General features: G+C 64.0%; 42 protein-coding genes, 1 other RNA gene and 1 pseudogene (1 of these 44 only partly in view). 22 read left to right on the top strand and 22 right to left on the bottom strand.

From position 1 onward, the window contains the following. From AC1DXS_RS13585 to ffs, 3 genes and pseudogenes are all read right to left on the bottom strand, one after another. Positions 1 to 109: pseudogene (locus AC1DXS_RS13585) on the bottom strand (XRE family transcriptional regulator); the annotation flags it as partial. 99 nt (positions 110 to 208) lie between these two features. Beyond that, positions 209 to 520 (bottom strand): DUF6538 domain-containing protein, encoded by a 312-nt coding sequence (locus AC1DXS_RS13580; protein ID WP_477738011.1) that lies wholly within the window; start codon positions 518 to 520, stop codon positions 209 to 211. Between the two features lie 99 nt (positions 521 to 619). Next, positions 620 to 716, bottom strand: an RNA gene (ffs, locus tag AC1DXS_RS13575) — signal recognition particle sRNA small type. Between the two features lie 101 nt (positions 717 to 817). Here ffs and dnaX point away from each other — a divergent pair. The 8 genes from dnaX (at position 818) to AC1DXS_RS13535 (ending at position 7751) form a co-directional block, all read left to right on the top strand. Next, complete coding sequence (dnaX, locus tag AC1DXS_RS13570; protein WP_477738010.1) at positions 818 to 2677, top strand: DNA polymerase III subunit gamma/tau; 1860 nt, start codon at positions 818 to 820, stop codon at positions 2675 to 2677. 78 nt (positions 2678 to 2755) lie between these two features. Continuing rightward, a complete protein-coding gene (locus tag AC1DXS_RS13565) occupies positions 2756 to 3079 on the top strand; it encodes a YbaB/EbfC family nucleoid-associated protein (RefSeq protein WP_007871458.1) in 324 nt (107 codons plus the stop codon). A 156-nt stretch (positions 3080 to 3235) separates the two neighbouring features. Continuing rightward, complete coding sequence (recR, locus tag AC1DXS_RS13560; RefSeq protein ID WP_477713232.1) at positions 3236 to 3862, top strand: recombination mediator RecR; 627 nt, start codon at positions 3236 to 3238, stop codon at positions 3860 to 3862. A 66-nt stretch (positions 3863 to 3928) separates the two neighbouring features. After that, positions 3929 to 4342, top strand: a complete 414-nt coding sequence (locus AC1DXS_RS13555; RefSeq protein WP_477738009.1) for an MAPEG family protein — start codon at positions 3929 to 3931, stop codon at positions 4340 to 4342. A gap of 143 nt (positions 4343 to 4485) precedes the next feature. Then, positions 4486 to 5535: an ABC transporter substrate-binding protein gene (locus AC1DXS_RS13550; RefSeq protein WP_477738008.1), complete on the top strand. Its 1050-nt coding sequence runs from the start codon at positions 4486 to 4488 to the stop codon at positions 5533 to 5535. Between the two features lie 221 nt (positions 5536 to 5756). Continuing rightward, a complete protein-coding gene (locus tag AC1DXS_RS13545; RefSeq protein WP_477738007.1) occupies positions 5757 to 6584 on the top strand; it encodes an ABC transporter ATP-binding protein in 828 nt (275 codons plus the stop codon). Between the two features lie 8 nt (positions 6585 to 6592). Continuing rightward, positions 6593 to 7432 (top strand): ABC transporter permease, encoded by an 840-nt coding sequence (locus tag AC1DXS_RS13540; RefSeq protein WP_477738006.1) that lies wholly within the window; start codon positions 6593 to 6595, stop codon positions 7430 to 7432. A gap of 166 nt (positions 7433 to 7598) precedes the next feature. After that, positions 7599 to 7751, top strand: a complete 153-nt coding sequence (locus AC1DXS_RS13535; protein WP_477738005.1) for a DUF3096 domain-containing protein — start codon at positions 7599 to 7601, stop codon at positions 7749 to 7751. Positions 7752 to 7791: 40 nt separating this feature from the next. Here AC1DXS_RS13535 and AC1DXS_RS13530 read toward each other — a convergent pair whose 3' ends face one another. Further along, positions 7792 to 9369 (bottom strand): transglycosylase SLT domain-containing protein, encoded by a 1578-nt coding sequence (locus AC1DXS_RS13530; RefSeq protein WP_477738004.1) that lies wholly within the window; start codon positions 9367 to 9369, stop codon positions 7792 to 7794. Then, positions 9366 to 10136 carry a hydroxyacylglutathione hydrolase gene (gene gloB, locus AC1DXS_RS13525; RefSeq protein ID WP_477738003.1) on the bottom strand — a complete coding sequence of 257 codons (771 nt, stop codon included), beginning with the start codon at positions 10134 to 10136 and terminating at the stop codon, positions 9366 to 9368. Before gloB ends, AC1DXS_RS13530 begins: the two co-directional genes overlap by 4 nt. Before the next feature lie 32 nt (positions 10137 to 10168). Between gloB and AC1DXS_RS13520 the strand changes: the two genes are divergently transcribed. From AC1DXS_RS13520 to AC1DXS_RS13500, 5 genes are all read left to right on the top strand, one after another. Beyond that, entirely contained in the window at positions 10169 to 10993 is an 825-nt protein-coding gene (locus AC1DXS_RS13520; protein ID WP_477738002.1) for a class I SAM-dependent methyltransferase, read from the top strand. Positions 10994 to 11080: 87 nt separating this feature from the next. Further along, positions 11081 to 11563, top strand: coding sequence for a ribonuclease HI (rnhA, locus tag AC1DXS_RS13515; protein WP_477738001.1), 483 nt, complete (start codon positions 11081 to 11083; stop codon positions 11561 to 11563). A gap of 273 nt (positions 11564 to 11836) precedes the next feature. Beyond that, the gene (locus AC1DXS_RS13510) at positions 11837 to 13228 is read left to right on the top strand and encodes an efflux RND transporter periplasmic adaptor subunit (protein WP_477738000.1); all 1392 of its coding nucleotides are present in this window, start codon (positions 11837 to 11839) and stop codon (positions 13226 to 13228) included. A 28-nt stretch (positions 13229 to 13256) separates the two neighbouring features. Continuing rightward, positions 13257 to 16436, top strand: a complete 3180-nt coding sequence (locus tag AC1DXS_RS13505; protein ID WP_477737999.1) for an efflux RND transporter permease subunit — start codon at positions 13257 to 13259, stop codon at positions 16434 to 16436. A gap of 228 nt (positions 16437 to 16664) precedes the next feature. Next, complete coding sequence (locus AC1DXS_RS13500; protein ID WP_477737998.1) at positions 16665 to 17732, top strand: hypothetical protein; 1068 nt, start codon at positions 16665 to 16667, stop codon at positions 17730 to 17732. Between the two features lie 28 nt (positions 17733 to 17760). Here the strand turns inward: AC1DXS_RS13500 and moeA are convergent, their stop codons facing one another. From moeA to AC1DXS_RS13475, 5 genes are all read right to left on the bottom strand, one after another. Next, positions 17761 to 19056, bottom strand: coding sequence for a molybdopterin molybdotransferase MoeA (moeA, locus tag AC1DXS_RS13495; RefSeq protein WP_477737997.1), 1296 nt, complete (start codon positions 19054 to 19056; stop codon positions 17761 to 17763). Next, the gene (mobA, locus tag AC1DXS_RS13490; protein WP_477737996.1) at positions 19053 to 19703 is read right to left on the bottom strand and encodes a molybdenum cofactor guanylyltransferase MobA; all 651 of its coding nucleotides are present in this window, start codon (positions 19701 to 19703) and stop codon (positions 19053 to 19055) included. Before mobA ends, moeA begins: the two co-directional genes overlap by 4 nt. 1 nt (position 19704) lies before the next feature. Next, a complete protein-coding gene (moaA, locus tag AC1DXS_RS13485) occupies positions 19705 to 20832 on the bottom strand; it encodes a GTP 3',8-cyclase MoaA (RefSeq protein WP_477737995.1) in 1128 nt (375 codons plus the stop codon). A gap of 101 nt (positions 20833 to 20933) precedes the next feature. Continuing rightward, the gene (locus tag AC1DXS_RS13480; protein ID WP_477737994.1) at positions 20934 to 21695 is read right to left on the bottom strand and encodes an SDR family oxidoreductase; all 762 of its coding nucleotides are present in this window, start codon (positions 21693 to 21695) and stop codon (positions 20934 to 20936) included. A gap of 101 nt (positions 21696 to 21796) precedes the next feature. Next, the gene (locus tag AC1DXS_RS13475) at positions 21797 to 23230 is read right to left on the bottom strand and encodes an aldehyde dehydrogenase family protein (protein WP_477737993.1); all 1434 of its coding nucleotides are present in this window, start codon (positions 23228 to 23230) and stop codon (positions 21797 to 21799) included. A 260-nt stretch (positions 23231 to 23490) separates the two neighbouring features. Between AC1DXS_RS13475 and AC1DXS_RS13470 the strand changes: the two genes are divergently transcribed. Next, positions 23491 to 25635: an AAA family ATPase gene (locus AC1DXS_RS13470; RefSeq protein WP_477737992.1), complete on the top strand. Its 2145-nt coding sequence runs from the start codon at positions 23491 to 23493 to the stop codon at positions 25633 to 25635. Positions 25636 to 25735: 100 nt separating this feature from the next. Here AC1DXS_RS13470 and AC1DXS_RS13465 read toward each other — a convergent pair whose 3' ends face one another. Continuing rightward, on the bottom strand, positions 25736 to 27958 hold the full coding sequence (locus AC1DXS_RS13465) for a sodium-translocating pyrophosphatase (RefSeq protein WP_477738013.1): 2223 nt from the start codon (positions 27956 to 27958) through the stop codon (positions 25736 to 25738). A 306-nt stretch (positions 27959 to 28264) separates the two neighbouring features. Between AC1DXS_RS13465 and ppa the strand changes: the two genes are divergently transcribed. Beyond that, entirely contained in the window at positions 28265 to 28795 is a 531-nt protein-coding gene (gene ppa / locus AC1DXS_RS13460) for an inorganic diphosphatase (RefSeq protein WP_007871511.1), read from the top strand. A 71-nt stretch (positions 28796 to 28866) separates the two neighbouring features. Here ppa and AC1DXS_RS13455 read toward each other — a convergent pair whose 3' ends face one another. The 5 genes from AC1DXS_RS13455 to AC1DXS_RS13435 form a co-directional block, all read right to left on the bottom strand. Continuing rightward, positions 28867 to 29703, bottom strand: coding sequence for an alpha/beta hydrolase (locus AC1DXS_RS13455; protein WP_477737991.1), 837 nt, complete (start codon positions 29701 to 29703; stop codon positions 28867 to 28869). Positions 29704 to 29787: 84 nt separating this feature from the next. After that, positions 29788 to 31407 (bottom strand): wax ester/triacylglycerol synthase family O-acyltransferase, encoded by a 1620-nt coding sequence (locus AC1DXS_RS13450; protein WP_477737990.1) that lies wholly within the window; start codon positions 31405 to 31407, stop codon positions 29788 to 29790. Between the two features lie 109 nt (positions 31408 to 31516). Continuing rightward, positions 31517 to 32320, bottom strand: a complete 804-nt coding sequence (locus AC1DXS_RS13445) for a hypothetical protein (RefSeq protein WP_477737989.1) — start codon at positions 32318 to 32320, stop codon at positions 31517 to 31519. Positions 32321 to 32342: 22 nt separating this feature from the next. Beyond that, entirely contained in the window at positions 32343 to 32675 is a 333-nt protein-coding gene (locus tag AC1DXS_RS13440) for a hypothetical protein (RefSeq protein WP_477737988.1), read from the bottom strand. A gap of 19 nt (positions 32676 to 32694) precedes the next feature. After that, entirely contained in the window at positions 32695 to 33909 is a 1215-nt protein-coding gene (locus AC1DXS_RS13435; protein WP_477737987.1) for a GNAT family N-acetyltransferase, read from the bottom strand. A 23-nt stretch (positions 33910 to 33932) separates the two neighbouring features. On the opposite strand from AC1DXS_RS13435, the gene AC1DXS_RS13430 reads away from it, so the two are divergent. Next, positions 33933 to 35621, top strand: a complete 1689-nt coding sequence (locus AC1DXS_RS13430; protein WP_477737986.1) for an NAD+ synthase — start codon at positions 33933 to 33935, stop codon at positions 35619 to 35621. 157 nt (positions 35622 to 35778) lie between these two features. Continuing rightward, the gene (locus AC1DXS_RS13425; protein WP_007869659.1) at positions 35779 to 36117 is read left to right on the top strand and encodes a P-II family nitrogen regulator; all 339 of its coding nucleotides are present in this window, start codon (positions 35779 to 35781) and stop codon (positions 36115 to 36117) included. A gap of 129 nt (positions 36118 to 36246) precedes the next feature. Here AC1DXS_RS13425 and AC1DXS_RS13420 read toward each other — a convergent pair whose 3' ends face one another. From AC1DXS_RS13420 to AC1DXS_RS13395, 6 genes are all read right to left on the bottom strand, one after another. After that, positions 36247 to 36867, bottom strand: a complete 621-nt coding sequence (locus tag AC1DXS_RS13420) for an LOG family protein (protein WP_477737985.1) — start codon at positions 36865 to 36867, stop codon at positions 36247 to 36249. Next, entirely contained in the window at positions 36864 to 37304 is a 441-nt protein-coding gene (locus AC1DXS_RS13415) for a diacylglycerol kinase (RefSeq protein ID WP_477737984.1), read from the bottom strand. The genes AC1DXS_RS13420 and AC1DXS_RS13415 overlap by 4 nt, the downstream gene beginning before the upstream one ends. 36 nt (positions 37305 to 37340) lie before the next feature. Further along, positions 37341 to 37880 carry an RDD family protein gene (locus AC1DXS_RS13410; RefSeq protein ID WP_477737983.1) on the bottom strand — a complete coding sequence of 180 codons (540 nt, stop codon included), beginning with the start codon at positions 37878 to 37880 and terminating at the stop codon, positions 37341 to 37343. 81 nt (positions 37881 to 37961) lie between these two features. Continuing rightward, positions 37962 to 38624 carry a DUF3106 domain-containing protein gene (locus tag AC1DXS_RS13405; protein WP_477737982.1) on the bottom strand — a complete coding sequence of 221 codons (663 nt, stop codon included), beginning with the start codon at positions 38622 to 38624 and terminating at the stop codon, positions 37962 to 37964. An 83-nt stretch (positions 38625 to 38707) separates the two neighbouring features. Beyond that, entirely contained in the window at positions 38708 to 39154 is a 447-nt protein-coding gene (locus AC1DXS_RS13400; protein ID WP_477737981.1) for a DUF3619 family protein, read from the bottom strand. Then, entirely contained in the window at positions 39151 to 39717 is a 567-nt protein-coding gene (locus AC1DXS_RS13395) for an RNA polymerase sigma factor (protein ID WP_477737980.1), read from the bottom strand. Before AC1DXS_RS13395 ends, AC1DXS_RS13400 begins: the two co-directional genes overlap by 4 nt. Before the next feature lie 323 nt (positions 39718 to 40040). Here AC1DXS_RS13395 and AC1DXS_RS13390 point away from each other — a divergent pair, with 323 nt between their 5' ends. The 5 genes from AC1DXS_RS13390 to leuA form a co-directional block, all read left to right on the top strand. Continuing rightward, positions 40041 to 41819 carry an acetolactate synthase 3 catalytic subunit gene (locus AC1DXS_RS13390; protein ID WP_477737979.1) on the top strand — a complete coding sequence of 593 codons (1779 nt, stop codon included), beginning with the start codon at positions 40041 to 40043 and terminating at the stop codon, positions 41817 to 41819. Between the two features lie 109 nt (positions 41820 to 41928). Beyond that, positions 41929 to 42420 (top strand): acetolactate synthase small subunit, encoded by a 492-nt coding sequence (gene ilvN / locus AC1DXS_RS13385; RefSeq protein WP_007869681.1) that lies wholly within the window; start codon positions 41929 to 41931, stop codon positions 42418 to 42420. Between the two features lie 127 nt (positions 42421 to 42547). After that, positions 42548 to 43564, top strand: coding sequence for a ketol-acid reductoisomerase (gene ilvC / locus AC1DXS_RS13380; RefSeq protein WP_477737978.1), 1017 nt, complete (start codon positions 42548 to 42550; stop codon positions 43562 to 43564). A gap of 254 nt (positions 43565 to 43818) precedes the next feature. Beyond that, positions 43819 to 44631: a CDP-diacylglycerol--serine O-phosphatidyltransferase gene (gene pssA, locus AC1DXS_RS13375; protein ID WP_477737977.1), complete on the top strand. Its 813-nt coding sequence runs from the start codon at positions 43819 to 43821 to the stop codon at positions 44629 to 44631. A 163-nt stretch (positions 44632 to 44794) separates the two neighbouring features. Continuing rightward, a protein-coding gene (leuA, locus tag AC1DXS_RS13370) for a 2-isopropylmalate synthase (RefSeq protein ID WP_477737976.1) crosses the window boundary here: on the top strand, positions 44795 to 44942 show its start. It continues 1553 nt past the right edge of the window; only the first 148 of its 1701 coding nucleotides appear in the window; the start codon lies at positions 44795 to 44797; its stop codon lies beyond the right edge, outside the window.

Genomic DNA, 44942 nt, shown 5'->3' with positions numbered 1-44942 from the left:
TCTTCACTGTGTTGCGAGCCAGGCCTGTACGCCTTGAGATCTCGCGGATGGACATCTGATCCCTCAATGCCCATCGCCTGATGACATTCAATGTCGCCACGTCTATCACTCCTAATTTCCCCTGCTTTTAAAACAAGCAGGGTAGTGCCTACGTGGGTCAGTTTTGGATGGAAATTACTGCGCTAAGTGGGTCAGATTTCGACGGAATTCAACAATCGTCAACCCTCAGGACCGTCGCCCGCACCCTTTGGGCCAACTCCGAGGCCATTTCAACGGTCACACTGTCGAGCTTCTGGGGCGCTAGTAGACGGCGCTTGTGCTTGAACTCCTCCAGCAGTTTTGCCCGCTCCTGAGTAGCCAGCAGCGAGGCTTCTGTGTAGTTGCTTGTTTCGAGTGATTGGACCAGCTTGCTTTTGTTGCCGTAGGTCACCTTGAGGTCAAGGGGAACAACAACACGTAGCTGATAAACGCCTGCGCGCAGGAAGAGTCCGGGTAGTTTTGCCACGTCAGTTTTAGTCATGTCGAATTATCAAAGTGACACACCGAACTGACACACGAGAGGCCCGGAAAGCCGCTACAGGCTTGAAACCCACGTAATCATTGGGTTTCAAAGTGATAAGGTGACGAGCCTTGACCCCGGCACTGGCTCCACAGTTAGGGCTGCTTGGTTCCCCACCTGACCCGGTTGGCCGCTTTACCATGCGGGAAGGCCCGTCACCCACGATTGTAAGGGACTTGGGAATGACCCTTGCATCGTGGGGAACATAGTCCGGCAACGCTCCCCGAAACACTGGCCCCGGCAATTTAGAATGGCCGGATGTCCTATCTCGTTCTAGCCCGCAAATACCGCCCCAAAAATTTCTCGGAAATGGTGGGGCAGTCGCATGTGGTGCAGGCTTTGGGCAATGCGCTGGCGACGCAGCGTTTGCACCATGCTTACCTGTTTACCGGCACGCGGGGCGTGGGCAAGACGACGATCTCGCGCATCCTGGCCAAGTCGCTCAATTGCCTGGGCCCGGACGGGCAGGGCGGCATCACCGCCACGCCCTGCGGCGTGTGCCAGGCCTGCACCGACATCGACAGCGGGCGCTTTGTGGATTACACCGAGCTGGACGCGGCGTCCAACCGCGGTGTCGATGAAATCGCGCAGCTGCTGGAGCAGGCGGTTTACAAACCCGTGGTGGGCCGCTTCAAGGTCTTCATGATCGACGAAGTTCACATGCTCACGAACACGGCCTTCAACGCCATGCTCAAGACGCTGGAGGAGCCGCCCGAATATTTGAAGTTCGTGTTGGCCACGACGGACCCGCAGAAAGTGCCGGCCACGGTGCTGTCGCGCTGCCTGCAGTTCAACCTGCGGCCCATGGCGCCCGAGACGGTGCTCGAACATTTGACGCAGGTGCTGGCCGTGGAAAACGTGCCGGCCGAGCCGCAGGCCCTGCGCCTCCTGGCGCGCGCGGCGCGCGGCTCCATGCGCGATGCGTTGTCGCTGACCGACCAGGCGATTGCCTTCGGCTCGGGTTCGCTCGAAGAAGCCAGCGTGCGCACCATGCTGGGCAGCGTGGACCGCAGCTATGTGTATCGCCTGCTGGACGCGCTGGCGCGCGGTGACGGCAAGACCGTGGTGGAAACCTCGGAGGCGCTGCGCCTCAACGGCCTGAGCGCGGCCTCCACGCTCGAAGAAATGACGACGGTGCTGCAGCGCATGGCGGTGCTGCAGGCCGTGCCTGAGATGGGCGAGGGCGGCGACGATGCCGACCCGGACATCGCCGAGACGGCCCGGCTGGCGCGTGCGCTGCCAGCCGACGAAACCCAGTTGCTCTACAGCCTGTGCCTGCATGGCCGCGGCGAGTTGGGCCTGGCGCCGGATGAATATGCAGGCCTGACCATGGTGCTGTTGCGTCTTCTGGCCTTCAAGCCATCGGCTTCGGCCGCCAGCCATGCGGGGGGTGCCGCCGAGCCCGGAAAAAAGCCTCAGCCTGAGGTGACGCGGGCTCCAGCGCCCGCGCCGGCCCCCGTTGCTGCGGCTGCACCGCCAGCTGCAGCTCCCACCTTTGAAAGACGGCCGCCCGTGGCACCGCCAGCATCGGCGCCACAGGCACCCCAGGCGCCGGTGGCTCAGGCCGAGCGTGCGCAAGCCGCTCCCCATTACGCCGCAAGCGCACCGGCCATGCCTGAGCCTGCGCCTGCGCCCGTGCAGGCTGTTCCCCAGCCGCCGCAACAGCGTCCGCCTGCCAGTGCGCCTTCAACAACGCCCCCGCCGCTGGTGCCCGTACCTCTGGGCGAAGCCTGGGGTCAGCTAGTCAACCAACTGGTCGCGGCCGAGGCGGTGGCAGCCCTGACGCGCGAGCTGGGCCTGCAGTCGGAACTGCGCAGCCAGGACGGCGGGCTGTGRACGCTGCGCGTGGAGCGCGAGTCGCTGAACCAGGCGGCCGCGCGCGAAAAGTTGCAGGCCGCGCTGCAAACCCATACCGGCGATCCAGCCCTCAAGCTCGCGGTGGAAGTCGGCCCCGTCACCGACACCCCGGCGCGCCGCAATGGCGCGGCCGCGGCCGAGCGCCAGCGCGCGGCCGAGGAACTGATACAAAACGATCCGCTGGTACAGGACATGATGCGCGACTGGGGCGCGAAAATTGTCCCCGGCAGCATACGGCCGCTGGCGGCCAAGTCGATATGATCAAAGTCAACGGCCAGCGGTAGCACGCATTTCCCAACACCCGACATCCTCCCATTTCACGATCAAAAGGAAGACTCCATGTTTAACAAAGGACAACTCGCAGGCCTCATGAAGCAGGCGCAGGCCATGCAGGACAACATCAAGAAAGCCCAGGACGAACTGGCTTTTGTGGAAGTGACGGCCGAAGCCGGTGCCGGCCTGGTGAAGGTCACCATGACCTGCAAACACGACGTCAAGCGCATCGAGATCGACCCCAGCCTGCTGGCCGACGACAAGGACATGCTGGAAGACCTGGTGGCCGCGGCTTTCAACGCCGCCGTGCGCAAGGCCGAGGAAGTCAGCCAGGAAAAAATGGGCAAGCTCACAGCCGGCCTCCCACCCGGCATGAAGCTCCCCTTCTGACGGCTACTGCGCGGGCTCATGGCGGCGTTGCGGGTCCCGATCAGGCCATCCTCATGCACCTCAAGTGCATTCCGGTGGCCTGACACCCGCGCCTTGCCCTGAACCCGCTCGCTACACCTTTGTCCTTTATTCATTTCAGGCTGTTTTCCCCTCCACATGGCTGACTCCAACGCTCTCGAAGGCCTCACTCAGGCGCTGCGCAAGCTGCCGGGCGTGGGCGCCAAGTCGGCCGCGCGCATGGCGTTCCACCTGCTGCAGCACGACAAGCCGGGTGCCTTGCAGATCGCGCGCGCGCTCGAGCATGCGGTCGGCAGCGTGCGGCATTGCAGCCTGTGCAACACGCTGACCGAGCAGGCGCTTTGCAGCACCTGCGCGAACCCGCAGCGCGACCGCAGCAAGCTCTGCGTGGTCGAAACCCCGGCCGACCAGGCGGCGCTGGAGCGCACGCTGGCCTACAAGGGCCTGTACTTTGTGCTCATGGGCAAACTGAGCCCGCTGGACGGCATAGGCCCGAATGACATCGGCCTGCAAAAACTGTTCGACCGCGTGGTGCCAAAAGACGAGCGCGGTGAGGCGCTGCCGCCGGCTTCACGCGAGGTGCAGGAAGTGATCCTGGCGACCAACTTCACGGCCGAGGGCGAGGCCACGGCGCATGTGATTGCACAGGCACTTAAAAGCCGCGGCGTGCAGGTGACGCGCCTGGCGCGCGGCGTGCCGGTGGGCAGCGAACTTGAATACGTGGACCTGGGCACGATAGCCCATGCGCTGGTGGACAGGCGCTGAGGGGCGCCGACCCGCGCGCCTGCCGGGCCTGCATGACGACACAACAACAAACGGAAGGAAACCAACATGACTTTTGCACGCTTCACCATCGCCTATTGGTGTGTCCTGATCGCGGCGCTGTTGCCGATCGCCTGCGCGGCGCTCGCCAAGTACGGGATGATGAGCACCCCCCGGCGCGACGGTGGCTTCGATAACCATAACCCGCGCGGCTGGCTGGCCAAACAGACCGACTGGCGTGGCCGCGCCAATGCGGCGCAGCAAAACACCTTTGAAGCGCTGCCGTTTTTCTTCGCGGCGGTGATCATTGCGCACATACTGCAGTCCGCGCAGACGCGGCTGGACATCCTGGCGCTGCTCTTCGTTTTTCTGCGCATCGCCTACATCATGATGTACGTGGCAGACCTGGCCAAGGCACGCTCGGCAGTTTGGGCCGTCGCGCTCTTCGTCAATATCCTGATTCTGGTTTCAGCGTACCGCTGAGCCCTAAAGCAGTTATGCCACACGCGGTAACCTTTGGTAACCGCAACGCCTGATTTTTGGTAAAAACCCGCACGGGATGTCCCCGATGCGGGCTTTTTTACGTCTCGATAAGCTTGTGTCATTCACAAGAAAAGAGGCTTTGCATGAACCGCCCACCCCTGATTTCCCGTCGTGGCTTTGCCGGCGGCACCGCGCTGGCCGTGGCGACGCTGGCATTGCCTTCGCTGCGCGCCCAGCCCAAACTTGAAAAGAGCAAGATCGCGATTGCGGTCGGCGGCAAGGCCGCGTTTTATTACCTGCCACTCACGATTTCCGAACAGCTGGGCTACTTCAAGGCCGAGGGCCTGGACATCGAGATCAGTGATTTCGCGGGTGGCGCGCGTGCGCTGCAGGCGGTAGTCGGCGGTTCGGCTGATGTGTGCTCGGGCGCGTTTGAGCACACCATCAACCTGCAGGCCAAGAACCAGATGTTCCAGGCCTTTGTGCTGCAGGGCAGGGCGCCGCAGATCGCCTTCGGCATCTCAACGAAGACCATGCCCAACTACAAGACGCTGGCCGACCTCAAAGGCAAGCGGATAGGCGTGTCGGCGCCGGGCTCGTCGACCAACATGATGGCCAACCTGGTGCTTTCGCGGGCCGGCCTCAAGCCCAGCGACGTGAGTTTCATCGGCGTGGGCACGGCCGCCGGCGCGCTGACAGCGCTGCGTTCGGGCCAGATCGACGCCATGAGCAACACCGACCCGGTGATGACCATGCTGGAGCAAAAAGGCGAGGTCAAAATCATCAGCGACACGCGCACCCTCAAGGGCACGACCGAGGTGTTCGGCGGCTCCATGCCGGCGGGCTGCCTCTACGCACCGCTGGAGTTTGTGCAAAAGCACCCCAACACCTGCCAGGCGATGGCCAATGCCATCGTGCACGGCCTCAAGTGGCTGCAGACCGCCGGCCCCGGTGACATCATCAAGACCGTGCCCGAAAGTTATCTGCTGGGCGACCGCGCGCTCTACCTGGCATCCTTCAACAAGGTGCGCGAGTCGATTTCGCTGGACGGCATCATTCCCGACGACGGCGCGCGCACCGCGCTCAAGGCGCTGGCCAGCTTCGACCCCAGTATCAGGGCCGACAAAATAGACATCGCCAAGACCTATACCAACGAGTTTGCGCGCCGCGCGAAGGATCGCTTCAAGGCCTAGCACCGCCCCTGCTGGTGGTCGAGCCCGCCCGTGCTGATGTCGAAAATACACGAAGCGAAAAGCTTGGGCCCCGTCTTTTGCCAGCAGGGGCCGCGGGACTGGCTTTGCCAGACCGCAGGCGCAGCGCCCCCTTGGGGGGCAGCGCATTACACGAAGCCGAAGGCGAAGTGAAAAGCGTGGGGGCCTATCTCCGCGCAAGCAGCTTGCTGTAAGCTCCCGCCATGCCCGAACCCGACAACGCCTGCGCCCTGGAGCTGATCGACATCAGCTGCACCTTCCGCTCACGCGACGACGCGGCCCAGCGCTACACCGCCGTCAGCAACACCACTTTGCGCATCAACGCGGGCGAGTTCGTCTCGGTCGTGGGGCCCACGGGTTGCGGCAAGTCCACGCTGCTCAATATCGGCGCGGGCCTGCTGCAGGCCTCGTCGGGCGAGGTCAAAGTCTTTGGCGCGCCGCTGGCCGGCATCAACAGCCGCGCCGGTTATATGTTCCAGACCGAGGCCTTGATGCCCTGGCGCAGCGCGCTGGCCAATGTGATGATGGGCTTGCAGTACCGCGGAATTCCGGATGCGGAGGCACGCCGCCAGGCCCAGGGCTGGCTGGAGCGCGTAGGCCTGGCCGAGTTCGGCGACCGCTACCCGCACCAGCTTTCGGGCGGCATGCGCAAGCGCACCGCGCTGGCCCAGGTGCTGGCGCTGGACCCGGACATCATCCTGATGGACGAACCCTTTAGCGCGCTCGACATCCAGACCCGCCAGCTGATGGAAAACGAAGTGCTGGAACTCTGGGCTGCCAAAAAGAAGGCCGTGCTCTTCATCACCCATGACCTCGACGAGGCGATTGCCATGAGCGACCGCGTGGTCGTGCTGTCGGCCGGCCCGGGCACACATCCCATAGGCGAGTTCGCCATAGACCTGCCGCGCCCGCGCGATGTGGCCGAGGTGCGCCACCACCCGCGTTTTGTGGAGCTGCACACGCAGATCTGGAATGTGCTGCGCGACGAGGTGCTCAAGGGTTATGCGCAACAGCTCAAGAAAGCCGCATAAGAATCACTATGTGGCGGCATCTCAAGCCTTCCGAAAAAAACCTGCGTGCCTGGCAAGTCTGTTTGCTGGTCATCATCCTGCTGGTCTGGCACGCCGTTTCGCGCGACCAGAAGATTGCGTTTTTCCTGGGCGAGCCCATCAAGGTGGCGGGCCGGGTCTGGAGCTGGTTCATGCCTTTCGGCTTCGGCCCCAGCGCCTTGTTTCCCGACGGCCTGCCGGGCAATGCCGATATCTATTTGCATCTGGGCACCACCTTGCTGGAGACCGTGCTGGCCTTCGGCATAGGCACGGTGCTGGGCCTGGCCTGCGGCCTGTGGCTGGCGCTCGCGCCCACGGCCAGCGCCATCCTGGACCCTTACATCAAGGCGGCCAACTCCATGCCGCGCGTGATCCTCGCGCCCATCTTTTCGCTGTGGCTGGGCCTGGGCATCTGGAGCAAGGTGGCGCTGGCCGTCACGCTGGTGTTTTTTATCGTGTTCTTCAACGTCTACCAGGGCGTGAAGGAGGTCAGCCCGGTGGTGCTGGCCAATGCCCGCATGCTGGGCGCCAACCAGCGCCAGCTGCTGCGCACCGTGTATTTGCCCAGCGCCACCAGCTGGGTGTTCTCGAGCCTGCACACCTCGGTGGGCCTGGCTTTTGTGGGCGCGGTGGTCGGTGAATACCTGGGCTCGGCGCGAGGGGTGGGCTACCTGATTTTGCAGGCCGAGGGAACCTTCGACGTCAACACCGTGTTCGCCGGCATTGTGGTGCTCACGGCCTTTGCGCTGGTGCTGGACGGCATTGTGGGCCGGCTCGAAAAGCGCCTCATGAAGTGGCAGCCGCGCAGCGGCGAGACGGAAAAGCTCTGACGGAAAACCTTGGCGTTTTCCCCTGTACCGCAAACTTCCTGCCGTCCTACAGCGCCAGGCGAGTTGCTTCCTTAGAGTCAAAACCGGGCTTGCCCCGTTCCATGCCCTCGCGCCGCGCAAGGGAAGGAGCGGGCAAGCCGGCATCCAAAACTCCAAGGAAAACGCCATGAACCTCTCGCTCAGCATAGGGCCGCTGATGTCCCTGATCGCCGGCATCCTGATCCTGATCATTCCGCGCCTGCTCAATTACATCGTGGCCATCTACCTGATCGTCATCGGCCTGGTTGGCCTGTTCGGCCTGGGCACACTCAAGCTTTAGCCATCGCCGGAGTTAAGGTGCCCTGGCGTGCCCTGGCGCCTTAGCGCTTTTTCGATTTCACGACAGGCTTGGCCGTGCCGCGCTTGACGGCCTTGACGCCGGCCTTGCCGCGGCCGTGGCTGGCCGAGGCGGCATGGCTTTTGACCGGCAGGAAGACCACCACCGGGTGGCCCAGCTTGAAGGCGCTGGAGGCGCTGACGTGGTTCCACTCGGCCACATTGGCGGCGCTCAGGCCGTAGCGCTTGGCAATGGTGGCCACCGACTCGCCCTTTCGCGCTTTGACGGTGGTGCGCCGCGTCACGACTTCGGGCGCGAAGGACACCTGGGCGGTGTCGGCAACATGGGAGGTGACGTCGGTTTCAACCTTGGCCGAGCGCGGCACCAGCAACGTGGAGCCGGCCTTGATCAGCATGCGCGGCGGGATGTTGTTGACGCCGCGCAGGTCGGTTTCGCTCATGCCGGTGCGGCGCGCTGCTTCAGCCGGGCTCATGGTGCTCGGGGCGGTCCAGGCCGTCCAGCTCGCGTACTGGCCCTGGCTGTAGGCCTCGAAGTTGCGCTGGAACACCGTGGCGTTGTCCCAGGGCAGCAGGATTTGCGGCGTGCCGGCCGCGATGATGACAGGGCGGTGCGCCGAGGGGTTCAGCGCCTTGAAGTCCTCGATCTTGACGTCCGCCAGGCGCGCGGCCAGCGCCACGTCGATGTCGCGCGTGATCAGCACCTGCTGGAAGTAGGGGTGGTTTTCGATCAGCGGCAGTTCGGTGCGGAAGGCCTGCGGGTTGGCGACGATGTTCTTGACCGCCTGCAGCTTCGGTACATAGAGCCGGGTTTCGGCCGGCATGTTGAGGTCGGAATAGCTGGTGCCCAGGCCGGCCCTTTGATTTTTGGCGATGGCGCGGCTCACGCTGCCTTCGCCCCAGTTGTAGGCTGCCAGCGCCAGGTGCCAGTCGCCGAACATGCCGTAGAGTTTTTGCAGGTAGTCCAGCGCGGCACGGGTGGAGGCCAGCACGTCGCGGCGGTCGTCGCGGAAGGCGTTTTGCTTCAGGTCGAAATACTTGCCGGTGGCGGGCATGAACTGCCACATGCCGGCGGCCTTGGCGCTGGAAACGGCCTGTGGGTTGAAGGCGCTTTCGATGAAGGGCAGCAGGGCCAGCTCGGTCGGCATCTGGCGGCGCTCGAGTTCTTCAACAATGTGGAACAGGTATTTGCTGGAGCGCTCGGTCATGCGCTGGATGTAGTCAGGCCGGCTGGCGTACCACTGCTCGCGGTCGGTGACCAGTTCGTTTTGCAGGTCCGGCATCGCAAAGCCACGGCGTATGCGGTCCCAGAGCTCCTTGGGCGGCTCGGTCGAAGCGATCTGGCGCGAGCCGGCCTGGCCGGGCGTGATGGCCTGCAGCGGGCCGCTGGGCAGAAGCGGCTTGGCGGCCGGTGCGCCGCCGGTGGTCAGCACAGGGTCGCTCGGCAGGCCGGGCGCCTGTTGTGTGGCGCAGCCCGTGAGCAGCGCCGCCGCCAGCATCAGGGCCAGCGAAGCAAGGCGGAGAAGAGGGGAGGAGAAAGAATTCGAGGGGCCGGAAAAGCTCGAAAGACTGGTAACTGCAGTGGTGCGGGAGTGTGGCGTCATTTGAATTGGTTTTTCCACTGCCGGATGGCGGCAAATACGGTGGTGTCGTCATGGGCCGACGCATCAAAGTGCCGGGCAGCCTGCATGATAGTGGCTTGCCGGGTTCGCAAAAAGGGGTTGATCAGCAGTTCCTGCGCGATCGAGGTCGGCAAGGTCGGAACTTCCTGCTCACGCAGGCGTATGCATTTCGCCTGGTAGGCCGCCAGCTCAGCGTTGCCGGGTTCCACGGCCACGGCAAAGCGCAGGTTGGACAGCGTGTATTCATGGGTGCAGCAGACCACGGTGTTGCCGGGCAGGGCGGCGAGCTTGTCGAGCGAGGCCAGCATCTGCGCGGGCGTGCCTTCAAACAAACGCCCGCAGCCGCCCGAGAACAGCGTGTCGCCGCAGAACAGCAGGGGCTTGCCGTTGACGTCCTGCGTGTAATAGGCGATGTGGCCGGCCGTATGGCCCGGCACGTCCATCACCTGGAATTCAAGGCCGAGGGCGCGCGCCGTGTCGCCGCCTTTGAGGTGCGTATAAGGCTGTGGAATGCGCTCGGCGCCGGGGCCCCAGACCTGGGCGCCCGTGGCCTCGCGAAGGGCATCCACACCACCTGTGTGGTCCGCATGGTGATGCGTGACTAGAATCGACTCCAGCTGCAATGCGTGCTCGTCGAGCGCGCGCTGCACCGGCCCGGCATCTCCCGGGTCCACGACCAGGGCGCGCTTGCCGTCATGCAACAACCAGAGGTAGTTGTCATCGAAGGCGGGAATCGGGATCAAATGCATGCGGTGTCTCAGGACAGGTAGGACGGTTCTTGATGAGCTCTGAAATTATAGGTTTGACGGACTGGCTGAGGACGCCGCCTGGCGCTTATCTGCTGGGCTGGGAGCGTGCGCGTTTCGACGAGGCGGTCAGCGATGTTTTCGGCTACCACGCCCTGCAATTGGGCCTGCCTGAACTCGACGCGCTGCAGGCCAATCGCATGCCGCACAAATGGCTGGCCCTCGGGTCGGCGCCTTCCTCTTCCCCGGCCGAAGCGGCTACGGATGCGACTGCCGCCCCGGCCGCAAGTTCCCGGCGCGCGGCCTTGCTGACGGACTCTGATGCGCTGCCGTTTCCGGAGGCCAGCCTGGACCTGGTGGTGCTGCCGCACACGCTGGAGCTCAGCCGCGACCCGCACGCCACACTGCGCGAGGTCAGCCGGGTGCTGGTGCCGGAGGGCCGTGTGGTGATCAGCGGGCTCAACCCCACCAGTCTCTGGGGCCTGCGCCAACGGCGCGGCCACCTGTACCAGCGCTGGGGTTACGACAGCCTGTTCCTGCCCAAGACGGGAGAGTTCATCGGCTACTGGCGGCTGCGCGACTGGCTGCGGCTGCTGGACTTTGAGGTAGAGTCGGGGCGCTTCGGCTGCTACCGCCCGGCGCTGACCAGCCAGGCATGGCTGGACCGCTTCGAGTGGATGGATGCGGCGGGTGAGCGCTGGTGGCCGATTTTCGGCGCCGTGTATTTTCTCGCGGCGGTCAAGCGGGTGCGGGGCGTGCGTTTGCTCGAGCCGGCCTGGAAGACGCGCAAGGCGCCGGCTGCGGCGCCGGCGGTAGTCGCCAACAAGGAGCCGGCCACGCGAATGCGGCCACCGGCCTGAACCGGCCCCTTTCCCTTTCTTCGTTTTTCATTTTCAACAGCCGGGTGTCGTACGGGCCCCGGCGTTCTTCACAAGCAACACCAACGCATGACCGATCTATCCTCCAGCCCAACCGCCGCACCGCAGCCCGTCGTGATCTACACCGACGGCGCATGTAAGGGTAATCCCGGGCCCGGCGGCTGGGGCGTGCTGCTGTCCCAGGGCGGCACCCAGAAAGAACTGTTCGGCGGCGAGCTGGGCACCACCAACAACCGCATGGAAATGACCGCCGTCATCGAGGCGCTGGCGGCGCTCAAGCGGCCTTGCAGCGTGACGCTTTACCTCGACAGCGAATACGTGCGCAAGGGCATCACCGAGTGGATCCATGGCTGGAAGGCCAGGGGCTGGCGCACGGCCGCCAAGGCCCCCGTCAAGAACGTGGACCTGTGGCAGCGCCTGGACGCGCTGGTAAGCAGCAGCGGCCACAAAATCGACTGGCGCTGGGTCAAAGGCCATGCCGGCGATCCCGGCAACGAGCGCGCCGATGCGCTGGCCAACAAGGGCGTGGAGCGCGCGCTGGGCCGCTTGTAACAAGCACCTGGACCTGGGATCGGCGGTGGACCCGCGCGGGAACATGTGCGAAAAAATGCGCACCAAGCATGCACGGACGGCACATAACTCGTGCATTGCGGCATCCACCATAAGCGTACGTAGCATCCGCCCCATGGCGACCGCCGCCCGTTTGGTAAAGCCGTTGTAAAGCTACAGCGCTTGCCCCCGGCAAGGGCGAGAAAACGCTGCGCGCGCCATGGTGTCCTGCTACATTGGAAGTTTGTATCTCTTTGTATTACAAGTTTCTTCCCCATGGCATCCAAAGCAATCTACACAGCTGTCGCCGTCGCGGGCATCGCGGTCGCATCGGGCGCTGCCTGGTGGCTCCAGAAACCCAAGGCGGCGGACGCCGCAAGTGCCACGCCCTCGGCCGCCGGTAATAGCGCCAATGGTGCCAATGCGGGGAAACCGGTCACGGTAGAGGCCGCCAAGGTGGAGCTGGCCCGGTTGTCGGACGATACGCAGGCGGTAGGCAGCCTGCGTTCACGCCGCGGCGTGGTTTTGCGGCCCGAGGTCAGCGGGCGCATCACCCAGCTCAATTTCACCGACGGCCAGCGTGTGCGCAAAGGCCAGGTGCTGGTGCAGTTCGACGACCAGCTGCCGCTGGCCCAGGTGCAGCAAAGCCAGGCTGAACTCTCCATCGCCCGGGCCAACCAGAAGCGCAACCAGGAGCTGGTCGCGCAAAACTTCATCAGCCAGCGCTCCCTCGATGAAAGCGCGGCCAACCTGCAAGTGGCCGAAGCCAAGCTGTCGCTCGCCAAGGCCACGGCGGCGCGCCTCAAAATCCTCGCACCTTTTGACGGCATCGCCGGCATACGCCTGGTCAACGTGGGCGACTACCTCAAGGACGGTGCGGACATCGTCAACATCGAAGACATTGAAGCCATTTTTGTCGATTACCGCCTGCCCGAGCGCTTCCAGAACAAGGTCAAACGCGGGCAGACGGCCGTGCTCGACATCGACGCTTTGCCCGGCCGCAAGTACAACGCGCAAATCCAGGCCATAGACCCTTTGATCGATGCCAACGGCCGCTCCATCGGCGTTCGCGGCTGTATCGACAACCGTCAGCTGCAGCTGCGCCCCGGCATGTTCGCCCGCGTCAACACGGTCTTCGGTGTGCGCGAGAACGCCCGCGTGGTGCCCGAGGAGGCCATTGTTCCGCAGGGCGGCCGGCAGTTCGTCATCAAGCTGCTGGAAGGCCCGAATGAGCAGACCCGCACGACCAAACGCGTGGAGGTCAAGGTCGGCCTGCGCAGCCCGGGCAAGGTCGAGATTCTGGAAGGCCTGGAGGCCGGCGACACCGTGGTCGCTGCCGGCCAGCAGCGCGTGCAGCGCGACGGCACGCTGGTGACCGTGCTGGACCTGGCCGCCAATGCCTCTGCCCGCGCGGGGAATGCCGGCAATGGAAAATCCGCCGCTCCGGCTGCGGGGGCTTCAACTCCGGCTGCGGCGCCCGCCGCCGCCAATGCGCCGGCCGCCCCGGTGAAAACCGCCGCCGCGGAACCCGCGGCCCAGGCGCCGTTGGCCGGCCCCAACCCCTGCGGCGTGGTGGTGTCCGAAGCCCCGCGCGGCCTGGTGCCGGTGCGCAGTGTGACCCCGGCCGAGCGCGGCCCGTCAAGCCCGCCGGCGCGCGACCCCGCCTGAGCGGCCGCCGCAGTTTCCACAGATCTCCATGCAACTCGCTGAAGTTTCCATACGCCGCCCGGTCTTTGCCACCGTGCTGTCGCTGCTGATCGTGCTGATAGGGGCGGTCAGTTTCAACCGCCTGTCCGTGCGCGAGTACCCCAAGATCGACGAGCCCGTGGTGACCGTCAGCGTGCGCTACGCGGGCGCCTCGGCCGAGGTGATCGAATCGCAGGTCACCAAGCCGCTGGAAGACTCCATTGCCGGCATCGACGCGGTGGACGTGATCACCTCCATCAGCCGGGCCGACCAGGCGCAGATCAGCGTGCGCTTTCGCCTTGAGAAAGACGCCGACTCGGCCGCCGCCGAGGTGCGCGACCGTACCTCGCGCGTGCGCAACCGCTTGCCGCAGGCCATTGAAGAGCCGGTGATCGCCAAGGTCGAGGCCGACGCCTTCCCGGTCATCCAGGTGGCTTTTTCCAGCGACTCGCTGACGCCGCTGCAGATCAACGACCTGGTCAACCGCATCGTCAAGCCGCGCCTGCAGACCGTGACCGGCGTGGCCGACGTGCGCATCTTCGGCGAGCGCAAGTACGCCATGCGCATCTGGCTGGACACCGACAAGCTCGCTTCCTACAAGCTGACCACGCAGGACGTGGAAGACGCCATCAGCCGCAGCAACCTCGAGCTGCCGGCCGGCCGTATCGAGTCGCAGCAGCGCGAATTCAGCGTGACCTCGCAGACCGACCTGGTCAGGCCCGCGCAGTTCCGCGAGATCGTCATCAAGAACGTCAACGGCTTTTCCGTCAAGGTGCGCGACGTCGCGCGCGTGGAAGAGGGCGCGGCCGACGAGCGAACGGCGGTCAGGCTTAACGGCCGCTCGGCCGTCGCGGTCGGCGTGATCCGCCAGGCTACGGCCAACCCGCTGGACTTGTCCAAGGGCGTGCGGGAAGTCTTTCCCAAGCTCAAGGCCGACCTGCCGGCCGACATGCTGATCGACGTCGCCAACGACAACTCGGTGTTCATCGACCGCTCCGTGGGCAATGTGTACCACACCATCGCCGAGGCCATTGTGCTGGTGGCCCTGGTGATTTTTGTCTTCCTGCGCACGCTGCGCGCCTCGATCATTCCCATCGTCACGATTCCGGTGAGCCTGATAGGCACCTTCGCCATGATGGCCCTGGCGGGCTTCACCATCAACACGCTGACGCTGCTGGCGCTGGTACTGGCCATCGGCCTGGTGGTGGACGACGCCATCGTGATGCTGGAGAACATCTTCCGCCACATCGAGGAGGGCATGGACCCGTTCTCGGCCGGCATCAAGGGCGCACGCGAGATCGGCTTTGCGGTGGTCACCATGACGGCCACGCTGGTGGCCGTGTACGCGCCGCTGGCTTTCACGCCGGGCCGCACCGGGCGCCTCTTTGTGGAGTTCGCGCTGGCGCTGGCCGGCGCGGTGGTGGTGTCGGGCTTTGTCGCGCTCACGCTCACGCCCATGATGTGCACCCAGCTGCTCAAGCACAACCCCAAGCCCAACCGTTTTGACCGCTACATGGAGCAGGCCTTGACGGCTATCTCCGACCGTTACGGCGCGGTGCTGCGCTGGGTGGTCACCACACGCTATGTGCCTGAGGTGGAAGAGGGCAATGCCGGACGACCCTCCCTGGCCCAGCGGCTTAAGGGGTTTGCGCTGCAGGCACGCTGGATCGTCATCGGCGTGATGCTGCTCAGCGCCCTGGCCATCGCGCTGGTGTTCCCGAGCATGAAGCAGGAGCTTTCGCCGATTGAAGACCGTGGCGTGATTCTGGCCAACGTCAACGCGCCCGACGGCGCAACGCTGGACTACACCAACCGCTACGCGAAGGCGCTCGAAAAAATGGGCGAGCCTTTCCCCGAGTTCGACCGCATTTTCGCCAACGTGGGCAACCCCACGGTGGCCCAGGCCAGCGTGGTATACCGCACGGTCGACTGGGACAAGCGCGAGCGCTCCACCCTCGACATGGCGCGCGAGCTGCAACCCAAGTTCAATGCGCTGCCGGGCGTCACCGCATTCCCGATCACGCCGCCTTCGCTGGGCCAGGGCTTTCGCGAGCGGCCGCTCAATTTTGTGATCCAGACCTCCGACAGCTACCAGAACCTGAACACCGTGGTGCGCCAGATGCTGGAGGAGATCGCCAAAAACCCCGGTATCGTCTCGCCCGACGTGGACCTGCGGCTGAACAAGCCCGAGCTGCGCATCGAGGTCGAGCGCGACAAGGCGGCCGACCTGGGCGTCAGCGTGCAGGTGATCGCGAAGGCCATCGAAACCCTGCTGGGCGGGCGCAATGTGACGCGCTACAAGCGCGATGCCGAGCAGTACGACGTGATCGTGCAGACCGAGGCCAGCGGCCGCATCACGCCCGAGAACATAGACCGTATTTATGTGCGCGGCCGCAACGACGCGATGATTCCGCTGTCGGCGCTGGTGAAGATGCGCGAAAGCGTCTCGCCACGCGAACTCAACCATTTCGGCCAGCGCCGCTCGGTGTCCATCACGGCCAGCCTGGCCGGCGACTATTCGCTGGGCGAGGCGCTCAGATTCATGGACCAGACCGCCAACAAGGTGCTGAAAACCGGCTACAGCACCGACCTCAACGGCACCTCGCGCGAGTTCAAGAGCTCCCAGGGTGCGCTGGCGATTGTCTTCGTGCTCGCGCTGCTGTTTATTTTCCTGGTGCTGTCGGCGCAGTTTGAAAGTTTTATCGATCCGCTGGTCATCATGCTGTCGGTGCCGCTGTCCATGATAGGGGCCTTGCTCGCGCTCAAATGGTCGGGCGGCTCGCTCAATGTGTATTCGCAGATCGGCCTGATCACGCTGGTGGGCCTGATTACCAAGCACGGCATCCTGATCGTGGAGTTCACCAACCAGCTGCGCGGGCAGGGGCTGGAGATGATTGATGCGCTGGTCAAAGCGTCGGCACAGCGCCTGCGGCCCATCATGATGACGACAGGCGCCATGGTGCTGGGCGCCTTGCCGCTGGCCCTGGCCAAAGGCGCGGGCGCTGAAAGYCGCACCCAGATCGGCTGGGTCATTGTGGGCGGCATGTCCCTGGGCACCTTGCTCACCGTGTTTGTGGTGCCCACCATGTACACCCTGTTTGCCCGCAAGGCCATTCCGGGCGCCAACAAGGCCGTGGCCAGGGAAGAGCCGGATGCGCACCTTGAGCACCCGGAGTACGTGGCGAAATGACCGGAAGGTCCCGCGTATTCCTGGCCGGGGTCCCGGCATGGCGGTGAGAATGCCGTTTTGACCGCGACCCCCGCGGGCCGGATCCGTACAACTGTTTCTTTCCTGATTGCGTTCCTGCTTGCAGGGGCCCATGCGGCTTCCGCGCAAGCCCAGGAGGCGCCGGAAGCCGGGACCTATGGTGTGCAGTTCCTCTGCTCACCGTCCCAATTGGCGCAACTCAGCCCCAAGATGTTTCGTTACCTCCAGCAGCTAGGCATCCCGGCCCGCCTGGTTCAGGAAACCTTCGACAAGCCGCGCGGCACCATGACCTATTCCCTGCTGGGTTCAGGTACGACCGTGAGCACCCTGTTTCTGGCGCAGCGCCCGGAGCTGGCGATCAAGGACGAGGTGGTGTTTCTGCCCGTGAAAAACAACAGGACACGCAAGCTCAAGACCGTCTCCAAAAAAGAGGTCCTGCTGGCCTTGCTGCACCCAGGGCGCTTGACCGAGTTCAGGGGAAAGGCCTGCGATGTGCAGGCCCTGGCCGACCATGTCGGCATTCGCCAGAACACCGTGGTCTGGGCCGAGGTGCTGGAATGGGGCTGGCCCGAGGGCGGTCCCGCAAAATGGAATGCCCGCTACTGGGTCAATGGGACGCCCAGGCTTCGTACCCCCTTGCATCAAGCCCTCAATGACATGTTTTTTGAGCAGGGGAAATACCACATAGGCTGCTACGCCGCGACCAAGGTGGTGTTTGCCCAAGGTGCGCTGGACTACTTTCGCCGCGTCAAGGGGGATGCCGGCAAGGCGCGCGGCGTGGAGCAGCGGCTGCTGGCCGACGGGGAACCGCTGGTGGACGTGGAGCCCGGCGGCATGTGGAGTTTTGAAGCTGATTTTGACCCGCTGGAGCTGGAGCGGCCGGGCAAGGTCTTGCGCATGGTGGGCGGGGTTGCCGCCGGCAACTTTGTTCCGGGCGACTGGATTTATTTTCTGAACACCGACCCGCGCACCAGCCAGAAGACGGGGTACGAAGGCTCCAACGCCATCTACCTGGGAGGCAACCGGTTTGACGACTATTACAACGACAACGACCACCACTACACCTACCAGGAAAAACTCAGTGAGGTCTACCAGTGGCGCCATGACGTTTTCAGCCGGAGCCGCGACGCCGAAAAAATACAGCACCTGGCCGAGCAGGACTATGAGCGCCTGAACGCCACGCCGGAAAAAGGCGGCTTGCTGATGGGTTTTCGGGTCGTGCCCTATTTTTTCGGCTACGAAGACTTGCCCCCGCTACCAGCTCCCCGCAACGACTAGGCCCTCCCGGCGCCGCGCGTCTGATGGATTACAGGGCGCCGTCAAACATCAGCACATCGACTTCATCACCTACGGCCACATTGCCTTGCGCATGGTGCAGCACGATCAAGCCGTTGGCCTCTGCCATGGAGCGCAGCACACCCGAGCCCTGGCTGCCTGTGGTTTTGACCTGCAGCGAGCCGTCGGCCGCGGTGGAGACCCAGCCGCGCTGGTATTCGGTGCGGCCGGCTTTTTTGCGCATGGGCTCCAGGCTGCGGGCCTTGAGCAGCGGCGGCTGCGCGGCGCCGGCGCCCATCATCTGCAGCAGCGCAGGGCGCACAAAGGCCAAAAAAGTCACCATCACGGCGACCGGGTTGCCGGGCAGTCCGAACAGGATGGCGCCGTTGGGGTTGCCACCGCCGGCGGGTGGGATGCGGCCCACTGCCATGGGCCGCCCTGGCCGCATGGCAATGCGCCAGAAGGCCACGTCACCGAGTTTTTTCATCATGGCCTTGGTGAAGTCGGCCTCGCCCACGCTGACGCCGCCCGAGGTGATGATGGCATCGGCCCGCGCGGCGGCCTCGGTGAAAGCCGCTTCGAGCAGGGCCGGCTCGTCGCGCACCACGCCCATGTCGATGACTTCGCAGCCCAGGCGGCTCAGCATGCCGAAGACGGTGTAGCGGTTGCTGTCGTAGACCGCGCCTTCGCGCGGTGCTTCACCCAGCGAGAGAATCTCGTCGCCGGTGGAAAAGTAGGCCACGCGCAGCGGCCGGCAGACGGGCAGGGTGGGCAGGCCCAGGGAGGCTGCCAGGCCTAGCCGGGCCGGCGTGAGGATTTCGCCCTTGCGCAGCGCCGGCAGCCCTTGCGCCAGGTCCTCGCCGCGCAGGCGGCGGTTGTCGCCGGCGCGCAGCAGGCCGGGCGGGATGCTGATGCTGCCGTCCGGATGCTGCTTGACGAATTCCTGCGGCACCACGGTGTCCAGGCCGGCGGGCATGATGGCGCCGGTCATGATCTTCACGCACTGGCCGGCTTGCACGCTGCCTTGCCAGGCCTTGCCGGCCAGCGCCGTGCCGTCGGCGACCCTCAGGTCCAGCGCCGTGCCGGTGGCCAGCTGGCTGCCGTCAAAGGCAAAACCGTCCATGGCCGAGTTGTCATGGGGCGGAACGTCAAAAGGCGAGACCACGTCTTCGGCCAGCACGCGGCCCAGGGCTTCGAACAGCGGCAGCTTGATCGCGTCCTGGACGGGCGCCACCAAACGCGAGAGGAAGTCCAGCACCTGGCCGGCCGACAGGGCCTGCGGGTCGTAGCCTTGCAATTCGGCCGCGATCTGGTCCAGCGTCTTCACGGCAGGCGCGATTCGAGCTGGTGCAGCTCGGCCAGGGTGTTGGCGTTGAAAAAGCCGTGCGCGTCGTCGCCGGGCCGGTCAAAGGGCACGGACACGGTTTTGTGCTGCGCCGTCCATGCGTCTATCTTGCGGCCGCCGCCATGGGTGAAGCGCACCAGGCTTTCGAGCATATGGGTGCCCATCAGGCAAAACACCGGCTGCGGCCTCAGCTGGCCGTCTTCCTCGGGCGCGGCGGCCACGGCGAAGTCGGCCCCTTCGCGCACATAGGCTTCGGCCAGGCGTGCCACCAGGTCGTCAGGGAACAGCGGCGTGTCGCAGGGCACGGTCAGCAGGTAAGGCGTCTCGCAGCGCTCCAGGCCCGTGAGAAAGCCCGCCAGCGGCCCGGCGAATTCGCCCAGGCCCGTGCTGTCGGGCCAGACCGGCACCCCAAAGGCTTCGTAAGCGGCCAGGTTGCGGTTGGCATTGATCATGACCTCGCCGACCTGGGGCGAGAGCCGCATCAGCGTATGCAGGGCCAGCGGCACGCCGTTGAAGTTCTGCAAACCCTTGTCGACCCCACCCATGCGCGAGCCGCGCCCGCCGGCCAGGATCAGGCCGGTGATGGCTTCGGCATGCAGCGAGGTGTTGTTGTGGCTGTTGGTCGTCATGCTAGCCACCGATGTAGCTCATCTCGACGCGTTTGGCATTGCTGTCGGGCATGCTGGTGTCGGCCGGTAGCGCGGCGCGCAACTCCGAATAGCGGTCGTCGCGCCCCTGCCAGATATGCGCCACGGCCGCCGCGATCTGCTCGTCGGCATAGCCGCCGCGCAGCAGGGCGCGCAAATCCTGGCCCTGGCTGGCGAACAGGCAGAGAAAGAGCTTGCCTTCGGTGGACAGCCGCGCCCGGTTGCAGTCGCTGCAAAAAGCCTGGGTCACGCTGCTGATCACGCCGATCTCGCCCGCGCCGTCGGCGTAGCGCCAGCGTTCAGCGGTTTCGCCGGTGTAGTTCGGGTTGATGGCAGTCAAGGGAAACTCGGCGTTCAAGCGCTCCACCACCTGGGCCGACGGCAGGACTTCATCCATGCGCCAGCCGTTGGTGGCGCCCACGTCCATGTACTCGATAAAGCGCAGCACGGCGCCCGTATGGCGGAAATGCCGGGCCATGGGCAGGATTTCGGCGTCATTGGTGCCGCGCTTGACCACCATGTTGACCTTGAGCGGCGAGAGGCCGACTTTCTGCGCGGCTTCTATGCCCTTGAGCACGTCGGCCACCGGGAAGTCCACGTCGTTCATGCGCCGAAAGGTGGCGTCGTCCAGCGCGTCCAGGCTCACGGTGACGCGCTGCAGGCCGGCGTCCCTGAGCGACTGGGCTTTTTTGGCCAGCAGCGAGGCGTTGGTGGTCAGCGTGATGTCCAGTGGCTTGCCCTGCGGCGTTTGCAGCTTGGCCAGCATTTCGACCAGCACTTCGAGGTGCTTGCGCAACAGCGGTTCGCCGCCGGTCAGCCGGATTTTTTCGACACCATGCGCCACGAACACTTTCGCAAGCCGGGTGATTTCCTCAAAACTGAGCAGCGAGGTTTGCGGCAGGAAGGCGTAGTCCTTGTCGAACACCTCGCGCGGCATGCAGTAGCTGCAGCGGAAATTGCAGCGGTCGGTCACGCTGATGCGCAAGTCCCGCAGCGGCCGGCCGCGCGTGTCGCTCAGCAGGCCGGTGGGCGCCGTGACCCGGGCAGGGATGTGCGGCACGCGGCTTGCGTAGCGGATATCTGCCAGCGGAATGATTTTCTCGGTTGTCATCTGGGGCCCAAAGGGAGAATTTACTCCATTGGCCCGTCTGGGACGATAAAACAAGGCCTTATCCCCAAAGGATGCACGTCATCCTGGGGATACCGCCGGGGCTAGACGCAGCGGGCTCCGTCCACTTCCAGGCATATGCCGCTGATAAAGTCCGCCTCGTCGCTGGCCAGGTAAAGCGCCGCATTGGCGACATCCAGCGCGGTTGAAAAGCGCCCCAGCGGGATGCTGGCGCGAAAGCGCGCCTTGCGTTCCTCATCCAGCGGGCCGCCTGCGAAGTCGGCCGAGAGGCCGGTGTCGGGGTTGAACACCGGGTTGATGCAGTTGACGCGGATGTTGTCGGGGCCCAGTTCGGCCGCCAGCGATTTGGAGGTGGTGATGACGGCGCCCTTGGAGCCGTTGTACCAGGTCAGGCCGGGCCGCGGGCGCACGCCGGCCGTGGAGGCGATGTTGATGAAGCTGCCGCCGCCCAGGCTGCGGAATACCGGCGTGGCATGAATGGTGGCCAGGTAAATGCTTTTGACGTTGATGGCGTAGCACTTGTCGAAATCGTCTTCGCTGACGTCCAGTGCAGGCTGGTTGCGGTGCGTCCAGCCGGCGTTGCTGACCATCACGTCGAGCCGGCCGTAACGCTGCACGGCGGCATCGACCAGGGCCTTGACCTCAGCGGACTTCGTCACGTCGGCCGCGAAGAAGGAGGCCGTGCCGCCGGCCTTGGTGATGGCGGCCACGACTTTTTGGCCCAGGGCGACGTTGATGTCGTTGACGATGACCTTGGCGCCCTCGGCCGCCAGCCGCCGCGCGATGCCTTCACCGATACCGCCTCCGGAGCCGGTCACGATGATGGATTTGTCTTTGACCCGCATGGGTTTGTCTCCAGGTATTTTGAATTTTTTGAACTGATACGTGAGCTTATTACATCCCGGCCCTGGGGCCGCGACGGGTGTTGGGGCCGGATGCGGCGCGCTCAGCCGTGGCGCACCGCCACAGTCTTCAGCGTCGTGAAGCCGTACAGGGCCTCAAAGCCTTTTTCGCGCCCGTAGCCCGAGGACTTGACGCCGCCGAAAGGCAGTTCCACGCCGCCGCCGGCGCCGTAGTTGTTGATGAAGACCTGGCCGCTCCTGACGCGCCTGGCCATGCGGAACTGGCGCGCGCCGTCCCGTGTCCAGATGCCGGCGACCAGGCCGAACTGGGTGGCGTTGGCGAGTTCCACGGCGTGGTTCTCGTCCTTGAAGCTCATGGCGCACAGCACCGGGCCGAAAACCTCCTCCTGCGCCAGCCGGTGCGTGGCCGGCACGTCGCGCAGCAGGGTGGGTGCCTGGTAAAAGCCGGTGTCGGGCGCTTCGTCGACGATCTGGCCCTGGGCCACCATGGTGATGTTGGCGACCTGCGCGTCGCTCAGAAAATCCCAGACGCGCTGTTGCTGGCTTTGCCGGATCAGGGGGCCGACGTCGAGGTCCATGGCGGCGGGGCCCACGCGCAGGTTTTCAAAGGCATGGCCCAGGCGCTGCAGCAGCGGCTCGTAAATCGCCTGCTCCACCAGCAGGCGCGAGCCGGCCGAGCAGGTCTGGCCGGCGTTCTGCACGATGGCGTTGATGATGGCCGGTATCGCGGCGTCCAGGTCGGCGTCGGCAAAAACGATCTGCGGGCTTTTGCCGCCAAGCTCCAGCGTGACCGGGCAGTGGCGCTCGGCCGCCGCCTGCTGGATCAGCGTGCCCACAGCGGGGCTGCCGGTGAAACTGATGTGGTCTATGCCCTTGTGGCGCGCCAGCGCGTCGCCGACTTCATGGCCGTAGCCGGTCACGATGTTGATGGCGCCGGCCGGGAAGCCGACTTCGGCGGCCAGCTGCGCCACGCGGATCAGCGAAAGGCAGGCGTCCTCGGCCGGCTTGACCACGCAGACATTGCCCGCGGCCAGCGCTCCGCCCACGCTGCGGCCGAAGATCTGCATGGGGTAGTTCCAGGGGATCACGTGGCCGGTGACGCCGTGCGGCTCGCGCCAGGTCATCACGCTGTAGCCGTCCAGGTAGGGAATGGTGTCGCCGTGCAGCTTGTCGCAGGCGCCGGCGTAAAACTCGAAATAGCGGGCCAGGGCGGCAGCGTCGGCGCGCGCCTGTTTGGTGGGCTTGCCGCAGTCGCGCTGCTCCAGCAGGGCCAGTTCCTCGGCATGCTCGGCCACCTTGGCCGACAGCCGCATCAACAGGCGCCCACGCTCGGCGGCGTTGAAGCGGCTCCACACCAGCTCCAGGCATTCGCGCGCGCTGCGCACGGCGGTGTCGATGTCGTGCGTGTTGCTGCGCTGGATCTCGTCAAACACCTGGCCGTCGGACGGGTCTATGACGGGAATGGTCTTGCCGGAGACGGAGGGGAGGGAGGCGTTGGCGATGTAATTGAGCTGCATCGCCTGATTTTGCTTGAAACCGCTCGCAACAGCAGGGATGCGTAACGGTCTTCAAAAGCGTGTGTTTGTCACACCCCGGTGTGGCGTAGCAAGGCGCCGTTTACAACATTTTTGTCGTGCGGGAATCACTCTTTATGTAGGATTGAACCTACACGCGCACCTCGCCAATTCCTACAAGGGAACGGTGCCACATTGCGCCAGCGGCGCACGACAGCGGCAGCAGCCGGCAACTGCGGTCCGCACTCTGGACACCTACTGCGATGAGCGATCCCACCCAATGCGCAACCGAAGCGGCTTCCTCCGGCGATGTACCCGCCGACGGTTCCGGCATGCGAAGCTGGCTCAAAGCCCTTGCAGCCCGACTGCGCGACTGGCTGGCCGTGCAGAGCCTGGGCATGAAGTTCGCGGTGCTGGTTGTTGCCTTGATGATTCCCGCAAGCGCGTACTACGCCTGGTCCACTCTGGAGCGCCAGCAGAAACTGAGCCTGGAGGTCAAGGCGATGGCGGCAGGGCAAGGCGCTGAAGCCGCCTGGGCTTACAACACCGCGGTGCCAGTGGTTTTTGGCAGCGGGTCGGTGCTGAGCTTTCTCGAAGCCCACCCGGTCGCGCGCATCACCATCATTTATCGCCCGATTCTCTGGACCGTTTCCGAGCGCTTTGTGCTGATTGAGTCGGAGGGCCGGCAGTATGCCTATTACCCCTCGGATATGGAAACCAAGATACTGACCGACAAGGCCGTGACGGCGCCCTGGGGCGGCAAGCTGACCTTTGTGCCCCAGGCGGCATTGGACGGCGCCAGCAAGGACATGCTGGCTCGCCTGGAGCAGCGTTTCGGCGAGGCGCGCCCGCAATCCGAGCAGGACGCCTGGAAAGGCGGCGCCAGCGCGCTGGTGTCGGCAACGCTGACGCTGGGCCTGCTGGCCTTTCTGTGGTACCAGGTGGGCGGCCAGCGCAAGGCGCTGAAGTTCATTTCTCCGCAGCAGATCAGCGGCGGCATCGACGACCTGGTCGGCATGGACGACATCAAGGCCGAGGTCGCGCAAATCCGCGACCAGTACGAGCGCCGCCTCGAATACGCGGCCTACGGCGTGAACAAACCCTTCAACGTGATGTTCAGCGGCCCGGCGGGCACCGGCAAGACCAAGCTGGCCAGCTACCTGGCCAAGGAACTGAACCTGCCGATTCTTTTCCATTCGGCGGCCAACCTCGAAACCGGCTATGTCGCCGGCGGCTCCAACACCCTGTCGCGCATCCTCGCGCTGGCCACGCGGCGCAAACGCTGCATCGTGTTCCTCGACGAGGCGCAGGATCTCTTCATGCGACGCGGCGGCAACCGGAAATACGACGACGACACGCAGAACATGCTGCTAGCCATCCTGGACGGCGTGCGCACCAAATCGGATGCGGAAATCATCTGGATCGTGGCGTCCAACTTCAACTCGGCCAACCTGCAGATGGACGAGGCCATGCTGCGCCGCTTCCAGATGAAGGTCGACTTCCGCATGCCCAACCAGCAGGAGCGACTGGCGATTACCGGCCACTACCTGCGCCAGCGTGCCGACAAGGTCCTGCCGGACCTGGACCTGCGCCATTTTGTCGAGCTGACCGAGGGCTGCAGCCCGGCGGACCTGGAAACCATGGTCAACCAGGCGGGCATACTCGCCGTGCAGTCGGGCCAGATGATAGGCGCGCACACCTTGATGCAGGCCGCCGAGCGCGTGCTGGTCGGCAACGTCAACGACCACACCACCAAGGAGCGCGAGCGCGACCGGCGCATCATCGCCGTGCACGAGTGGGGCCACTTCCTGATGGATTTTCACCACCAACGCAAGCTGGCAGGCGGCAGCTGGGATGCCCTGCAAGCCGACATGAACACCATCAAGATTTCATTGAAGGCCAATCCTCGTAACAACGCGCTGGGCTTTGTGCTGCACAAACAGGACAGCAATCTCCTCAAGACAAAAGGCGACATGGAGCATGAGGTCCGTGTTCTGCTGGGCGGCATGGCCAATGAAGAGCTTTTCTTCGGAGAGGACGGCACCACGAGCGGCGCCCACAACGACATCACACGCGTGACCCGGCTGTTGCACCATGCGGTGGCGGAAATGGGCATGTACCGCAAGACCCGGCTGAACTATGCAGCGCTCGTCAAGGATGGCGGCACGGCGCCGCTGGACGAGGAAACGCGCGGCATCATGGAGGCCCAGAGTGAACGGCTTTTCAGCGAAACCAAGGCTGTCCTGGCGCAGTACACCGGCCTGACGGAGCACCTGACCGGGTGCCTGATGCGATCCGGCGAGATGACACTCAGCGAAGCGCTGAGCGAGATTCGCCGCTTTGAATTCCTCGCGACGCCGGCGTTGCTGGAGGTTGGGCAAGGGGCGGGCCAACTGATGCCGGCTTGACCGGCTGGCGGCCACGCCGCTGCAGCCTTGCTGTGTGCGTACAAAGAAAAAGCCCTGCAGTGCAGGGCTTTTTGCTTGGGGCCGTCGCCGCTTTATCCGACTAGCGGGAAGCGGGTGCAGCCGGCGTTGGCGTGGCAGCTGCGGCGGGCGCCTGCGTAGGCGCGGGGGCCGGCATGGCGGGCGCCATCGGGGTGGCGGCCGGTGCGCTCACGGCCGCGGGTTCCGCCATGGGCGCGCTGGGCGCGGCTTGCGCGGGACCGCCGTGGAATTTCATCACCAGCGGCACGATCAGCAGCGCCACGATATTGATGATCTTGATCAGCGGGTTCACGGCCGGGCCGGCGGTGTCCTTGTAGGGGTCACCCACGGTGTCGCCGGTCACGGCGGCCTTGTGCGCCTCCGAGCCCTTGCCACCGTGGTTGCCGTCTTCAATGTATTTCTTGGCGTTGTCCCAGGCGCCGCCGCCGGTGCACATGGAGATCGCGACGAAGAGGCCGGTCACGATGGTGCCCATCAGCAGGCCGCCCAGGGCCTGGGGCCCAAGCGCCAGGCCGACCACGATGGGCACGACCACGGGCAGCAGCGATGGGATCATCATTTCCTTGATGGCGGCCGTGGTCAGCATGTCGACGGCGGTGTCGTACTCGGGCTTGCCCGTGCCGTCCATGATGCCCTTGATGTCGCGGAATTGGCGGCGCACTTCAACCACCACGGCGCCGGCCGCGCGGCCCACGGCTTCCATCGCCATGGCGCCGAAGAGGTAAGGGATCAGGCCACCGATGAAGAGGCCGACGATGACCAGCGGGTTGCTCAGGTCAAAGCTGATGGTGGTGCCGTAGGCGTCGAGCTTGTGGGTGTAGTCGGCAAACAGCACCAGTGCGGCCAGGCCGGCGGAACCGATGGCGTAGCCTTTGGTCACCGCCTTGGTGGTGTTGCCCACGGCGTCCAGCGGGTCGGTGATGTCGCGCACGCTGCTGGGCAGCTCGGCCATCTCGGCGATGCCGCCGGCGTTGTCGGTGATGGGGCCGTAGGCGTCCAGCGCGACCACGATGCCGGCCATGCTCAGCATGGAGGTGGCCGCGATCGCGATGCCGTAGAGGCCGGCCAGCTTGAAGGCCACCAGGATCGCGATGCAGACAAACACGACAGGCCAGGCGGTGGACCGCATGGACACGCCCAGGCCGGCGATGATGTTGGTGCCGTGGCCGGTGGTGGAGGCCTGTGCAATGTGCTGCACGGGCTTGTACTGCGTGCCGGTGTAGTACTCGGTAACCCAGCAGAGCGCGCCGGTCAGGACCAGGCCGACCGCGCAGGCGCCGAACAGGCGCATCTGCGTGCCGGTGGCCGTCACGGCGTTGTCGGGCATCAGCCACATGGTCACGAAGTAGAAGGCGATGAGCGACAGCACGCCGGCAATCGCCAGTCCCTTGTAGAGAGCCGGCATCACGTTCTTCATGCCGGGCGAGGCCTTGACGAAGAAGCAGCCGATGATGGAGGCGATGATGGATACGCCGCCCAGCGCCAGCGGATAGACCGCGGCGGTGGCACCCGCGCTGGACAGCAGCAGGGCGCCCAGCACCATGGTGGCGATCAGCGTGACCGCATAGGTTTCAAACAGGTCGGCGGCCATGCCGGCGCAGTCGCCCACGTTGTCGCCGACGTTGTCGGCAATCACGGCGGGGTTGCGCGGGTCGTCTTCGGGGATGCCGGCTTCGACCTTGCCCACCAGGTCGGCGCCTACGTCGGCGCCCTTGGTGAAGATGCCGCCGCCCAGCCGGGCGAAGATGGAAATCAGCGAGGAGCCGAAGGCAAAGCCGATCAGCGGGTTGAGCAGGTTGGCCAGCTTGAGGTCGGGCGTGTAGTTGCCGTTGCCCACCAGGAACCAGTAAAAACCGCTCACGCCCAGCAGGCCCAGGCCCACCACCAGCATGCCGGTGATGGCGCCGCCGCGGAAGGCGACATCCAGGGCGGGGCCGATTCCCTTGGTGGCGGCCTGCGCGGTGCGCACGTTGGCGCGCACCGAGACGTTCATGCCGATAAAGCCGCAGGCGCCCGAGAGCACCGCGCCGACCACAAAGCCGACGGCGGTCTTGCCGTCCAGAAAGAAGCCGATGAGCACCGCGAGGATGACGCCGACGATGGCAATGGTTTTGTATTGCCGCGCGAGGTAGGCGGCGGCGCCGGTCTGGATGGCGGCTGCAATTTCCTGCATGCGCGCATTGCCTGCGTCCTGGGAAAGAATCCAGCTGCGTGCCCAGAAGCCGTACCCGACGGCGATCAGTCCGCAGACCAGCGCAAGAATGAGCGCCGAGTTGCCTGTCATAGCTGACATTGAAATTCTCCTACGTTGTTTTTCGCTTGGAGGGGGTGCCACGCTAGCGGTGCCCCCGCTGCGTTGCTTCCTCGTTGCTTGTGTCACGTATGGAGACAAGTCGATTGGCCAACTCGCGAAATTTAACGTGAAAACATGACAAGTTCGCGATGCGTAAGCCCTGAATCAGTAAAATGAGGGTAAATACCGAGCCACCGGTAGCCGCAGAGTATTAACTTCCGCGCCCTTGTGCGGCCGCTCATGCGGGCTGAAGCCTTTCTTTTCATCTCTTTCCCTTCAACACAACCTCAAGCGACCATGTCCCTCGATAAAGTTTCTCCCGGTAAAAACGTTCCCGAATCCTTTAACGTGATCATCGAAATCCCGATGAACGCCGACCCGGTGAAGTACGAGGTGGACAAGGAATCCGGCGCGATTTTTGTGGACCGCTTCATGAGCACGTCCATGCACTACCCGACCAACTACGGCTATGTGCCCAAGACCATCAGCGGCGACGGCGACCCGGTCGACGTGCTGGTGATCACGCCCGTGCCCCTGATCCCCGGCGTGGTCGTGACCTGCCGCGCCATCGGCATCCTGAAGATGCAGGACGAAGCCGGCGAAGACGGCAAGGTGCTGGCCGTGCCTGTCGACAAAAAATGCTCGCTCTACACCCAGTGGCAAAAACCCGAAGACATGAACCCGCTGCGCCTCAAAACCATCTCCCACTTCTTTGAACACTACAAAGACCTGGAAGAAGGCAAATGGGTGAAGGTGCTGGGTTGGGAAGGTCCGGAAGCGGCCAAGAAGGAAATCACCGACGGCATCGCGAACTACGCCAAGGCGTAAGAACCCTCGGTCCAACAAAAAAAGCGCCTGCAGGTTTTCCTGCAGGCGCTTTTTTTATGCCTGGCGCGGTTTTAAGTTGCTTGCGCGGGCACCGGATAGACCAGGCCATGCAGCCGGCCTTTGTCTTCGCGCGCGAAGGGCTTCCAGCTACCTTCGGGCTGCGCCAGCCGGTCGGCCACCGCCCACCATGCGCTGGGGTTCACGCCCATGCCGATGTGGCTGGCCAGCACCTCGATGTTCTCGGTCTGCGGGTTGGCCGCGCTGGGCGCCTGGATGCTCGCCTGCCAGGCCACCACGCCGTCGCTGCGTGAATAAATGCTGGTGGTCGGCACGGGTGGGGCGGCGGGCAGATCGTAGTTTTCGGATTCACGCTCCACGTTGCGGCCGCTGGTGAGTTCATACACGCGCCAGGCGTTGGTGGCCTTGTGCGAGCCCGCGAAAGGCGTGCCCAGCGTGATCACACAGCGCACCTTGTCCGGCATTTCCTTGGCCAGTTCGCGCGCATAGACGCCGCCCAGGCTCCAGCCGATCAGGCTGACCTTGCGGCCCGTGGCTTCAAAGGTACGGACGAGGCTGTCGCGGGCTTCTTCGAGAACGCCGGCGCGCGGGCCGAAGTTAAATCCCTGTTCCCAGCCCCAGGGTTTGTAGTTAAGCGACTGCAGGTACTGGCGCAGCGGCACGGTGGTGGCGTCGTTGGCCGACAAGCCCGGGAAGACCATGACGGCGTGGCCGTCGCCGCGCGGCGCGCGCGCCAGCAGGGGCCATGCGGGCAAAAGGGCGCCGAATTCCCAGAACGCGCGCAGCTCCAGCGCAAGCAGCCAGGCGCTGGGCGGAACATCGTGCAAGGCCGGGTTTTGGGAATCTGGTCGGGAAGAGGATGTATTTCGCTTGGATGACGGGCTTGCCATGGCTTGGAGCATTGGTACTTTTGTGTTGGTTTCCTACGGAAACCAGTATGGGGCGCTTAGTGAGTTTTACAGAGGGAGGCGACTCTAACTTACCCGCTTCACGGGGGATTTCGTCGCCTTGGCGACAGCGGCTTTTCGGGTTTTTACCGGAGCGGTCTTCGTACCCGCTTTTTTGGCGACTTTCCTGGCTGCGGGCTTGGCAGACTTTGCTGACGCGGCGGGTGCGGCCGGCGCCGCGCTGGCCATCAGCGCTTGCGCCTCGGTGAAGGCGTCCTCAATCGCCTTCGCCAAGTCCTTCGCGTGCGGCAGTGCCTTTTTGTCGGCAATGATGCCGAAGTCCACATGGCCGGCGTAGGTCTGAATGGTGATGTTGAGCGCCAGGCCGTGCAGGATGATGGACAGCGGATGGAAGGTCAGGAACTTCGCGCCCGCCAGGTAGAGCGGCACGGGAGGCCCCGGCACGTTGGAGATCGCCAGGTTGGCCACCATGGGCAGGCGGCTGGCCATGCCGCTTTTGCCATAGGCATTGAGCGCCATCTTGGCGGCGCCGCCGACCAGCCACGGCGCCAGCAGCGAAGGGTAGTCGGTCGGCAGCAGGCCCTTGAGGCTTTGCATGGAGGTCTTGACCTTGGCCGTGGAGGCCATGATGGCGTTCATGCGCTTGAGCGGGTGTGCCAGGTGCGTGCCCAGCTCGACCAGGCTCATGCTGACCTGGTTGCCCAGGTTGCTGGCATCGGTGGCGCCGGCTTCGCGCAGCGACACCGGCATGGCGGCCACCAGCGATTTTTTTGGCAGGCTGTGGTGCTGCGTGAGGTAGTTGCGCAGCGCCGTCGAGCAGATCCACAGCACCATGTCGTTGAAGGAGCCTCCCACCGCCTTGCCCATGGCCTTGGTCTCGCCCAGCGGGATGGTGGCGGTGACAAACACGCGGCCCGTGCCTATGCCCGCATTGAAGGGCGTGGGCGGCGCCAGCTTCATGGGCATCTTGGGTTTGACGCCGGTGGCCGAGCTGCCCATGGACTGCTTGGCCAGTGTGCTGCCGAAGGTGCTGGCCGCGGCGGGCAGCGACTTGGCGACTTTGGCCAGCTGGCCGAGCGAGCTGGAGAACACTGAGCCGATCATCTTGCCGAGCTTGAGGTCGGCCTCCAGCTTGCGGCGGCGTTCCGGATCAGGCGGCGCCACTTCGCGCGGCTCGGGGCTCAGGTCCAGCATGGCGTTGGCCAGCATCACGCCGCCCTTGCCGTCCAGCGCGGCATGGTGGATCTTGGAGAAAAAGCCCGCCACGATGCCGCCGCCCTGCGACTCTGGCAGCTTGATGCGGTCGAAAATGTAAAACTCCCAGAGGGGGTAGTCGCGGTCTATGACTTCGCCGTGCAACTGGGCGCAGAGCTTGTGCACCTCGGCCAGCGTCATGGGCGCGGCGCCTTTTTTGGTGGGGTCGGCACGGCGGATGTGGAAATCGATGTCCACCGAATCGGCCTCCACCCACAGCGGGTGGCCCAGGTCCAGCGGCATGAACACCAGCTTGCGGCTGAATACCGGCGCCAGGTGCATGCGCTTGGCGATGTGGTYTTTGACGGCCTTGTGAAAGCTGCCCTTGAAGCCYKCGGGCARTTCRCASAGGTTGAGCGAGCCCACATGCATGGGCATTTCAGGGGTTTCGAGGTAAAGAAARGTCGCGTCSAGGCCGGTCAGGGATTTCATGGTTATTGTCTCCGTGGGGAGACCTTAACCGAGCGGGCGGGGTGGCGGCACTAGGGTTTGCCGTAGCCGCGGCTGTCACGCCGGGCTCAGCGCGTGGTCGCGATAAAGTTCAAGCTTCGCAGTCGCCCAGCATCCTTTGCTCATCGTCATTGAGCCCGGCCACCGGTGTCGCCTTGGCCAGCGCCATCCACACGCCCAGCGGCAAGGCCTGGCGCGAGCGCCGCGGCGCCGCGCGGGCCACGACGAGGCGCTGGCCTTCCATCAGCATCACGCCGCATTCGGCCGGAACCTCGTCGGCCGCGCCTATGGGCCGGCCTTTGGCATCGCAGCCCAGCACGTACCAGCACTCGCCGCCCAGGTCCAGGTAGGCGGCGCGCTTTTCGGGACGGCGCAGGTCGCCCAGCAAATCGGAGCGGTGCACCTTGATCTCGTGGACGATGGGGTCCACGTATTCCTGCACCGTGGTGTTGCGGATGGAGAACACGTCGGGCCGGACTACGCACCAACGCGGCTTGCCGCCTTCAGTGTCGGGCGGCAGCTGGGCGCGCAGGCCCAGGCCGCGCCAGGCGATGCGGCCGGCACGCACCATTTCGCGTGCGACCTGCTCGACCAGCGTCTCATGCTTGGACAGGGCCGAGCGGTTGCGCAGCAGCGTGGCCGCCAGGTAGGCAATGCCGGCGTCGGTGACGCGCAGGGTCTCGTGGCCCGCGGGCCCGGCCACGCGCTGCAGCATGCCGGTGGCGAGCAGTTCGATCTCCAGCAGGTCCTGGCAAGGCCAGCCGGCGGAGCGGTAGACCTCGCGCAGGCGCCGGGCATGGGGGCGGCCCAGCGGCGGTGGTGTTTCGAGGGCACTGTCGTTGGCGGCCGGCGCGGACGCCTGCGGGCTTGGCAGTGGGGCGGGGGCGGCAGTCATGATCTGGGGTCGGGCCGATGCGTCAGAGCGGGACGATTTCGAAGCGCGCGTTGTCCAGGTTGTCGCCCAGCGGCCGCATGGCGGCCAGGATGGCATCTGTCTCGGCGTTTTCCCACAGCGCGATGACCTGCTCTTCGGCCTGCGAGGCGCCTTGCAGCGGCAGGCCTTCGTTCAGGGTCTGCGCCAGCATATAGGCCTGCAGCGAAGGCAGCACGTATTCCGGTCCGCCCACGGCGAATTCAAGCGCCATGCGAAAGCGCAGTTCGGCGGCTGAGCGTTGCTCCGCGGTGAGGGTGGGGCACTCGACCAGGTTGACCTTGTATTGGCCGAAGGAGGCGTCGTTTGAGTGGCTCATGGAATTCCTTTGTAGGGATTTATAGCACCGCTCGCCTGAACGGGTTGCGCCGCTCCAGGTCGTCCATATAACTCTCAATACCGGCGCCTTCGCGCTCCAGGAAACGCTCGATCGCGTCGGCAAACGAGGGATGGGCCAGCCAGTGGGCACTGGTGGTCTTGACGGGCAGCAGGGCGCGCGCCATTTTGTGCTCGCCTTGGGCGCCGCCCTCAAAGCGCTGGTAGCCGTGTTCTATGCACCACTGCAGGGGCTGGTAGTAACAGGCCTCGAAGTGCAGGCAGTCAACCCGCGCCAGGGCACCCCAGTAGCGGCCATAGGCGATCAATGGAAGAGCCGCCCCGTCAGGCGATGAACAGGGCGCGCTGACCGCGACCAGGCTGGCCGCGATGGGCCGGGGTTTGCCGCCGCCGGCCACGTGCTCTGCCACAAACAGCAGCCAGTTCTCCGGCATGGTGTCCTGCATGCGCTGGAAAAAGTCGCGGCTCAGGTAGGGCGCGTTGCCGTGCTCGTAGTAGGTGCGCTCGTAGCAGCGGTAAAAGAAGTCCCAGTCGGCCTGGCTGATGTCCTTGCCCCGCGACCAGCGGAAGGTGATGCCCGCATCGTGGACCTTGCGGCGCTCCTGGCGGATCTTTTTGCGCTTTTCCTGGTTCAGCGATGCGAGGAAGCCGTCGAAATCGCGATAACCATTGTTGGTCCAGTGGAATTGAACGGTATGGCGCAGCATCAGGCCGGCTTCTTCGCATGCGGATACGTCCTCGTCCGCTGTAAACAGTAAATGCAGCGAGGACAGGTTTTCATCGCTGCACCAGGCTAGCAGCGCTTTGACCATCAGCGCGCGTTCGGCGGTGCTGCGCGCCAGCAACCGGGCGCCTGGCACGGGTGTGAAGGGCACCGCAGCCACGGCCTTGGGATAGTAGTTGAGCCCGTGCTGCTGGTAGGCGTTGGCCCAGGCCCAGTCGAAGACGTATTCGCCGTAGGAGTGGGCCTTGAGGTAAAGCGGGCAGGCGCCGGCCAGGGTGTTGCCCTGCCAGAGGGTGACGAAGCAGGGCGTCCAGCCGGTGTCGGGGGTGGCGCTGCCGCTTTGGTGCAGCGCGGCCAGGTACTCATGGCGCATGAAGGGGTTGGCGGCTTCGCCGGGGCTTTGCGCGGCCAGCAGGGCGTTCCACTCGGCTGCATTCACCTTCAGCGGCGAATCCAGCACGCGGATGACATAATCGTTTGAGTCTTTTTTCACGTGTTTTCGGGTTTTACTTCTACATGCCACTCAAAATCTGCGTTGCCCAGCTGAACTACTGCGTGGGAGACATGCCGGGCAATGCGCAAAAGATCATCGAGGCGGCCCGCGCCGCCTACCAGGACGGTGTGCGGCTGGTGCTGACACCTGAACTGGCGATTTGCGGTTATGCGGCTGAAGACCTGTTTTTGCGTCCCTCATTTATCCAGGCCTGTGATGATGCCGTGAATCAAGTGGCCCGCGAGCTGGCCGGGTTAAAAGGCCTGACGGTGGTGGTGGGCACGCCCACCCACGGCGACAACGGCAAGGGCTTGCGCACCAAAAGCGTGGAGGTGCAGCAGCGCCACAACGCCGCCCGGGTGCTGCGCGAGGGCCGCGTCATCGAGAGCTACGCCAAGCGCGAACTGCCCAACTACCAGGTGTTTGACGAGCGCCGGTACTTCACGCCGGGCCAGGGAAGCTGTGTGTTCCAGGCCGGGGAGGGCGACGAGGCCATCAGCATAGGCCTGTTGATCTGTGAAGACGCCTGGTTCGAAGAGCCCGCGCGCCTGGCCAAGGAAGCCGGCGCCGAACTGCTGGTGGTCATCAATGCCTCGCCTTTCCATGTTGGCAAGGGCGGCGAGCGTGAGCAGATGATGCAAAGCCGTTGTCTGGCTACCGGGCTGCCCCTGGTTTATGCCCACCTGGTGGGCGGGCAGGACGAAATCGTGTTTGAGGGCCGCTCTTTTGCGCTGCAGGCCGACGGCACGTTGGCCGGACGGGCCGAGAGCTTCAAGGAAAAGCTGTTTGCCGTCCGTGCCGAGCGCGCGGGGGATGCCGTCACCTTGGCGGCGGATACGGCGCCCGAGCGCAGCCCGGAGGCTGATTTGTGGGATGCGCTGGTGCTGGGCGTGCGCGACTACCTGGGCAAAAACGGCTTTCCGGGCGCCATTCTGGGTCTGTCGGGCGGCATCGATTCGGCCCTGGTATTGGCCATCGCAGTGGATGCGCTGGGCCCGGACAAGGTGCGCGCGGTGATGATGCCTTCGCCCTATACCGCCGATATTTCGTGGATAGACGCGCGAGAAATGGCCGAGCGGGTGAAGGTGCGCTACGACGAGATATCCATCGTGCCCGAGTTCGAGGCTTTCAAGGCCTCGCTGGCCGGCGAGTTCAAGGGCCTGAAGGAGGACACGACCGAGGAGAACATCCAGGCGCGCATACGCGGCGTGTTTTTGATGGCGCTGTCCAACAAGTTCGGCTCCATCGTGCTGACCACCGGCAACAAGAGCGAGATGGCCACCGGCTATTGCACGCTGTACGGCGACATGGCCGGCGGCTTCGCGGTGATCAAGGACGTGCTCAAGACCTCGGTGTTCCGGCTTGCGCGCTGGCGCAATGCCAACGACCCCTACGGCACCGGCAGCAACCCGATTCCCGAGCGCATCATCACGCGCCCTCCCAGCGCCGAGCTGCGCCCCGACCAGACCGACCAGGACAGCCTGCCGCCGTATGAGGTGCTGGATGCCATCCTGGAACGGTATATGGAGAACGACCAGGGCGTAGACGCCATTGCCGCTGCCGGGTTTGACCGCGCGTTGGTCGTGCGCGTGGCCCAACTGATCCGAATCAATGAGTACAAACGCCGGCAGGCGCCAGTGGGCATCAGGGTCACCCACAGGAGCTTTGGCAAGGATTGGCGCTATCCTATTACCAGCAAGTTTCGACAGTGATGGCCCCCACGCTCCCCCACTGTGTGTGGGTCGCTGCCCCCCGAGGGGGCCGCCCGCCTGCGGTCTGGCAAAGCCAGTCCCGCGGCTCATGCTGGTGAAGAGCCTCTTGCGACCTTCAAGTGCTTTCGATGATTTTTAGAACTACCGGAGATATTCAGTGAAACAAATTACCGCCGTCCTCAAGCCTTTCAAACTCGAAGAAGTCCGCGAGGCTTTGGCCGAATGCGGCGTGACCGGGCTGACCGTCACTGAAGTCAAGGGCTTCGGCCGCCAGAAGGGCCATACCGAGCTGTACCGCGGCGCGGAGTACGTTGTCGATTTTCTGCCCAAGGTCAAAGTCGAGGTCGTCGTGAAAACCGAGGATGTGGAGCGCTGTGTGGACGCCATCGTGCGCGCCGCGCGCACCGGCAAGATCGGTGACGGCAAGATTTTCATCACCAGCGTGGAGCGCGTGGTGCGTATCCGCACGGGCGAGGAAGACGAAGCGGCGGTCTAGACGGGCCCCCACGCTTTTCACTTCGTGTAATGCGCTGCCCCCCGAGGGGGCCGCTGCGCCTGCGGCCCGGCAAAGCCGGTTCCGCGGCCTCTGCTGGTGAAGACACTTTTCTCGCGTGACGTGATTGCGTTAAATCTGGTCGAGGCGGGTGGCGGCGGGTGTCATGCCGGCCGCCTGCACCAGTGTTTCGAGCAGGGGTTCCGCCTCGCTGCCGGTGCGAATCAGGTCCATCAGCCAGTCGTTCATGAAGCCGGCCTTCACCGATGAGGCCAGGAAAGCCAGCAGGCTGTCGTAGTAACCGCCCATGTTGAGCAGCCCGACCGGCTTGTCGTGGTAGCCCAGCTGGCGCCAGGTCCAGACCTCAAAAAATTCTTCGAGTGTGCCTATGCCGCCCGGCAGGGCCAGGAAGGCGTCGGCATGTTCGGCCATGATGCGTTTGCGCTCGTGCATGTTTTCCACGATGTGCAGTTCGGTGCAGCCGGTGTGGGCCCATTCCTTTTCCACCAGCGCCTTGGGGATCACGCCCACCACCCGTGCACCCGCGGCGAGCGCTGCGTCGGCCAGGATGCCCATGAGGCCGTTGCGGCCTCCGCCGTAGACCAGTTGGCCGCCGTGGGTTCCTATCCAGGTGCCGACGAGGGCGGCAATCGCGGCGAATTCAGGCTGGGTGCCGGTGCGTGAGCCGCAGTAGACACAAAGGGAAAAGGCGGGTTTGGATGTTTCTGTTGCTTCGGGGCTGTTGTTGGTCATGCTGAAAATCTTTGAAAGAGCGCCAAGGCCCAGGTGCCGGCGCACAAAAGCAGGCTGAGCAGGACGGCAGCGCTGCCCATGTCCTTGGCGCGCTTGGAAAGGTCGTGCCACTCGGGGCCTATGCGGTCGATGGCGGTTTCGATGCCGGTGTTGAGCAGCTCCACGATCATGATGAGGATCACGGTGCCGGCCAGCAGCACGGTCTCCACCCAGCTGCGGCCCAGCCAGAAGGCGGCTGGGATCAGCACGATGGAGGCTATGGCTTCCTGGCGGAAGGCGGTTTCATGCCAGCCGGCGCGCAGGCCGGCAATGGAGTAGCCCGTGGCATGCCAGACGCGGCTCAGGCCCCTGCGGTGTTTTTGGGGATTGACCGGCTCATCGAGAGGAGCGGGGGATACGGTGCTGGCGGAGGCGGAAAGCGGAACTTGTTCGGGCATGGGACGATTGTCGCGCAGCTTTATGGCATGTTGATGTTATGCACCCGCGCCTGTCATGCCTTTGTCCTTGCGGCGGGGCTTTTCAGGCGCCACCCAGGTGATCAGCCGTGTGCCGGCCAAGGCATCGTGCCAGAACTGTTTTTGCGGATGAAAGCGCGCCAGGATGGCCCAGATGGCGACCCAGCCCAGCGCGAGCACGGCGCCTTCGCGGCCCGGCAGCGCCAGCAGCCAGCTGACGGCCAGCGGCGGCAGGAACCACAGCCAGCTCAGCACGTAGCGCAGCAGGGCGCGTTTCTGGCTGATGGGCGCGCCGTGGACATCGACCACCCGGATGTTCCAGGTCTTCATCGCCAGCGTCTGGCCCTTGGCCCAGAACCAGACAAAGTAGATGCCGAAGACCACAAACACAAAAGCCTGCAGCGCATGGCGGTTGTCCAGCGCGTTGCGGGTCTGGCTCAGGGTGCTGAAGAGGTAGCCGGCCAGGAAAACCACGCCGAACATCAGCATGCCTTCGTACATCCAGCATGCCATGCGCCGGGGGATGGACGGTATCGAGGGGGGGGCGGTGGCTGTCAAATGAGTCGCTCTTCAATGCTCGCAGGCAGGGGAATTGCCGGAGCGGCCAATAAATCCGGCCGGCTTGTCGCCGGCGGCGTGTCAACGCTGGGGCGTGGCGCCTGGGCCGCCGGTGGCAGGGCCACTGGCAGGCGATGCTGCGGGTGTGGCGGCTGCGGCCGGTTGTGAAGCGCTGATTTTAGGCGCTGCTTTGATGCTGGTCTTGACCGGGTGCGGCGGAACGGGTGCAAGCTTCTGCGGCGCCACTGGCTTGACGGCCGTTGCAGCTCCGGCAGGCTTGGGGCTGGCCTTGGCCGCCAGCTTTTGTTTTTCTTCCGGGCTCAGGGCCTGGTAGGTTTCCCATTTGGCCTTTTTCTCTTCAGGCGTCAGCTGCTTGGAGAGCTCCTTGGTTTTGCCGAAGTTCAGCCGTGCCTGGGCGCGTTGCTGGGGACTCAGGGTCACCCATTCGTTCATGCGGCTGTGCAGGTTGGCCTGGCCTTCAGGCGGCAGCGAGGGGTAGTTTTTGGAGATTTCCAGCCATTTGCGCTTTTGCTGCTCGCTGATGGTGGTGTTCCAGCTGGAGGCCAGCGGTGCGAGCGCCTTTTGCTGCATGGGGCTGAGCTCTGCCCAGGTGGGCTTGGAGACAACGGCTTTGGCGGGTGCGCTCGCGGCCGATTTCGCGGCAGGGGCACTGGAAGGCGTCGCAGGCTTGGAGGGACCTTGGGCAAAACCCAGGGCAGGCAGCGCCAGCAGTGCGGCCGTCACAAGCCCGAGAGAAAGCCATTGCAGCTTCAGACTGGTCGAAGGTTCGAGAGGCAGAGGAAGGCGCCTGGCGCCTGCTGGGCGGGTCATTGAACCGTGGGGGCTGGGCGCGTCGCTTTGAGGTACTGGACAAAACCGGGGTCGGCAAAGGCGGCGGGCGGGAGTTCATCGGTCAGCAGCGCAACATCGACTTCCGCCAGCTCCTGGGCGCGGTTGTCGTTCTGGATAGAGTTGATGACCAGCAGGCCTACAACCAGGGCCACCAGGGGCAAAACCGAGCCAATTCGGGCCCACCAGCTCAGACGATCGTCAGAGCCCCAGGTGAGGGCCGCACTTGCGCCGTTGCCTACGATGCTGGGAGCGGTCTGGGTTTTTGCCACCTTGCGGCTGGATACGGCCTGGACGCGCGCGGCGCGCAAGCGTTCCGAAATGTCGTAGGGAAGGTCGGCCGCGCCTGCGGACAGGTAGGAAGCAGTTTTCAGACCAAAACGGTCCTGCAGGATATCGGCTCTTTTTTGTAGTGAATTAGTCATAGTTTTATACCTTTGGCGCTCAGGGCTTTGCTGAGAGCTTGAACTGCGCGTGAACAGTGTGTTTTGACACTTCCCTCTGAACAGCCCATGGCGGCTGCTGTTTCAGCGACGTCCATTTCCTCCCAGTAACGCATCAGAAAGGCTTCCCGTTGACGGCCCGGCAATTCCTTTACCTGGAGTTCGATCTCATGCAATATTTGAGCCCGCTCCGTCGCATCTTGGGCGCTCTCCGTACCCTCAGAGTTGGTCAAGGTCTCTAAAGTTTCCAGAAGATCGAAATCGCCGTCTTCTCCGGGCGCCTCGAAGTCGCTCATATTGGAGAAAAGCGCGTTACGGGTCTTGCGGCGGCGAAACCAGTCCAGCGTCGTGTTGGCCAGGATGCGCTGGAACAGCATGGGCAACTCCGCAACGGGCTTGTCGCCGTAGTGCTGCGCCAGCTTCATCATGCTGTCCTGAACGATGTCCAGTGCAGCTTCCTCGTCCCTGACGTGGTAAATGCTGCGCTTGAAAGCCCGTTTTTCAACGTTTTTCAGGAAATCCGAGAGTTCTGTTTCAGTTGCCAACGGTGTGGGGTTCCGGTTCGTCCAGCGCTGTAATGACGGCCCGCCTTCGTCGCGGCGTCTGTGCCAATCAGCATGCATCCTTGAGACACAGCTGGAAAATTATCGCATCACGGCCGGCACCGGCCGACCCTTTTTCGGTGCCAGCGGCCATTGTGCAACGCGAAATGTCATAATATGCCCTGCAATTCAAAAGGCAAACGGGTCATGGCTCGGCGGTTTATGTTTCCGCTTATGGTTCTGGCCTCAAGTCTCAACGCCGCTTCACAAGAGTGGGCGAAGAGGCACCCAAGGTATTTCGTTAGAGAAATTCACAAAGGTTCATCATGGAAATCTCCAAGGCGGAAATCGCTTCCGCGGCAGCTGCGTCTGCACACACAAATTCCCAGGAACTCCGCGGCGCGGAAATCCTCATCAAGTCGCTTCAGGCCGAGGGTGTCAAGTACGTCTGGGGCTACCCCGGCGGCGCGGTCCTCCACATTTACGACGCCTTCTACAAGCAGGACTCGATCCAGCACATCCTGGTGCGCCACGAACAGGCGGCCGTGCACGCGGCGGACGGCTATGCCCGCGCCACCGGCGACGTCGGCGTGGCCCTGGTCACTTCCGGGCCGGGCGTGACCAACGCGGTGACCGGCATCGCGACGGCTTACATGGACAGCATCCCGATGGTCATCATCACGGGCCAGGTCCCTACCCACGCCATCGGCCTGGATGCCTTCCAGGAGTGCGACACCGTCGGCATCACCCGGCCCATCGTGAAGCACAACTTCCTGGTCAAGGATGCGCGGCAGATGGCCGACACCCTGAAGAAGGCCTTTCACATTGCCCGCAGCGGCCGCCCCGGCCCGGTGGTCGTGGACATCCCCAAAGACGTGTCCTTCAACAAGGTGCCCTATGCCGGCTACCCGCAGACTGTTGAAATGCGCTCCTACAACCCGGTCCGCAAAGGCCACGGCGGGCAGATCCGTAAGGCCCTGCAACTGCTGCTTTCGGCCAAGCGACCCTATATTTACACCGGCGGCGGCGTTCTGCTCAGCAATGCCTCGCAGGAACTGCGCACGCTGGTCGACATGCTGGGCTACCCCTGCACCAACACCTTGATGGGCCTGGGTGCCTACCCGGCCAGCGACAAAAAATTCCTCGGCATGCTGGGCATGCACGGCACGATCGAAGCCAACAACGCGATGCAGAACTGCGACGTGCTGCTGGCCGTTGGCGCCCGCTTTGACGACCGCGTGATCGGCAACCCCAAGCATTTCGCGCAGAACGAGYGCAAGATCATCCACATCGACATCGACCCGTCCAGCATTTCCAAGCGCGTGCGGGTCGACATCCCCATCGTGGGCGACGTGAAAGACGTGCTGACCGAGCTGATCGCCATGATCAAGGAGTCCGGTCTCAAGCCAGACGCCAATGCGCTGGGTGGCTGGTGGGACACGATCGAAGGCTGGCGCAAGCGCGACTGCATGAAATACAGCATGGGCAAGGGCGACGTCATCAAGCCCCAGCATGTGGTGGAAACCCTCTGGAACCTGACCAAGGACGCTGACACCTACATCACGTCGGACGTGGGCCAGCACCAGATGTGGGCTGCGCAGTACTACAAGTTCAACGAGCCGCGCCGTTGGATCAATTCCGGCGGCCTGGGGACCATGGGCGTCGGCATTCCCTACGCCATGGGCATCAAGCTGGCCAAGCCAGACTCGGAAGTGTTCTGCATAACGGGTGAAGGCTCGGTGCAGATGTGCATCCAGGAACTCTCCACCTGCCTGCAGTACAACACGCCGATCAAGATCGTGTCGCTCAACAACCGTTACCTGGGTATGGTTCGCCAGTGGCAGGAGGTCGAATACGCCGGGCGCTACAGCAGCAGCTACATGGACGCGCTGCCCAATTTCGTGAAACTGGCCGAGGCCTATGGCCACGTCGGCATGCTGATTGAAAAACCGCAGGACGTGGAGCCGGCGCTGCGCGAGGCCCGCAAGCTCAAGGACCGCACGGTGTTCATGGACTTCCGCACGGACCCGACCGAAAACGTGTTCCCGATGGTGCAGGCCGGCAAGGGCATTACCGAGATGCTGCTGGGGTCGGAAGACCTCTGAGCCGCACGCCGCCACACCCATCCATTAACCGTCACCTGACGAATCTATTGTCTGCCGAGCCTGCGCATTACCGTGCGCAGGGGAGGGCAGCGAAAAGAGGAATCTTCTTATGAAACACATCATTGCAGTTTTGCTGGAAAACGAGCCGGGCGCTCTTTCCCGCGTGGTCGGCCTGTTTTCAGCGCGCGGCTACAACATCGAAAGCCTGACCGTCGCTCCCACCGAGGACCCCAGCCTGTCGCGCATGACGATACAGACCACGGGCTCCGACGACGTCATCGAGCAGATCACCAAGCACCTGAACCGCCTCATCGAAGTGGTCAAGGTGGTCGACCTGACCGAAGGCGCTTACACCGAGCGCGAGCTCATGATGGTCAAGGTGCGCGCCGTCGGCAAGGAGCGCGAGGAGATGAAACGCATGGCTGATATATTCCGCGGGCGAATCATCGATGTCACCGAGAAAAGCTACACCATCGAGCTGACCGGCGACCAATCCAAGAACGATGCCTTCCTGGAAGCCATAGACCGCAGCGCGATCCTGGAGACGGTGCGAACCGGCTCCAGCGGCATCGGCCGCGGCGAGCGGATTTTGCGGGTTTGATTTAAGTCGTCCGTGCGCGCGTTTCGACAGGCTCAACGCGAACGGATTTTGAGTGGCGATATGCGTTTACCGTTCGCCCTGAGCCTGTCGAAGGGCATTTTCGCCAATACCTATTCTGGAGAGAAAAATGAAAGTTTTTTACGACAAAGATTGTGATTTGAGCCTGATCAAGGGCAAGACGGTCGCCATCATCGGCTACGGTAGCCAGGGCCACGCCCACGCGCAAAACCTGAACGACAGCGGCGTGAAAGTGATCGTCGGCCTGCGCAAGGGCGGCGCTTCCTGGCCCAAGGTCGAGAAAGCCGGCCTGAAGGTCGCCGAAGTCGCTGACGCGGTCAAGGCCGCCGACGTGGTCATGATTCTGCTGCCCGACGAACAGATCGGCGCGGTCTACAAGAACGACGTGGCCCCCAACATCAAGCAGGGCGCTTCCCTGGTGTTCGCCCACGGTTTCAACGTGCACTACGGTGCCGTGATCCCACGCGCCGACCTCGACGTCTGGATGGTTGCCCCCAAGGCCCCCGGCCACACGGTGCGCAACACCTACAGCCAGGGCGGCGGCGTGCCCCACCTGGTCGCGGTGCACCAGGACAAGTCCGGCAAGGCCCGTGACCTGGCCCTGAGCTATGCCATGGCCAACGGCGGCGGCAAGGCCGGCATCATTGAAACCAACTTCCGCGAAGAAACCGAAACCGACCTGTTCGGCGAGCAGGCCGTTCTGTGCGGCGGCACCGTCGAGCTGATCAAGGCCGGCTTCGAAACGCTGGTGGAAGCCGGCTATGCGCCTGAAATGGCCTACTTCGAATGCCTGCACGAACTCAAGCTGATCGTCGACCTGATTTATGAAGGCGGCATCGCCAACATGAACTACTCGATCTCGAACAATGCAGAGTACGGCGAGTACGTGACGGGCCCGAACATCGTGACCTCGGCCACGAAGGACGCCATGCGCAAGTGCCTGAAAGACATCCAGACGGGTGAATATGCCAAGAGCTTCCTGCTGGAAAACCAGGCGGGCGCGCCAACCCTGCTGAGCCGCCGCCGCCTCAATGCCGAGCACCAGATCGAAGTGGTGGGCGAGAAACTGCGCGCGATGATGCCCTGGATCGCCAAAAACAAGCTGGTCGACCAGACCCGTAACTAAGCGCAGGGTCCGTGAGGGCCTTGTCCTGCAAAGAGCCGCGCAAACTTCCTGCGCGGCTTTTTTACTGGCAGGCACACACTGGGGCGTGTCTCACGCCGTGAAATAATTTATACGGTGGCGATCTTGGTATCCTTGGCGCCTTGAACCGGCAATTGGCCCCCCACGGCGGGCAGACCGGCTTTCCTCTGGTGTCCTCGGATGCTATGTCCTTAGTAGCTGTTTGCGCGCACCAGCTGTGCTTCAGGAGTTTTTTTATGCATGATGGCGAAGAATCCGCGGGTAACGACCAGGAGGTCGTGATACGCAAGCGCCGCAAGGGCATTTACATATTGCCCAACCTCTTTACGCTGGCCGCCTTGTTTGGCGGCTTTTACGCCATCGTCATGGCCATGAACGGGCGCTTCGACCAGGCCGCCATTGGCGTGTTCTGCGCCATGGTGCTCGACAGCCTGGACGGGCGGGTGGCCCGCATGACCAACACGCAGAGCGCTTTCGGCGAGCAGATGGACTCGCTCTCGGACATGGTGTCGTTCGGCGCCGCTCCGGCCCTTATTGCGTACGTCTGGGCTTTGACCAGCCTGGGGCGCTGGGGCTGGATTGGGGCTTTTGTCTATTGCGCCTGCGCCGCGCTGCGCCTGGCGCGTTTTAACGTGAATACGGCGGTGGTTGACAAGCGCTTCTTCCAGGGCTTGCCGTCGCCGGCCGCTGCGGCTTTGGTGGCCGGCTTTATCTGGCTGATGACCGATGCGGGCATCAGTGGGGTCGAGGTGCGTTGGGTGACCTTCGGTCTCACGCTCTACGCGGGCCTCACCATGGTGACCAATGTGCCGTTCTACAGCTTCAAAGACGTGCAGATGAAGCGCAGCGTGCCTTTCGCTGCCATCGTGCTGATTGCGCTCGGAATAGCCGTCATCAACATCCATCCCCCGACCGTGATGTTCAGCCTGTTCGTGCTGTATGGCTTTTCGGGCTATGTGCTGTACGGCTGGCGCAAGGCCAAGGGCTTGCAGACCAGCGTCATCTCGACTTCCACGGACGAACCCGACGAACGTGGCCTGCACAAATAATTGTGGTACATTGACCAGATGAAACAAATTTCGCTAGCACTACTGCTATCTGCCAACGGGCGGAGACGGTAGCGCACGCGTACACCTGATTCAACGGCCCGTTTGCACCAGCAACGGGCCGTTTTTCTTTGGGTTGCTGGTTTTTGATCGATAGAGGAAAACCATGTTGAAGCAACCTGCCAGCAAGTATCCCGCCTTCGCACCCGTTGCCTTGCGCGACCGTACCTGGCCCGACGCTGTCCTGACGCAAGCGCCTGTCTGGCTCAGCACCGACCTGCGCGACGGCAACCAGGCGCTGATCGAGCCCATGG

The sequence above is a fragment of the Polaromonas sp. P3_B1 genome, assembly GCF_056402935.1.
Note: the sequence above shows the minus strand (reverse complement) of the source record. Positions and strands in the feature narration are given on the sequence as shown.

Coding starts and splice junctions, on each gene's coding strand:
- recR (WP_477713232.1), top strand. CDS start 3,236: ATGGCTGACTCCAACGCTCTCGAAGGCCTCACTCAGGCGCTGCGCAAG.
- AC1DXS_RS13420 (WP_477737985.1), bottom strand. CDS start 36,867: ATGACCAACAACAGCCCCGAAGCAACAGAAACATCCAAACCCGCCTTT.
- AC1DXS_RS13580 (WP_477738011.1), bottom strand. CDS start 520: ATGACTAAAACTGACGTGGCAAAACTACCCGGACTCTTCCTGCGCGCA.
- AC1DXS_RS13500 (WP_477737998.1), top strand. CDS start 16,665: ATGTTTCGTTACCTCCAGCAGCTAGGCATCCCGGCCCGCCTGGTTCAG.
- mobA (WP_477737996.1), bottom strand. CDS start 19,703: ATGACGACCAACAGCCACAACAACACCTCGCTGCATGCCGAAGCCATC.
- AC1DXS_RS13445 (WP_477737989.1), bottom strand. CDS start 32,320: ATGACTGCCGCCCCCGCCCCACTGCCAAGCCCGCAGGCGTCCGCGCCG.
- AC1DXS_RS13455 (WP_477737991.1), bottom strand. CDS start 29,703: ATGGCAAGCCCGTCATCCAAGCGAAATACATCCTCTTCCCGACCAGAT.
- AC1DXS_RS13400 (WP_477737981.1), bottom strand. CDS start 39,154: ATGACTAATTCACTACAAAAAAGAGCCGATATCCTGCAGGACCGTTTT.
- AC1DXS_RS13430 (WP_477737986.1), top strand. CDS start 33,933: ATGCCACTCAAAATCTGCGTTGCCCAGCTGAACTACTGCGTGGGAGAC.
- AC1DXS_RS13470 (WP_477737992.1), top strand. CDS start 23,491: ATGAGCGATCCCACCCAATGCGCAACCGAAGCGGCTTCCTCCGGCGAT.
- AC1DXS_RS13440 (WP_477737988.1), bottom strand. CDS start 32,675: ATGAGCCACTCAAACGACGCCTCCTTCGGCCAATACAAGGTCAACCTG.
- ilvN (WP_007869681.1), top strand. CDS start 41,929: ATGAAACACATCATTGCAGTTTTGCTGGAAAACGAGCCGGGCGCTCTT.
- ppa (WP_007871511.1), top strand. CDS start 28,265: ATGTCCCTCGATAAAGTTTCTCCCGGTAAAAACGTTCCCGAATCCTTT.
- AC1DXS_RS13465 (WP_477738013.1), bottom strand. CDS start 27,958: ATGACAGGCAACTCGGCGCTCATTCTTGCGCTGGTCTGCGGACTGATC.
- moaA (WP_477737995.1), bottom strand. CDS start 20,832: ATGACAACCGAGAAAATCATTCCGCTGGCAGATATCCGCTACGCAAGC.
- AC1DXS_RS13415 (WP_477737984.1), bottom strand. CDS start 37,304: ATGCCCGAACAAGTTCCGCTTTCCGCCTCCGCCAGCACCGTATCCCCC.
- AC1DXS_RS13520 (WP_477738002.1), top strand. CDS start 10,169: ATGAGCTCTGAAATTATAGGTTTGACGGACTGGCTGAGGACGCCGCCT.
- gloB (WP_477738003.1), bottom strand. CDS start 10,136: ATGCATTTGATCCCGATTCCCGCCTTCGATGACAACTACCTCTGGTTG.
- AC1DXS_RS13480 (WP_477737994.1), bottom strand. CDS start 21,695: ATGCGGGTCAAAGACAAATCCATCATCGTGACCGGCTCCGGAGGCGGT.
- AC1DXS_RS13475 (WP_477737993.1), bottom strand. CDS start 23,230: ATGCAGCTCAATTACATCGCCAACGCCTCCCTCCCCTCCGTCTCCGGC.
- rnhA (WP_477738001.1), top strand. CDS start 11,081: ATGACCGATCTATCCTCCAGCCCAACCGCCGCACCGCAGCCCGTCGTG.
- AC1DXS_RS13540 (WP_477738006.1), top strand. CDS start 6,593: ATGTGGCGGCATCTCAAGCCTTCCGAAAAAAACCTGCGTGCCTGGCAA.
- AC1DXS_RS13550 (WP_477738008.1), top strand. CDS start 4,486: ATGAACCGCCCACCCCTGATTTCCCGTCGTGGCTTTGCCGGCGGCACC.
- AC1DXS_RS13510 (WP_477738000.1), top strand. CDS start 11,837: ATGGCATCCAAAGCAATCTACACAGCTGTCGCCGTCGCGGGCATCGCG.
- AC1DXS_RS13565 (WP_007871458.1), top strand. CDS start 2,756: ATGTTTAACAAAGGACAACTCGCAGGCCTCATGAAGCAGGCGCAGGCC.
- ilvC (WP_477737978.1), top strand. CDS start 42,548: ATGAAAGTTTTTTACGACAAAGATTGTGATTTGAGCCTGATCAAGGGC.
- AC1DXS_RS13555 (WP_477738009.1), top strand. CDS start 3,929: ATGACTTTTGCACGCTTCACCATCGCCTATTGGTGTGTCCTGATCGCG.
- AC1DXS_RS13545 (WP_477738007.1), top strand. CDS start 5,757: ATGCCCGAACCCGACAACGCCTGCGCCCTGGAGCTGATCGACATCAGC.
- AC1DXS_RS13535 (WP_477738005.1), top strand. CDS start 7,599: ATGAACCTCTCGCTCAGCATAGGGCCGCTGATGTCCCTGATCGCCGGC.
- pssA (WP_477737977.1), top strand. CDS start 43,819: ATGCATGATGGCGAAGAATCCGCGGGTAACGACCAGGAGGTCGTGATA.
- AC1DXS_RS13530 (WP_477738004.1), bottom strand. CDS start 9,369: ATGACGCCACACTCCCGCACCACTGCAGTTACCAGTCTTTCGAGCTTT.